Here is a 51,811-nt window from a genome sequence, read left to right as displayed (position 1 = left end):
GGGGGGTGTGTGGGTGGGTGTGTGTTGGGGTCTCTGCAATTATCCCTGGTGACGGTCGTCATTGCCATGGTTTTATTGCACTAGAAGAATCGGTTTGTTTATATATATCTTCAGCGTCATACTCCCAGGCTGATGACAAGGGTTTTGACATGTTCAGCCTACCCTTTGATTTTGCTAATCTTGAAGAGCTTCATCAGCTCTCGCTCCTTCGGTCACGGAGAGACACCATGTTTAAACGCTTAATAATTAATGCATAATGTAACCATAACAGGCACCCGCGGATTTCTCGGGAAATACGTTTGCGATGTTATCTCACGGTACCACGAAAATATTATCCCCATTCCCCTCTTTTCCGGGAACAATACTTTTATGACAACTGAAGCCAATGACTCAGAACCTATCTCTTTGCTTGAGGATGCGCTCCGTTCTTCTTCGGCTTTATTACTTTTAGGTACTTATTCTTCCTGTCAGCCCTATGATACCCATTCACAATGTACAATGCAGAACGTCATGTTAAACATGCGTCTCCTGCAGCTAGCTTACACTTGTGGAGTGAGAAACATTCTTGCTATTGGAACCTGTTTCGAATTTGGGCTCACAGCAAAAAATGAGACCCCGCTGCACCCACTTTCTAGACTTGCTCCCGTAGGCAGCTACCCAAGCTCTAAGGCTGCATTCTGTATACTGTCATTAGATTGGGCAAGAGAATACTCTGTTAATTTAATCTATTCAAGGCTTTTTCAAGTTTATGGCAGGGGAGAGCACCCCTCCCGTTTATTTCCGCTGTTGCTACAGAAGGCTAGAACCGGTGAAAATTTTGAGATTAATCAACCTAATTTAATACGAGACTTTATGCACGCTAGTCAGGCAGCGCATCATATTGTTGAGTCACTAATTTCAATCTTAGATGATAAGCACACTAGATATCCTCGTGTCGAGAACATATGCAGCGGTGTGGGAACTACGCTCATTAATTTTGCTAGTCAAATTTGGCGCCAAGAGAATGCTCGCGGTCAAATTATTGTCACTCCTCCTATTCATACTCGCGCCGTAGATATACCAGAAATAGTAGGTCTTCCATTGAATGTTTTTTATGAGTAAGCATCCTTTTTCGGCGCACATTCTAAATACAGAGATATTGAGAAATGCGCCAAAATCATATGCCGAATATTTATCATTTGGCGTTAATGTTGCTACCCCACAAAAAAAACTACTCACTTTAGGAATCCCTTCATATAATAGGCCCTATCGCCTTAGGCGTGTTTTACGAGCCTTGAAATTCGCACTAGGTTCTAAAAGTGATCAATGGTTTAGTATAATAGTTTCGATTAATGGTTCAAGCAAAGGCTATCTTCCTGTTGTTAGAGAGTTCGCTGATTTGCCAGTCTTTTTTTATAAAAATCTTACTGGCACAAACTTTGGATCTAACCTCCAGAATTTGGCGAATTTGTGTTCGACTAAATACATGGTTTTTCAGGGCGATGATGATTGGCTACCTCCTCTAAACCTGTTCTATCTATCTAGTATTCTCCTCAATGAGCCAAACATAGATATTGGAACTCTCAAATCGCAATTTATATCGCACCAAGAATCTATCGCGACCCATTTTTTCTCTATCAATAAAGACATATTTAGCATACAAAGCCTCTTTGGCTCTCATAGTCAAGCGGCATTGATCCATCAATTGTTTGAACCTATCTGTGGTCTTTTTATTCGCGTAGATAAATTTCGAGAGATCAATCTAGATCCTCCTGCTAGAAAACTTATTTTCCCCCAGCATTGTTGGGTTTCTCACGCTGATCTAACATCTTTGGCAATTGTTAGTATTCCCGTATCTATTGCGTCGATAGCAAATGCTTTTGAAGAATTCTGCGACAAGGAATCTGAAGGTTGTGGAATCCTTACTCATACCTATGGCCTTCCTGAGCGCATTATCAATCGTCTTTCAATTGTCTACAACCAGTATGCTCAGTTACCTTCCTTTTTTGCAATATTCTATCTTTATTATCTATGGCAAAGTGAGGCCTTGATTACACAAGAGTTTTTTAGGGATGATTCTCGAAATGTTGCTAAAGTTCTTGATTTTGACCCCTATCAACTAAGAACTGTTGTTGCTGAATTGTTGCAGATGCCCATCCTGTTCTGCATCCCTTCGGTGTTTATTGCTATTCACCAAAACTCCGATAACATTTACATTGAATATTGTATGTTCTGCATGGGAGTGCATGCATTTTTTATAAAGCTTATCGGCCGCTATGGTTGTAGCTGGCAAAGGACCGCAGTTCTAGAACTTATACGTTCATTTGCTTTAGCTGCTTCTTGGCATCCTTCGCTTTCCAGGCTATCCCTTCGCCATAACTTCTAAATCTGTGCAAGAAAGTATACAACGATACTTTCAGGTTCCATATAAATCTAGTATGGTTGGCGTCTTTGCCCTTATTGTGTGATTGTGTGATTGTGTGTGATTAGAAGCCTTTTTCGATGAAGGAAAGAGAGGTGGACTTGCCCACCCCTTGCATCAACAGCCACTCCGGCGGGTGACTTAGCTGCACTCTTTATCCTGTCAGCGCTGGTGTTTAGGGCCCCATGGCCTTTGACTTGCCTATGGGTCGTGGGCTAGTGCAGGCGTGCTGAACATCGATGGGCTGGAAGCAATGTTTAGCCGATTGCGTCTACCCGCATTCGGGACCATATCGACAACGTGCTGGAGGAGGCCTTGAGAAAAGGACCTAACCTCATAGAATCAATCACCTAGGGATGCAGGCACAGGTTGAGCGTAATGATCAGAGCCGGATTTCCATGGCGATTGGCAGTGACCGCACTGCCACCGCGCAGAACCGGTTTCAGGACAAAGTGGTAAATACTCAAAATCCTTGCATAGCCTGGGTCATACTGCTGTGACCCTAAGGCTTAGCCTAAACTGATTTAAGGGAACCTCGAATAATAAAGAATTTGAGCAGCCTATAGGGAGCATAAAAACGCCCTAAGGCGTTTAAATATTTTAATCCTATGTCAGAAAGCGTGTTGGCCTATAGCAGTCCAGCTTTTAGATTTCCAAAAAATTTATGCCAGCAATGCTGCGGGTCTAAAGCAATGAAGATAGCGAAGAAAGTTAAAAGTTAGGTTCTTTAGTCCCCACCACGCCTTAGTCCTTTCAAGCCCAATCTTTCTCGTCAACTTTCCACCCATAGACATGGTCATACAGCCAAAAACATGGTCAACACAATCCTTTATTGCAGAATTAAGACGGTTCAGTTCTTTGCTCGCTTCTTGTAGAGGATGATTACGTGAGCCTTCTTCATGGATCAGACTTTCGTAGCCACCTAGGCTCAGTAGTTCTTCAAATCCCTGGATGGCATAAGCTGAATCCGCCCAGACGTAGTCATGCTCATTCTCTGGATCTAGTACACTTGGGAACATCTGACTATCATGAATACTGGCAGTTGTAATTGCGTAACGGCGGATAAATCCATGGTCAACATCGATGCAAATACTGTTCTTGTAGCCAAAGTGGTTGACGCCATTCTTTTTCACCCAGCGAGCATCTAAATCCTTCTGCTGCAATCGATTTGGATTTTCTTCCCAGCCCTCTGGAATATTACCCGCCTTGATTTCCTTATTTTCTTCTCTGGAATTACGTTGCTTTGGAACGGGAACTAGTGTTGCATCAATGATTTGCCCACCGCGGGCCTGTAGGCCCTGAGAACGAAGATATGTCTCAAACATCTCAAAGAGCTCCTCGATCACACCTGCTTTGCGAAGCCGCTCCCTAAAAAAGGCAACTGTAGTGGCATCTGGAATGCTGTTCATTACACCAAGGCCTACGAACTCCTCAAAGGAGCGTCTGTCATTCACCTGGAATTCAAGCTCGTCATCGCTGAGATTGAAAAGCTGCTGTAGAACCAGCATCTTGAAAAGAACTAGGGGATCGATTCGCTTACGGCCAGCATTGCTTTTTCGCTCTTGCGAATATCCTTTTTCCAACATAGGCCGAAACGATTCCCATGGAATCGAGCTAGTCAGCCGATGAAGGACCGGTTTCTTGTCCTGGAGCATTGAGACTCTCTGCTGCTCATCCCAGAAGCCACGCTGACCCATGAACAGTCACAAATCTGATCCATATACTATAATCCAAGTATCGCCATAATCAAGTGAGTTAGCAATTTTTCGTGGTGCCCTTAAGCCTTAGTAACATGACATGTTTCAAGAATTTTTGTTTTGGTCTCGGACAGGCCAATGCGCGTACTAATACTCATGTACATCTCTTTCCTGGCATAATTGCTTCCAATCTAAACTATAATGTTAATCGCCAAGGCCTAGGCTCGCTAATATGCCACGATCGTCCATGGGCTTTGCCTCTATACACCGATGAAAATTCGATTATAGTTGAATGAAAATCTATATACAACAGCCTCGATGGGGTGGAACAACATTTTTAAGGCAGAGCTCGCAATTCTCAGGATCACTTGGAAGTCATCAATGGACGCCATTTCCTGAGGAGGATTGTGATTATCTCTTATGTTCTGATGTCGCTAAGCTGCCCAACTCACTATCGAATCACAGGCGTGAGCGAAGGATTTATGTTATGCACGAAAACCCTCAGGTATGGCAGCCGTCCTCTGAGTTTCTTGAGCAATTTGGTCTGATTATATCCCCTTATGCACTATCTACGCCATCTCATTGTACAGTAATTCAAGCTCATTCTGCTGTGCCCTGGTTTTATGGGATTCCCTTTAGTACAGACTCTGGGCTATTACATGTTCCGAATAAAACGACTGTAGAGCTTGATTTCCTTCGGCAGGATAAGAAGCTTGCGAAGAGAAAGCTTATTTCTTTTGTGGTGAGTGGAAAATCTGGTTTGCCCGGCCATAAATGGCGCCTTGGAATTGCAAAAGCTCTTGAAGAGTTGGCTCCGGGATTGGTAGATATCTATGGATTTGGTTACAGGCCCTTGGCTGATAAGAAGGCTGCTTTGGATGACTATCTGTATTCCATTGTAATTGAAAATTCAAATTCAGAGTATTACTGGACAGAAAAGCTTAGTGATTGTATTCTTGGTCGATGTATGCCAATCTACGCTGGGGCGTGTAGGGCGCCAGCTGATCTTTGCCTTAATTTCCCTGTACTGAGCTATGGGGAGAACCCCATAGTGGCAGCCCATAAAATTCTTAGCATTGTTGAACTAGGAATTTGTGATGCCAGAGGAATAGAGGCGGCGAGAGAATCTGTGTTGTATCGTCATAACCTATTGTCTTGGGTTCCGCATTTGATTGAATCTTTATAGTATTTTTTAAGCGTAAAGGGATTAGGAGTTTACGGGCTCATCTTATGTTTTTTGCATGTATATCAGATTTGCATGACTCGAGGGAGGATTTATATAAGGTTGCAGTCTCATCTCCGATTCTGAATTTTAGGCTGATTTTCTTTCAAAACTGAGGCTACAATCGTGAGATCTTCCTTGGCGATTAGGCCCGCTGACTTTCGCGAAGAGTGTCACTCCTGGGCTGCCGTTCAGGCGGCCTGTACCAAATGTAGCTTCCCTGGTTTATTGAGCTCATCCGGCGGCTGATTGATCCAGGCCACCTCCGGTTGACACCAGCACCTGGTTGATCGTGATTAACGCCTGGATGGTGCTGGCGTGCCTGTTCGTAGACGACAGCTCGTTGGCGGCGGTGACTTTCAGGAAAGGTGTAACTCCTGGGCTGCCATTCAGGCGGCCTGGATTAATGGTAACGGCTGGATTGAATTGGGCTCCTCTGGTGGCTTGTTGATCCACACTTCTGCCGGCTGACGCCAGCAGCGGATCTGCCTGCTCAGCGGTGCGCAGCTTGCGGATGATTTGTACTCCTGCGGAGAAGCCTTCGGCTACGGGGTTGTGGCGTTTGCGTTTCATGGAGCTTCTCCTGGCCAATTTTGGCCGGTAGGGAAGCTCTCATAAAGGCTGGCTCAGTTTCTGGGGTCCACGTCACAGACTTCCAGCCAATGACCAATCCAACCAAGATCAAACGCCAGTTCACACCTCAGCAAAAAGCTGAGGCTGTTGCTCTTTGCCTTAGTGAAAACCTCTCCTGTGCAACCGCTGCAAAACGCCTTGGTATCCATCCCCGTTGCCTCACCACTTGGGTAAGGCAAGCCCGGATTGATCGCGGTGACTTTGGCCCTCCCGAGCAGGGTCAGCTCACCAGCGAGGAAAGGGCTGAACTGGCCCGGCTGCGCAAGGAAAACCGAGAGCTGAGGAGGGATAAGGATTTTTTCAAGCTGGCGGCAGCTCATTTTGCGAAAGAGCAGCTGCCGCCGAGAGGTTTCGGCTGATCAGCCGGCTGTCGGATCGCTTTTCTGTGGCCTGGCTGTGCAAGCAGCTGGGGGTGGCCCGCAGTGGCTTCTATGCCTGGCGGCAGCGGCAGCAATCCCCTGGCCCAAGGGTCAAGGAGAACGCTGCGATCACCGCCCAGGTGCAGGAGGTATTTGCTCGACATCGGGGCTTCTATGGCGCACCACGTGTGCATCAGGAACTCAGGGCCGCTGGTCTCAAGGTGGGTCGCCACCGTGTGGCCAGGCTGATGCGCTGTTCAGCGCTAAAAGCAAAGACCAGACGCGGGTTTAAGCCTTGCCGTAACTCAGGCAATCGGGCTAATGGTGTGGTGGAAAACCTGCTGCAGCAGGACTTTTCTCCCCTGGTACCAAATCGCTGCTGGGCTGGTGATATCACCTACATCCGCACCACCGCCGGTTGGCGATATCTGGCGGTTTGGATCGACCTTTACAGCCGCCGTGTGGTCGGCTGGGCCATGGGCTCCTCCATGGAAGCAACGCTGGTGCTGGAGGCCCTCAACAGAGCTCTCGGGCAACGCCAGATCGCACCCGATCAACTCCTGATCCACACGGACCAGGGCAGCCAATACCGGGCTACGGCCTACAAGCAGATGCTGGAAGGCCGCAAGATCAGCTGCAGCATGTCGGCCAGGGGCTGCTGCTGGGATAACGCCGTGGTGGAGAGCTTTTTCTCCACCCTTAAACACGAACTCGACCTAGATCACGACGCCAAAATGCTCCTTTCACCCCACCAGTTGCTGCGGCAACTGGCCTTCTGGATCGACGGTTACTACAACCGTGAGCGTCGTCATTCAACGATTGGCTACCTCAGCCCAATCGACTACGAGCTCAGGTTCATCGAGTCCTCTAAAATCAAACCCGTGAGCACCTAATACCTGTCCACCTTTTTGGGGCAACCCCATGGTGTGCTGCAGGAACATCACGCCGCGGGCAGGGCCATACAAGGACCTCCATTGCTCGACGCGGCGCTGCAGGGTGCGCTTGCGCCGGTACCACTCCTGATCTGGAAAGGTCTGCTCCAAGTGCAGCAGCAGGGTCTGGGGTTCCAGCTGCGGTACTTTCTCGAGCATGGGCACCAGCACGCTGTCCCAGAACTCAACCAAAGGGTCAGGCCGAGTGCGCCAGCGTCTACCGCACTGCTGGTGCTGCTGGGCACTGGCCTGCAGCTCACCACGGTTAATCCGCTGGGCGCTGCGCACTGAAATCCCGACCGCATCAGCAGCCACCTGCTGACTAAGGCCACTTGCCCTTTTAGCCATATACCGCTCCTTAATCCGCAACGACATAGAGGCGGGCATCGCTGGAGCTCCAGACCGTGATCGGAGCCCTGTTGTCGCGTCCTGAGACCCGACTATCTAGTTGGCGCGACCCGCCTACCTAATTGTCGTCAAACACCTTCTCCATCTGTAGAGGGTCAAAATATGAATGCCCAGCTCTTTTGAAATCCGGGCCACGCTCTGTCTTTGTGGCGGACCCATCCGCCTGCTCACATCAACCTTGACGGTCTCGCTGTAACGACGCATTGTTCATGTCCTCAAGCCCCCTGGTGTACGAATAAAAGGGGTGACAACCTTCCTGAAACCGGGGGAGACCCCCAGGGCTCGGCAGACGTCAGCGACGCTCTGGCCCTGATTGAGAAGCTGCTCAGTGGTGCGCAGCTTGCGGATGATTTGTACTCCTGCGGAGAAGCCTTCGGCTACGGGGTTGTGGCGCAAGCGTTTCATAGAGCTTTTCTTTGCCAATTTTGGCCGTTAGGGAATCTCTCATAAGGGCTGGTTCAGTTTTTGGGGCCTACGTGAAAGTGCTTCCAAAGATACTAGATCAAGAGAATGAACATATCTACTTCTGGGCGATCTCAGTTTATGCCATCCAGGGATTTGAAGAACTATTGAACATTGGTGGCTTCGAAGGTTTGATCCATGAAAAAGGCTCCCGTAATCATCATCTACAGGAAGCGGGCAAGGAACTGAACCGTCTTAATTCTGCAATAAAGGATTGTGTTGACCATGTTTTTGGATGCATGACCATGTCCATGGGTGGAAAGTTAACTATAAAGATTGGGCTTGAAAGGACAAAGGCGTGGTGGGGTCAAAAGATCCTAGTCCTTAACTTACTTCGCTGTCTGCATTCTCTAAATCCGTAGCATCAGCGGGATAGAGTTTTTAGAAGCTGAACGGCTAAACTGTTAGAGTTTGGCTCACTCTAAGGGACAAAATATTAATGCTCAAATGCCTTAGTGCGCTTTTTGAGCCCCTTCGGCCTGCCCAACCTCCTTATTATTTGAGATCCTTTTAATTAAATGATCGCAGATATGTGCACTTGCATTAACGCGGCAGGCTTATATCATTTATTTTGAGTTCTGAGTTTATTAGTTTAGCGGTGTAAGGTATTCCCGAATTTGTGCATAATACAGTAGTAGAGCTCGCTATTCGTAGAATGTCGGAAACTACTTCTATCATTCGTTTATTTTTAAGGTCAGACATCTTTTCTCTAGATTTATGGTTCCTCGGAGAAGAAAGATGGATTGGCTCGCCAGAGCTTGATCTTTCCACTACATTGTATAAAACTCTTTCGCCAAATTCAGCGAGAAAACCTTCCAGTTCTGCTTGAGAATCTGTAGCCAAATAAAAATATTCGTCGCCAGGAATATTAGTCCTAATATAATCAAAGAAAACCTTTCGAGGCTGGATAAACTCATGCATGGAATGGTCTGTACAACGCCTGTGCAAAGAATGATTCCAACTAGCATATGGCTTGTTTAGTGAAACCTTGTTCGCTTCCTCTAAAAGTAAGCTATTAAAGCTTATTAACGATGAAAACATCTCTTGGCCAACCTTAAATGTGATTGCATTGCGTGTATCAAACAGGAATTGGCCCATATCTACCGGGTTGTGCAGGCCAGAATCTGCAATGAGTAGCGGGCTCTCGAGTATGTCTTTATAGCTTTTGAATTTCGAAAAAGAATCCACATAAAGGTTAAAAAGAGATTCATGATAGACAGAAACATGTCCACCAATTAGCCAGGCTCTATAAAGCGCCCCGAATAAGCAAAGTAAGTTGGAACAAAAACCTCTAGGATGACCCTCCATAATTTGAATATGGTTTTTAGAGTAGATAGATTTCATGTAGAATAGGATGCGTGACACCATTCAGGGTAAATACTTGAAAATAAACTTCTACTTTTTTTGCTGTAAGTATATTCCGAAGAATATACACTCGGGAGTGTCGCAAGGCTTTTGTCGTTATAGTCAAGAAAATAGTCTAATAAATCACTATAATTAGAATATATTCTCGTCATTTTGCAAGCTTTTAGCACCGCAGAGGCCAGAGTAGGGCCAACATAGCAGTTAGCGGCGCAGCATAAACGAATGTGATTTATAAATCCAGGCAAAAGAGGCATTGCAAGTGAGTTGTCCGCAGCGGTATTACCCAAGAGGCTGTCAAAGTATAATGAAAACTTGATAAAATATAAATGAGTGATCAGAATATTTGGAGGCCATGAGGTCCAGCCAGACTTAACAGAACCAAGGGGCTCACTCATTAGCAGAGGCTTATCCATTACGGCGTGATTATGATTTGAAAGGGCACTTCCAGATAATAGAAGCGATAGAGGTGGATTAGTTTTATAAATAAATGTGCTTGAAAGTTTAGGATGGCCAATAGAATTGCTTAATCGCGTATTATAAAGCCAGCACGCCTCTGTAAACGGAACTGATTTAAGCAGCTTGAGCACTGATATCTGCGACTGAGACTCTAGCGGGAATTGTTTTGAATTATCGCAGCCGCGGTTTAGAAATACCATGCCGAAGCTATCCGAAGAGGCTATCTCTGCTAATTGACAAAGCTGGTTGGGGCTGAATCGTTCTTCGTCAGACGCAATCAGGCAATAACCTTCTTTTATGCAAGAAATTATTTTTCGCGCGTTTCCTGTCCATCCAGTATTGGTATTCATATAGTGTCTGTCTATATTTAAATAAGTCGGGTCGTAATCGGGAGCTGGCTCATTATGGAATATAGAAAGCTTGATGCCTGCATTTTTTATAATTGGATAATTGTGTTCGATGAATTCTTGGAGCCGACGAGGTCTTTGATAGGTCGGAACAGCAATTGTTAGCATAATTTAGTTCTAATAATTGGTATGTTAATGGACCTGGCCCCCTGTCGTCCGGGCTTGGTAAATCCAATTTTCTCCGGCTTGTGTCATGGTAGTCTATAAAAACACTTTGATTGTACAGCATCGGTACTCTTGCAAGGTGCGCGCTCTTTTCTTTGCAAGATTGAATGTAGTCCATCCATTCAGAACACTCTAACCCAAGGGTGCTTGATTGAGCATAGCAATGCATCGCTTCAGCGAGCCCGTAAGGGCTGATTTGAGTTGGGGATGATTCGGCCCAATATGCAGAGTGTGGCCCTGATCTCAGCGGAACTGGCATTCATGTAGGCACCCTCCACGACTGAAGGGATATCTGGCGTTTGCAGGGGGAGGTGGTGCCCGCATCGCAAAAGGTTCCAGAGGGTTTGACGTGGACCCCAGAAACTGAACCAGCTCTTATGAGAGCTTCCCTACCGGCCAAACTTGGCCAGGAGAAGCCCCTTGAAAGTCAAACGCCACAGCCCCGAGCAGATCATCCGCAAGTTGCGGATCGCTGAGCAGCTCTTGAACCAGGGCCAGGCCGTTGCTGACGCCTGCCGAGCCCTGGAAGTTTCTCCGGCGACCTACCACCGCTGGCAGCAGCTGTATGGGGGGATGAAAGCCACAGAGGCCAAACGCCTCAAGGAGCTTGAGCTGGAGAACACTCGGCTAAAGCTATTATTGGCAGAAGCAGAACTCGATAAGGCCATGCTCAAGGAGCTTGCCGAGGGAAACTTCTAAGCCCGGAGCGTCGTCGCAGGGCCGTCGTGGTTCTGGAAGATCGATTCCGGGTTTCTCAACGTCGTGCCTGCCGGTTAACAGGTCAACACCGCAACACCCAGCGGCGCCCTGTGCCGCTGGCAGACATCGAGGAGCAGAAGCTCAAACGACGGATCCAGGAGCTGGCCCGGCGCCATATCCGTTGGGGCCGTCGGCTCGTCTACCGGCGGCTACGACTGGATGGCTGGAGCGTCAATCACAAGCGAGTGCAACGGATCTGGCGTGAGGAAGGACTCCAAAGGCCCCTGCCTCGCAGGCGCAAGCGGTCCCGGCCTGCTGGAGGTGACAGGGAGCTATTGCGCTCTGAATACCCGCATCACGTCTGGGCAATCGACTTCCAGTTCGATCAGACGATGGATGGCCGCACCCTCAAGTTCTTGAATGTGGTAGATGAATTTAGCCGCGTTTGCCTGGCGATCCGTGTAGGTCGACGTTGCAGGGCTTTTGAAGTGATCGACACGATCGAGCAGCTACTCAAGCTGTATCCAGCACCGACCCATCTACGGATGGACAATGGTCCTGAGTTCATTGCCCACGCATTGCAGGAGTGGTGCATAGGCAGCGGTTCAGCAACTGCCTACATCCCGCCAGGTTCACCCTGGGAGAATCCATTTGTGGAGTCGTTTAACAGCAGGCTCAGGGATGAATTCTTAAATATTGAGCTCTTCTCATCTTTACCAGAGGCAAAATTATTGGCAGAGCAGCACCGAATCGAGTACAACGTCTACAGACCGCATTCGGCTCTCCAGGGACGCACGCCCCTGGAAGTCCTCCAGCAATGGAAAGCGGCCTGACCAACCCAACAGCTCTCATAGGGACTGGAGCAGCAAGGGGGGTCACGTCAGGTTGGGTTTCTACTGATAAGTTCTCCATCGTTTTGGAAACCGCTGTACCTAACGCGACAGCACTGGGTGGCTATTGCAGTGAGCGAGACACAGCTTAAATAGGATCTGCGCCGTAAGGAGAAGAGCCTTGTAGAATCTACGGTACTACTGTTGGACATTGGCCTCACCACCCTGTAGCGCTTGCCTCGCCAGTTCGCTGGGGAAATTGGTGGTGTCGACTACCGGAGTGTCACGGCTAGTAAAGGCAATCGATGTGCCTGTTTCGCGGATCTGTGAGAACGTGCCGGATATTCTGTCAACCGGCCATTTATTCGTAGGGCGAAGATTACGTCGTATTCCCATCCGCCGCGGGCCCGTCGATCAACGCACCGGCTCGGGCCATTTGCTGATCGTCTTTGGCTTCATCTCCACCTATCTAGTGGTGAACGATTCCTGGGATGAGCCTGACCTCATCCCAGGCAGCACTCTGGATGCTAAGAAGATTGGGTTCAATTTAATATTTAAGCAAGCTCTGGGCTGTGGCGGTGGAGAGGCGGCTCTCCAACTGGCTGCTGGAAACGGCAACGAGTAGCTGACAAGCCTCTTCAGCAGGATGCCGATCAGGCCGCATCAGCTCCCCCCTCATCAGGCATCAGCCCTTTGCATTGTAAAATTAATTCCTGCGGTGAGCGAAACCTCTAGCTCGGTGCGGGCTGGAGCTTGGCCCGTCGCTGCGGGGGAAGCCGTAGGCATGCACCAGGCCGCTGAGGTTGGTGCTCCATTCAGGGGGCTCGACAGGGGCTTGGAGGTTGATCTCAGGCGAGGAGAAGTTCTCGCTGGGTTTGGTTGTCGTGATGCGGCAGGGGGAGGGCACTGGCGGTTGGTGAAGCTAGAACTATTGCCAGAACCATTGCTGCACAACGATCAATGCTATCTAGGGTTAGCATAGATCCGGGCAGATCATTCGGGCAGCTGATTGGCCAGTAGATCAAGCATTCTCCGAGACCTTTAGAATCTGCCGACCACCAAGTTCTGAGCTGACTAAATGAAAGCCGTTATCCTGGCCGGCGGCCTCGGCACACGCCTAAGCGAAGAAACCCATCTCCGACCCAAGCCCATGGTTGAAGTGGGCGGTAAGCCCATCCTTTGGCATATCCTCAAATCGTATAGCCACTACGGCATCAACGAATTCATCATCTGCTGCGGTTATAAGGGCTACATGATCAAAGAGTATTTCGCGAATTACTTCTTGCACACCAGCGATGTGACGTTTCACATGGATTCCAATTGTATGGAGATCCACAAGCAGAACGCTGAGCCGTGGAAAGTCACTCTTGTTGATACGGGTGAATTCACGCAGACGGGTGGTCGTCTTGCGCGTGTTCGCGAGTATCTGGATGACACGTTCTGCTTCACCTACGGCGACGGTGTAGCTGATGTGAACGTTCAGGCCCTGGTGGAGCTCCACCATCAACAGGGCCGTCAAGCCACCCTGACTGCCGTGCAGCCACCTGGGCGCTACGGGGCCATTGGCCTAGATGGACATCAGGTGACCCAGTTCCAGGAGAAACCCGATGGAGATGGTGGCTGGATCAATGGTGGTTATTTCGTGCTCAATATCTCGGCCATCGATCTGATCGATGGCGACGGCTGCATTTGGGAACAGGAACCGCTGAATACCTTGGCAAGCCAGGGCCAGCTCAGTGCGTATTTCCATAACGGCTTCTGGCAGCCGATGGACACCCTGCGCGACCGCCACAAGCTCGAAGAGCTCTGGGCTTCAGGCCAGGCTCCCTGGAAGGTTTGGGCCTGAATGTCTTTTCCGTCGATTAATGCAGACTTCTGGCGAGGCAAGAGGGTCTTACTCACTGGCCACACTGGCTTTAAGGGCAGCTGGCTGGCCCTCTGGCTCACCCAGCTCGGTGCTGAGGCGCATGGGCTGGCCCTGACGCCAGACACCACACCATCTTTGTTTGATCAGCTTGATTTGGCACCCCGGCTGGCGGGCCATCACCTGCTTGATCTGGCCGATGCGGCTGGTCTGGCGGCAATCGCTGCTGAGGTGCAACCTGAAGTGGTGCTGCACCTGGCTGCCCAGCCCCTGGTACGCCGCAGCTACGCCGACCCCCTGGGCACTTGGGCCACCAATGTGCAGGGTTCGCTGCACCTGCTCGAGGCCCTCAAACCGCTGCAGCAGCCCTGCGCGGTGGTGATGGTGACCACCGACAAGGTGTACGCAAACCAGGAATGGGATTACGGCTACCGCGAGGATGATCGCCTCGGCGGCCACGACCCCTATAGCGCCAGCAAGGCTGCAGCTGAGATCGCCATCGCCAGCTGGCGAGCCAGCTTTTGCGGTGATGGCAGCCACCAAACCCCCCATCTGGCGATCGCCACAGCCAGGGCCGGCAACGTGATCGGCGGTGGAGATTGGTCAGCTGACCGGATCGTGCCCGATGCCATGCGCGCCCTCGCAGCGGGCGAGCCCATAGCGCTTCGCAACCCCCAGGCCACCCGACCCTGGCAGCACGTGCTCGAACCGCTGGGCGGCTACCTGTTTCTGGCCGAGAAGCTGGCCACGGCCCATGGGCCGGCCAACTCTTTTGCGAGTGCCTTCAACTTTGGACCGGCGCTGGAGGCAAATCGAAGCGTGCAGGCCCTGATTGAGGAGGCCCTACAGCATTGGCATGGCAGTTGGCGGGATCTCTCCGATCCCAGTGCACCCCATGAATCCGGCCGCCTGCACCTGCAGATCGATAAGGCCCACCACCAGCTCGGCTGGCGGCCCCGCTGGCCCTTTGCCGCCACCGTGGCACGCACGGTGAACTGGTATCGAGCCGTGCAGGAGGGGGCTAGTCCCCTGGAGTGTTGCTTGGACGACTTAACCTGCTATCAAAGGGAGCTTGACCGATGAGCATCACAAATAAGTGCACCAGCGATGAGGTGCAGGCAATTGAACAGGAGCGCCGAGCCATACTGGATCTGCAGATGCCGTCGTTCATTCGTGGTGATGAAGACGAAGGCGCCGATGCGTTGTTCGCTTTTTCTGTGGTGGCTTCTTCAGCTTCATGACCGATCCAGCAGCCCTTAAGCAAGAAATCCTGCGCCTCACCCGCGAGTATTCGCGCCAGGTGCATGGCAGCTTTCGCCCTGCGGCAGATCCGGAGCGCACCCCCTGGCAGGAGGGCAGCACCATCCCCTATGCCGGCCGGGTGTTCACGGAAGATGAGGTGGAGGCGGCTGTCGGCAGCACCCTCGATTTCTGGCTCACCCTTGGCAGTGAGGGAGAGGCCTTTCAAAAGGAATTGGCGGCCTTCTTGGGGGTGCGCCACAGCCTGCTGGTGAATTCCGGCTCCAGCGCAAATCTGGTGGCGATCTCGGCACTTACTTCGCCCAAGCTGCCTGCTGAGCGCCGCATCAGGCCGGGCGATGAGGTGATCACGGTGGCGGCCGGCTTTCCCACCACGGTGGCGCCGATCGTGCAGGTGGGGGCGGTGCCGGTGTTCATCGATGCCGATCCGGTCACCGGCAATGCCCGCTGCGACCAGCTGGAGCTTGCCTACCAAGCAGGTAAAACCAAGGCCGTGATGATGGCCCATGCCCTGGGCAATCCCTTTGATCTAGCGGCCACGCTGGCCTTCTGCCGCAAATACAACCTCTGGCTGGTGGAAGACAACTGCGACGCCCTCGGTTGCAGCTACTCGATGCCACGGCCGCTGGCCGAGAGCCTGGGCTTTAGCGAAAATAGCCCGGGGCTAGACGAGGGGCCAGATCGGGTGGTGCGCTGGACGGGCACCTGGGGCGACATCAGCACCCAGAGCTTCTATCCGCCCCACCACCTCACCATGGGCGAGGGCGGTGCGGTGAATATCGTGAGCGAGCAGAAGCTCAAGGTGATCGCCGAAAGCTTCCGCGATTGGGGCCGCGACTGCTGGTGCCCCAGCGGCATCGACAACACCTGCAACAAGCGCTTTGGCTGGCAGCTAGGCGAATTGCCCCAGGGCTACGACCACAAATACACCTATAGCCACCTGGGTTTCAACCTCAAACCTCTTGATCCCCAGGCAGCGATCGGCCGGGTGCAGTTGCGCCGGCTGCTGGAGTTCATCGAGGCCCGCAAGCAAAACTGGGAAATCCTGCGCCGTGGCTTGGCGGTTCATGAGGATGTGCTGGAGTTTGCCCTGCCCACCCATGCCACCAGCTGGGATGCGGATACGGGCTTCAGCTGGGACGAGAGCGGCTGCCGCACGGATTGCAGCTGGTTTGGCTTCAAGATTGCGGTGAAGGCTGGGGCTCCGTTCAGCCGTACGGAACTAGCCCAGGAGCTGGACCGGAACCTGATCGGCAACCGCATGTTGTTTGGCGGCAACCTGATGAGGCAGCCTGCTTTTGTGGAGCTAATTTATGATAATCCAAAAGCAGTGAGGATAATTTCTGACATGAATGGCAGTGATATGATTATGTCTGACAGCCTATTTTTGGGCACTTATCCAGGGCTGACACGTGATATGTTGCTAAGAGAAATAGAGGTAATAAGCAATTTTTCCAGCCATGCCAAGTAATCTTTGCATGCCGTTGGGTAAAAGAGTTATTGGAGGTCTAATAGCTCCTGAGACCTTATCAAGGCAAACTCCGCCCAACCACTATATTTTTATTTTGTCAAAGTTCTCCGAGATTCCTTAAGTTTTGCAAGCAATTACTACTATGCCGTCGCCTTAAGGTTCTTAAAGTCGACAATGTACAAGGCAGCGCATAGGCTCAGTAAGGCGCTAGTATCATTGCTTATTTCACCAACAAGCTTCTAATTCTTTTCATCATAAGCGCCAAATGAAAGTCATCGAAGAGCGGCTTGAATTCATTTCTTTTTTGAAGAATAATCCCACAAAAATAGTAGCTGGGATTAAATCTATTTCTGCTGTGTCTTTATCATTAATCCCTATTGGAGAATACATATTAGGAGATCTTGAGACAATCGATCTTCTGGCAAAATGGAGGAATATTAATGTTAGAGCGTATCCAACAAGGTTTGAAGCAACAAGAGCCTCTACACAGAAATGGTTGCAGCAGCAATTGGCTAGCTCTCCCAATAAGATTCTTTTCTTGGTAACTAATGCTCAAGGCAGCGTTGTGGGCCATATGGGATTAGCATCTATCGATAATTCAGCTCACATACTTGAACTTGATAATATTTCTAGATTCTCCGAAGACTTGCCTCCAAATACTTTCTCCAAATGCTTAAAAGCCTTATTAGATTGGGCTAAGATATCAATGTACGTTGAGGGATTTAGCCTTCGCGTTTTTTCCACCAATAGCAGGGCTATAAGGTTTTATCAAAAAAATAAATTTATAGAGACAAGGTCAATTCCAATGATGGAGGATCCTTCTGCTTCAGATGGCTTTATAAATTTAATCCCATGCGCTGATTCCAATAAGCACATTGCGAGTGAAGTAATGCTTGAGATGGTCTACAAAGAAGATGCGACTCTGACTCCAGAATCACTTATACTTACAGCAGGCCCGTCTATATCTCAATATGAGAGCTTCTATGCATACGATGCTGCTATCAATGGATGGAATGCAGATTGGTCTAAATATCTCAATCTACTAGAAGCTTGCTTTAAAGATTACATTGGTGTAAGATATGCTTTGGCCACTTCAAGCTGCACTGGTGCTATGCACATTGCACTTCTTGCCTTGGGCCTAGGAGAAGGGGATGAAATTATAGTTCCAGACCTGACTTGGGTTGCGACAGCAAATGCTGTACGTTATGTCAATGCAACGCCTATTTTCGTGGATGTTAATAAGGATGACTGGACAATAAATCCCTCAGAAATTGAAAAAGCTATAACGGATAAAACAAAAGCTATAATGCCTGTTCACATGTATGGCCACCCCGCGAATATGGAGGCCGTAATGGCGATTGCAAAGAAGTTTAGTCTTCTTGTAATCGAAGATGCTGCTCCGTCTATTGGTGCCGAGTTTAAAGAGAAAAAGACCGGATCATTTGGCCACTTTTCCGCATTTAGCTTCCAAGGAGCAAAATTGATGGTAACCGGAGAGGGGGGGATGCTCTTAACAGATGATTTTGAGTTATATTCGAAAGCAAAGAAAATATGGGATCAAGGCAGAAATGCAGAAGTTAACGTACCATTTTGGATTGATGAAAAGGGATTAAAGTATAAAATGTCAAATATTCAAGCTGCGATAGGGTTAGGTCAGTTAAACAGAATCGAAACCTTAGTTGCGATGAAAAGAAGAGTTTTTGGTTGGTATCATAAATATCTCTCTGAAAACAATTGCATTGCCCTCAATCATGAACCAAAGGATTGTCGTAGTATTTATTGGATGAGTAGCATTAAAGTACTTAGCCACTCACCTGTTAATCGAGATCAATTGATAAATGCTCTGAGAGCTGATAATATAGACACTAGGCCTGTGTTCCCAGCTATTAGCCAATATCCCATATGGCAAAATAAGAGCCTTCCGAGTCCAAATGCCTTGCATATTGGAAAGACATGCATAAATCTCCCAAGCGGTGTAGGACTTTCTGAAGCAGTGATAAAATATGTTTGCTCAAGGATTAATCTTCACACAAAGAGCTAGTTGTTATGAGTCAAGATTCATTCCTGTTGGCAAAATATGTCCGCCAACACGCATTGCGCATGGTTTGGAAGGCAGGTGCTTCGCATATATCAAGTGCATTATCAATCGCCGACATTGTAGCTGTTCTATTTTCTAGTATATTAAATCATTGCCCAAGCGATCCACTACAACCCGATCGTGACAGAGTGCTTTTAAGTAAGGGGCATGCGTGTACTGCTATTTATGCTGTTTTAGCAGAACTTGGATATTTTGCTAAGGAAGAATTAGATGATTACGGAACAAATGGAAGTCGTCTAATGAACCATATAAGCCACTATGTTCCTGGTGTGGAGTTTTCAGCTGGTGCTCTAGGACATCTCCTCCCTGTTGGCGCGGGAAAAGCCTTGTATGCTAAGAGCCAAAAAAAGACTTGGAATACATATGTTATATTAAGTGATGGCGAGCTAAATGAGGGCAGCAATTGGGAGGCCATAATGTTTGCGGCTCATCATCGCTTATATAATCTTATAGCTATTGTCGACAAAAATAATCTTCAGAGTTTTACGAGCACACAAGAGACGCTCAATATGGACCCGCTTGAAGACAAGTTTTCAAGCTTTGGATGGAAGGTGTATTCAGTTGACGGCCATTCTCATCAAGAGCTGAGCTCCGCTTTTGCTGCAGCTTCAAGCAATTGTAATTCTCCTAATGTTATCATTGCTAATACCACTAAAGGGAAAGGAGTTTCATTTATGGAAAACAAAGTAGAGTGGCATTATAAAAATCCCTCTCAAGAGCAGTTCCAGGCAGCATTATTGGAGATTTCATCTCATGCGTAACACACTTATAAAACTATTAATTGAACAAGCACAGGTGAACCCCAGGCTGTATCTACTGGTTGGTGATTTGGGATGGTCTGTTGTTGAGCCTTTTCAAACAAAATATCCGTCTCAATTTTATAATGTAGGCGTTGCAGAGCAAAATATGGTGGGAGTTGGTGCCGGTCTTGCAAGTGAAGGATCTCATGTTTTCGCTTATTCGATTGGCTCTTTTCCTACATGGAGATGTGCAGAACAGCTAAGAAATGATGTCGATTATCATAATCTCTCCTACACTACTGTCACCGTTGGCAGTGGTGTGGCTTATGGAAAACTCGGCTATAGTCATCATGCGATACAAGATATTGCATTAATGCGATCTCTCCCAAATACACTGATTCTCTGCCCATGTGATCCACTTGAGGCTAGTGCTTGTATAAAATATATCCTAGCGAATCCTGGTCCATCCTATTTACGGCTTCATAAAGCTGGTGAAGCTGTCATTTCGAGCGCGTCATCCATTGCTCCCTGTGAGCTAAACTATTTGCAGAAAGTTTCCTCAAGAAAGTTAATTCTTGCTACCGGTGTATCAGCGCAAGATATCTTCAAGGAAAAGGATAGCGCTTACAAAGAGTTTGATATTGCGAGCTTGCCAATCTGGAGCTCGGCTTATAGCGAACAGCTTGTGGCAGTGCTATCAGTGTACGACTATATCTATACATTTGAGGATCATCTTATTGCCGGTGGGTTTGGTTCGTGGGTATTTGAGCAATTTCAGATACACAGAAAGTCTCTTCACACCCGGGCACCTACTATTATTTGTAGCTATTATGACAGCAAAGTGATTGGAATGGTTGGGGATCCTGAATATATAACAAAAGCTGTTCGAATGTAGGCTCTCAAGTTATTTTCTTTCTCCATTCTGAATGTCTGACCTCATCTGCTTTACTTATGATTTCTCAGTCTTTACGTCTTGATGGGCCATTAAAGATAGCTCTATTCGCTAATCACCTTCCAGGCTTGGAAGTGGCTCGATATCTATCTTCATCTAATTCTGCTCAAATCGTTGCGCTTTGTTTATGTGATCAGAATCCACAGACTGATAAACAAATTGAGGCCGAGTGCGGCTTAGTTGCCAGCTCGGTCTTTTATGGCAAGCAAGATTATTCAGATCCCTTAGTGCTAGATAGCTTTTCTAGGCTAAATCCAGACGTTATTATCTGTGTTTATTGGCCTTGGCTACTGCCAGAGAATGTTTACTCTTCTTGCGACATAACTATTAATTTTCACCCAGCGTTGCTTCCTGCAATCGTGGTTGGTATCCACATGTACATAATCTGATTAATAGTGATATTGCAGGAGTAACTCTTCACCAATTAGCTCCCGAAGCAGATTCGGGCCCAATTTGGGCTCAGAAAGTGGTCCCTGTTTTCCCAACTGATACTTCGTTTGACCTCTATCATAGATTGCAGCATGAGATTGTTGATCTCTTTAAGTCTAATTGGCCTGCCATTAGAGAAGGAAAGCTTAATTGCATGCCTCAAAACATTTTAACGGCAGGATCTTCTTACAATCGAAAAAGTGCTATTGAAGCAATCGATTGCATCAGTCTGGATAAGCCTACAACAGCAAGAAATGTACTTAATATACTTCGTGCTAGGACTTTCGGCAACAGAGGCTTTGCGTATTTCGACGATGATCAAGGTAGAGTATATGTTCGAATTGAACTTTCTCGTGAATCTTCGTTTGACTAGCTATGATAATCCTCCGAAAGCCAATTCATGCCCCCCCACACCTCTCCTTCACCGCCCGGGGGCAGCCCACTCGGTTCAGGAAACTGCCCTTTTGACTGTTCACGATTTTGCGGCTGAGAATCTTAATAGGCATTAAGTTTTTATTTCTGTACCTTAATCGTCTAGGGTGTTAACCTGATCATGCAAAACAGTATTAGGCGTAGTCTCGAATATCAAGATCTAATTGACGACTCTTCTATAGAAATATGTTCTCGTGATATCTTTGGCGACTGGAGTTCATTTGCTGAATTTCATCGAAGTATTAGGTGTGTTCCACTTTCTCGTGGTGCGAGAGACATGCTTTCTGTAGATCTTTGGGGGTCGCTGGAAATTGGCATAATCAAGCTTATTAGGCCATGTATATATGTTTATCGTTTTAGCAACAATGAACTTAGATGGTTTCTTGTTAGCGATGCTGGGCTCTTGTTGGAATCTGTAGGCAATGAGCTTTGGGATCATTGTTTTCCTTTCCTGGCTAAAGCCCCCGATGGGCTTTTAAGCATCTCTAATCCATGCGAAGAGATTGAGACTAGGCTTCGGTTACTTTGGTGGCCATTTTCGCAGAATTATACCCATTTCATGTTTGATGCATTTGCTCCGCTTATCGTTGCAAAGCTGAGGCTTGCGGAAGCCACTCTTGCTAACCTTGCGCTTCCTATTGCTGCTGAATGCCCTAGGTGGCAGCTAGAGTTGATTGAGAAACTCGAGATGCCATGTTCGCGAACATATATCGACAGGCTATTGCCACCTAAAAACAAGCTTCATCGTATTAGGCTTGACGAGTTATACCTTCCACTGGTCCCCAACAAGGGAATTTCTTTTTCAATTCTGAAGGACTGGCTTGATAGCGCAAAAGGATCATTTATGCCTAAGCATAGACATGTAGGACAGATTTTGTTTGCAACAAGGGCTGACAATCGAAGATGCCGTGTTAAAAATATATTAGAAATTGAGGCATTTGTCAGGCAAATTGGTGGCAGTGTGCTGGATCCAGCTACATTGACTTTCTCGGAAAAATTAATGCTGTTCAATGGTGCATCTCATGTAATAGGGGAAAGTGCTGGTGCCCTTAACGGAGCATTATTCGCACCTCATACATGCCATATCGTGCATCTTTTGGATTCTTCTATAATTGACAAGCAGGAGTTTGTGCCGGGTGGGTTTGCATACCACTTAGGATACGCCTATCGGTCTACATATATCCTAGGGCAAAATTGTACTCCCTTTCCAGGATCGCCTCTCGGTAGCGCGGACTATCCACTACCTGAGATCTTTAGGGCAATAAATCACTAGTCTTTTTAGGATTTCATTGTTGCGTCATCTTGGCTGTATCTATGATTGTCTTTCGAGGTGGGCGGCATGATGGTTTTGTTAAAATATTTTTTAGGCTACATAACTTAGTTCATTGTATTGTGAATTGCACGGCTTGGAGGCTGTCGCAGCAAAATGCTTGGCCTTTGTCGGCTCCGTCCTTCCGCTCGATGTTCACTTCGCTATCGGCAATTTCATTCGCGACGCCCTAACCGCAGATGCCGTTACCGTGGCCGGTGACGGCACCCCCCAACGCACCTACCTCGACCAAACCGACCTAGCCCATTGGCTATTCACCATGCTTGAGCATGGCTCTTCTGGCCAGGCCTACAACGTGGGCTCAGATGAAGTGATCAGCATCGCAGACATTGCCCACCTGGTTCGCGACCTACTTGCTCCAGAGAAGCCGGTACACAACCTTGGCAAACCCAACCCCGCTGGAGTACATAATCGCTATGTGCCTGATATTACAAAAGCCCAGCGGGAGCTAGGGCTTCGCGTCACAGTTCCCTTGGCTGAAGCGATTTGCAGGGCCGGAGCTGCTGCAGGGCCCCCATCCGCATCTACTCGCTCACCTTGCCATTGGGAGGCCGGTACGAACTGAGAATCTTATCGAGGGCCTCCCGCCCCAGCGGCACCGCTCCGAATCGGCGCAGGGGATTCCATGCCGGGCCAATCAACGGGGCAGCGAGCCCAGCGTGCAGCGGATGTCCTTGAGCAGCAGCAACAGGTGCAGCGGATCGGTGGGTGAACGCTCGAATTCTGGAATCAGGTGCTCGTAGAAGCTCCTCGCCTCCTTGGACTCGGCATGCACCAGCAAGCCACGGCAGCCGATCGCATTGCCCATGCTGGCTACCCGGGTGATCACATCCAGCAGCAGGGCAGCGCCAAGGCCCTTGCTTTCATGACGTTCGTCGACCCCCAGACGAGCCAGCAGGGCGATGGGCTGGGGGGTAGCGGCCAGCACCACGGCGCAGCCTCTCGGGCAGATCCGCGATTGCCACGCTCGCCATGCACCAGGCGTAGTAGGCGATCACTTGCGGCTGATCCAGTTCGGTAGTCACAAACACCCGGGTGGTGCCGGTGCCATGGGCCTGCCGGGCCGTCTCAACTAGCCAGGCTGTCTGCTCCTGCGATCGGCAACAGAATCCTGTGAACTGGTGACGGCCCGCCAACAGCGCTGGCGGTTGGTAGCCGCTCATGCCACGGGTTGATCTGGCGCTGGGATGACAAAGGGCGATGGCCGCTGCTGCAGGCGCGCCAGCCCTGGCAGGTTGCGGGCCGGGCGGCTGTTGATCCGCTCCCACTCCTTTTGGCCGTCGGCATCGAGCAGGAACTGTTCCCGGTCGGCCAGCACCCTCTGGGCTGCCAGGCGCCCCTGGGCCAGGAGGTCGCGCTCGTCTTCTGTGGCCCGCAGCTCGATTCGGCTGGTCTTAGCCGGCCAGGCAACCTGGCTAATGAGTTGAATACGCCCAACGCATACACATCCGCAGGTCTGCGGCCATGCGCACCAATATCGTTATTGATGACGCCTTGATGCAGCTCAACCAGCAAGCTCAGTTCCATAAATTCCGTGGCAAGTTGCGCTGGGAAGGCAGCCTTGACCTCCAACGGTTAGATGCCCCCCAGCCAGACCAAAATTCCCAGAGGTGACGTGATCGTTGTTGATTCCTTGGAGTGGATCGACTCGATCGTTTCCTGGGGGTGACGCCTTTGGTGGTGGGTGATCTGATTCTGGTGGAAGTGGTTCAGGGCTTTCGCCACGAGCGCGACGTAGCCACCGCCCGCAAGTTGTTCCGCTCGCTGGCATTGCTGCCGATGCTAGGAGCTCATAATGCCTGGAAAACAGCGAACAATTACCGCAAGCTGCGCAGCATGGGGATCACAGTGCGCAAAACGACCGACGCAATCATTGCCACTGCCTGCATGGAAGCCGGGCTGCCACTGCTGTTCAGCGATCGTGATTTCATTCCCTACGTGAAACATCTAGGCCTAGAGGTTGCCTAATCAGCGGTAACTTTGCAAATCGAGCTGGCATCCCAAGCGCCGGGTGCTCCTCCCTGGAGGTAGCCAGGGGCATGGCAACGGGCATCAAAAGGGTCCCGTTAAACGTGGGTCTTCGCTAGGGTGAATACACCGATTCATGAGCCCACGTGCCCACGTCCGTACGGCTGGACCCAGCAGTGGAAGCAAGGCTGGATCAGCTCGCTGAAGTCACGGGCCGCTCCAAGGCCTACTACCTGCGGGAGCTGATCGAAGCCGGGATCGACGACCTGGAGGACGCCTACATGGGCGCTTCGGTGCTGGATAGGGTTCGCTGCGGCAAGGAGCAGACCCACAGCCTCAAAACTGTGATTGAGGAACTTGGCCTGGACGCTGCGGATCTCTGAGACGGCCAGAAGGCAGCTCAAGAAGCTCGATCGCTCTAAAGCCCAGATTCTGCTCCGTTACCTCAACAGCTTGGTGCTGGAGACCGAGGACCCCAGGCAGCGAGGCAAGGGTCTTACTGCCAACCTCACGGGTCTCTGGCGCTACCGCGTGGGCAACTACCGGGTGATCTGTGACATCCAGGAGGATGAGCTGGTGGTGCTGGTACTCCAGGTCGCCCATCGGAGCCAGGCCTATCGCTGAACTGGCGACATAGAAACGATTCAGTGACCCGCCAGCTGCTCCAGGAACCAGCTCAGCCAGCCCGTGACATCCAAATCTCTGAGGTTGCCCCATAAAGGTGGATAGGTCAGTACATCCCAAGACCTGGAATCTGCGTCTGAATGCTCTGGCTGAAGTTCTAGTAGTGGATCCAGGCCTAGAGGCTGCCTAATCAGCGGTAGCTGCAAATCCCGCTCACTCAGGCCAACTGGGCGTCATCAAAGCGCAGGCCGGTTTCAGCTTCTGGCACCCAGGCTCCGGAATGTAGATAAAGCAGCTCGCTGCTGGCTTCCAGCACCTGAAAGCCATGGGCACAGCCCTCAGGAATTAACAGGGCGCCGGTTCCGTGGCGACTTGCCCCAATGCCCCCGCTACGGTTGAACAGACCCAGCCACCTGATCTGGAGCAGAACCGATGACCCAAGCTCTATCTGCAGCGGTGGCATCCGCGGCCAAGCTCCCAGAAGAGGAGCAGGACGTGCTGGCTGCGATCTTGCTTGAGGAAATGGAATCAGAAGAGCGCTGGAGCGCCCTGTTCGCTGGATCGCAGAACCTGCTGGAGCAAATGGCCAGTGAAGCCATTCAAGATTTCCAGGCTGGCCGGGTGCAGTCCATCGATTAGCTGTAGTGAACTCAGTTACGACTGATCAGTTCAGGCAGCTCTACACCCAGGCGCCCCTCGAAAGAAGACGAAAGATCAGGCGCGCCTACCAACTTTGGCGAGAGAACCCGGCCCATCCATCCCTCAGATTCAAGAAGGTCCATACAACGCTTCCGATCTACTCGGCCCGTGTCGATCTCAACTGGCGGGCCGTCGGAGTTCTGAAGGATGGCACGTTGATCTGGTTCTGGGTCGGGTCACACAAGGCCTATGAGGCCTTGCTGCGCTCGCTTTGACGAGCCCGCAGAGGATGGTAATCACGTCCTCGAGGTTGGCCTGGAGATCATCGAGGCTCTCGCCCTGGCTATCGGCCCCCGGGAAGCCCGGGTGGTGAACTGCCAGGCCAATGGATGCGATAGGCGCGGCTGCGGCCTTCGCCGATCGGCTCGATCGCTTGTTGCTCAACCAGCTCGGCCAGATCGCGCCAGGCCGTGGCGCGGCTCACCTTGGTGAGGCCGATGGCCTTGCGCAGGGTCATGCCGCCCGTGAACCCCTCCGGTTCGGCATCCAGCAAGCGATTGAGCAGTTTCTGCTGGCGGCTATTGAAGCCGCTGTGGCGGTGGCTCCACCAGAAGGCCGTCTTGCGCCGCACCGCATCGATCACGGTGCCATTGGTGGCCGCCGCTGCCGTCAGCTGCTCCAGGAACCAGCTCAGCCAGCCTGTGACTTCCAAATCTCCCCGCTGGCAGCGCTCCAATGCCTTGTAGTACGCCTCCCGCTCCCGCAGGATCTGGGCGGAGATGCCCAGGGCGCGGCCAGATAACGCCTGCTGCACCTGGGCCCTGCAGGCCTGGGCCAGCAGCCGATCGGTGATGGCACGGGCGAGGCGACCGTTGCCGTCTTCATAGGGGTGAAGGGTGAGAAACCAGAGATGGGCCAGGCCCGCGCACATCAGTCCATCAAGCTGTGGTGGCGGGGAGGCGACCCAATCCAGGAAGGCCTCCAGCTGCTTCTTGAGCTGGTCTCGAGGCGGCGCTTCAAAGTGCAGACGCTCACGGCCAATCGCACCAGAGAGCACCTGCATCGGTGCCTGATCGCGCAGCTCACCGATCCGAATCGCGCGCAGTCCATCGGGGCCAGCGGCAAACAGGCGCCTGTGCCAGTGGTTCAGGGTGGCCAGGGTGAGGGGCTCATCCAAGGTGCTAGTGGCCTCCAGCAACACATCCAGCAGGCCCTCTACCTGGGCGCTGGCGGCCGGCTGTCCCTCGGCCAGGGGGAGGTGAAGCCGGCGCGCGATCGAGGAGCGCACTTGAGCGGGATCCAGCAGCTCGCCTTCGATGGCGGCCGTGCCCAGGCTCTCGCGGCCCAGCAAGGCGGAGATCGCTTCCAGGTCGAGCGGGGTTTCCAGCTTCTCCAGCTGGCTCAGCAGCTCCTGACGCGCAGAGCGGGCCTGCAGCAGCAGCGGCGCTAGAGCGGAGTCCTTCCAGCGGAACTGGGGCCAGTTGCGCCGCTGCCAGATCCAGGATGAAGCCATCACCGCAGCCTAATCGCTTCACCCGATGAAGCGGTAGGTGACAGGTAATCGCTTCATGGCTGCCGTGGCGGGTTATGCCTTCCAAGGGTGGATGGTCCAATACATCGCAAGGCCTGGAATCGCTCCCCTGAAGGCTTTGACTGAGGTTCCGGTAGTGGAAATTTCGCGCTTCACGATTCTGTACAGGTTGTACAAAAGCTCTGACATTGGTGCGCTGATATCCCCGCTGGCGACTGCTGCAACTCATATGGGCCACGCCAGCGAACTGAACTAATCTGAAATAGTCCTCAGGCCTGGGGTGATGGCCCTCTCTGCAAGACCATTCCCACCCGTCGATCTGCAGCTCACGCCAGAACAGTTTGGCCTTCTGTGTGCCGAGAACAGTGGGGCGGTGCTTGAACTCACTGCCGATGGCCAGGTGCTGGCAATGACGCCCACAGGCAGTGAAACGGGCGGTCGTAACAGCGAACTTGCATTCCAGCTGCAGCGCTTTGCCAGATCAGGCACCACCTGGAAGGCGTTTGATAGCTCCACTGGCTTCCGCCTGCCCGACGACTCCGTGCTCAGCCCCGACGCCTCCCTGGTGCGTTTAGATCGCTGGCAGAACCTCACCCCCGCGCCCTCACGGCCCTGCGCAACAAGATGGCTGCCTACCAGGCCAACGGCGCCCGGCTCGGCTGGTTGTTGATTCCCCACCAACAGGCCGTGGAGGTCTGGTCATCCAGCGGCGATAAACAGCGATTTGAAGGTCTCAGTGTTTTGGAGGCTGGACCAGAGTTTCCTGAACTGCAGTTGGGGATTGAGGAGATCTGGGCGGGCTGAAGTTTTTGTAGTGGATATTGTGCATTTTCCAATTCGGTACAGCTTGTACAAATATTGGACGATACCGTGCGAAATCGGGCAGCTGTAGAAGGGGGAAATTGATCAGCGTGCTCGCCTAAGCATCTCGCCAAGCTGCTCAGCAAACATCGCCGGTAGGGCTTGGGGATCGCAAAGTGGGGAAGTACGTACCCGCTGGGCCAGCTGCCGCCGCGCTTCGGCACTGGCATAGCGCTCACACAAGTTCTTAGCCCTGTGGGCTAGCTGATCGGGGTGTTCACAAACCATCTCAGCCAAACCTGCATGCTCGAGGAGCGCCGCCGAGATTGCTCCGGCATAGAGATGATTCGGGCAAGTCAACACTGGAATACCCATCGCCAAGGAATCCAAGGTGGTGGTAGTACCACTCACTGGATAGGAATCGAGGTGCAGGTGGATACGGCCGTAATCGAGCAAGGCATCCTTACCCGATGGTGCATAGGGCAGGGGCTGTAGTTGGTGGGCGGCTACGCCCGCATCAAGGAACCGCATCACAAACCAGCGCCGCACTGCCGGGTCATAAAAGGAATGGGATCTAAACTGCAGCACAGCCTGAGGCATCGAGCGCAGCAACTGGGCAAAACGCTCAATACAGGCGGTGGTTAATTTGCGGGTGTGGTTGAAAGAGCCGATCACGGGGTGATCAGGTTCGCTGTAGGCGATTTGCTGCACTGGCGGCAGGCCATGGGAGCTGGGGTCATAACAAAGTGATGGACCCGGTAGTTCCCAGATCGGCTCACTACCTGGATAGGAATCGCGTACCCGCCGCGCAATGGCTTGATCTAAAACCCACCAGTCGCATTGTTCGCCATAGCTGGGGCCATAGAACCCAAGATAGGTGGCCTGTACAGCCGCAAAACGCTGATTTAAAAGGCCGGGGCGGTTATCGGCCGTATGGCCACCAAGATCCAACAACAGATCTGGCTGCAGATTTCGCAGCAAAGCTTCTGTTTCGGCGGTTGCGGTGCTCTCAAGCAGATGCCAACCATCGGAGCAGGCCCGTAACTGATCACGTACCGAGTCGTGTTCATGGGGATTAAAGCCCACGTGCACAAGCCGGAACTGGCCGGATAGCCGTTGGGCCAAGGGCAACCAAAAACGGCCCACTGGGTGCATGCGCAGATCTGCGGAACAAACCACCAGGGTGGGTCGCTCTAGCGCCTGCAGAGGCCGCGGGGCCGGTGATTCAGCGACCTGGCAGGGGGTTCGGGTGAGGCGCCGCCAATGCTCCACGAGCTGGTTAACGTAAATCTGATCTAACTGTTCAAGGCCAAGGGCCGTGAACAACATATTACTCAACGTAACCGGGACAAGCTCAGCCGCATAGCGCTGATAGATAGCACGAAATAATGCATCAACGCGATCAATAGCGCCAATTATTGTATAACAACGCAATACATAATCGCTCTTGGGAAACCAACGCTGGCTGAGCTGATAGTGGATATAAGTAAGAAGCAAATTTGCGTAATTACCTTTAGACCATTGCGACTGCAATTCCATCAACGCCACCTGTCCATTGCCGTAGTAGGCAGAAGCCGGCATGGACCTTTGGGGCAAACTCTTGAGGACCTCACTGGCACCTTCCGCCATCAACAAAGCCAATAACAGATCATGGCGCTGGGGGAATTGCCTCATAAGCAATAAACCGACCCGCTGCAACAACTGCCGCCGCAGACCATGGTCAGCGGCGGCAGGCAACAAAGTGCGCAGTGCTAAAAGCAACAGCGGATCGGGATAACCAGGCTCCTGGGTAATCAATGCCCTTAGGGCCCTAGGGCTATCCCCGGCGGCCTGGTAGGCCGCCTGCAAGATTGGCATAGGCGCCTCCGGCTTTGGTAACTCCCGGCCATAGGCACGCTGCAGGAGTTGAAGTGCGGAAAGATCCGATGGGTCTGTGCCGTTTACAGCACCAGGATCGGAGCTGCGCTGCAAACCGTGGCACTGCAAACGCTGGGCATGAAGAACCACCTCGGCCTCAAGGCGCCTGCCCTGAAAAAACAATTCCAGCCACGGCCGATCATCGCGAAAATGCATCAAGAAAGCCTATGCCAACAGATCATAAAAAAGCCCCCGTTTCCGGGGGCTTGAGGGATGTGAAGACCGTGAAAGCGGTCAGCCTCAGCTGAAGGTAGGAATCGAGGCAGCAGCACCGAACAGAGCAGTACCACCACCAGCCGAACCAAATGTGTTGGTGATAGCCCTTGCCTCAGCCTGATCAAAGCCCTGAAACTGGACTGATCCACCACCCACAAAGGAGAGAGTGATGTAGTTAGAAGAATTTATACCGAAGCTGACAAGGCTGTTATTTACTTGGAACAAGTTGCTGATGCCAGTACCGAAGGAGGCGCTGGTCTGATCACTCAAGAATGAGATGTTGAAGCCAGTTCCGCTCGTAATCCCGAAGAACACACCGGCAGCGCTACCAGATGCGCCTGAACCACCAGAAACAACCGAATTAAACACGATCGAATCGGTACCACCGTCATTCCAGAAGTAAGCCGTTGCACCTGCCCCTGCACCTGTGATGGTGTTGAAGGTGAAGGTGTCGTTGTCAGCGCCACCCCAGAAACTCACACCAGCGTTGCCGATAGTGACATTGCCAGTGAAGAAATCATTGCCAGCTCCACCACCAAAGGCTCCAGAAAGGATGTTGTTAGTGAAGACAATAGAGTCGTTACCCGCATCCAAGGACACCTTCGTTGAACCATTGATGGCTGCACCAGCAAGGAACACAAGACTGTCAGCTCCGTCTCCACCAAGGATGGAACCAGCACCAAAGGTTCCGCTCAAGCTCACCAGATCAGCGGCACTGCTGAATTGAATGGTCTGAGTGCCAACGCCACCAACAATTGTTGAGTTGGTTGCAGCAGCAGCAAACACAATGCTGTCAGCACCACTATCGAGTGAAACCAGCGAAGCCGTAACCGAATTAGCGAAGCTGAAGGTATCGCTACCTGTACCGCCCAGCACAGTAGTGCCAGTGAGCGCCAGAGAGAAGTAGATGCTGTCGTTATCGGCGCCAGCATCAATTGAAATACCTGCATCAACAGAACTGTTAAACATCAGGGTATCGCCGCCTGATCCACCCAAGACTGTGCTGTTACCAGCAAGTCTGCTGTTAAACACCACCAAGTCGCTACCGGCATCAAGGCTGATGTAGGAGCTGGAAACAGTGCTGGCGAAGTAGAAGGAATCTTCATCGGTACCACCAGCCAAGGTGGAAGCAAAGACACCAGATGTGATACTCACAAGGTCGCTACCCGCATCACCAGCAAGGGAAACAGCTGTAATCGAATTAGCGAAGCTGAAGGTATCGTTACCGGCCCCACCGGCTGCAGTGGTGCTAGTGAGCGCCAGAGAGAAGTAGAGGCTGTCGTTACCATCACCGGCGTCGATGGTGGAGAAGCCAACCACTCCCAGGAAGCTCAGCGTGTCATTACCAGCTCCACCAAGCACCGTGCTGCTGGTAAGCGTGGTGCTGGTGGCAAACACCACCAGGTCGCTGCCTGAATCCATCGACAAGTAAGAGCCCGTCACGTTCACCGCCAAGCTCAGGCTGTCGTTGCCGCCACCTGCATTCAGCGTTGTACCAGTGATCGTATTACCGAAGGAGAAGCTGTCGTTGCCGTCTCCACCAAGGATGGATGCCGCGCTAACCGTGCTCGAGAACAGCAGCGTGTCGTTGTCGTTCCCAGCATCAATCGTGTTTGTTGCCCCAACCACGAAGCCAAAGCTCAGCAGATCATTACCAGCTCCACCAACAATCGATGATGAGGTGAGGGTGCTCGAGAAGATCAGCGTGTCGTTGCCATCGCCACCCAACACAGAGCTACTGGTGGAATCAACCGTGAGGGTGAACTGTTCATCGCCAGCGCCGAAATCAATCGTGGAATTGATCAAAGCACCGCTGATTACAACCGAGTCCACACCCACATCACCACTGATGTAGCTGTTTTGCAGCGTATTAACCAAGAAGGTGTCATTACCGCTGCCGCCGGTGAGGGTTGTCGTTAGGGCTGTCGAACCGATGCTCAGAGAATCGTTGCCATCTCCGCCGCTGATCGAGGCAGTCACCAAGGTGCCAGCAAACACAAATGTGTCGCCGTCCGCACCGCCTTCCATCGTGCTGCGGGTCACATCACTTTGAACCAGGAAGGAGTCCGCACCACTGTTGCCGAACAGGCTGTCGGAGCTGCTGATCGCCTGCAGCACGAACACATCTCCATCGGCGCCGCCATCAAGGGTGGTGGCAGTAGAACTGCCGCTCAACCACAGGGTATCCACGCCAGAGCCACCGAAAATAGAAGCCCCAGTCACTGAAATACCAGCGAAATAAAGGCTGTCGGCATCCGCTCCAAGGTCAGCGGTAAAGCCAGTGCCCGTACCGATGAACCTCAAGGTGTCAGCGCCGCTACCGGCGAAGACACGGCTCGCCGAGAAGGCACTGAGGATCAGGTTGTCGGAAGCACCGCTCAGGCTGATCGTGTCCTCACCACCACCAGAAACCACCGTGGTATTGGTCACCGTGGTGGAGAAGAACAGGGAGTCAACCCCTGCTGCTTGGCTGATAAAGCCACTGCTCATTACAGAGGCAATCAAAACCACATCAGAACCGGCATCACCAATAAGGCTGGTGCCGCTCAGGCTGCCGCTCAGCGTGAAATCACGGGCGTTACTACCTCCCAACGTAATGCTGTCGGCACCGCCGCCCACATCAATCGTGGTCAGTGAAATTGCACCATCCAGGACGAAGGTGTCGTTGCCGTCACCGCCAAACAGCAGGTCGCTGGTCATTCCACCAGCAAGGCTGAACAGGTCGTTGCCCGATCCACCAAGCAAGGTGGAAGAGGTCAGACCAGATACCACCCGCAGGGTGTCGTTATCGACGCCACCATCGATGTAAGCCTTCGTGGCCGAGTTCGCAACAATGATCAGATCGGAACCGGAGCCACCGATCACACTGGAGGCTTCCTGCAGAACGGTTAAAGACAAGGTGTCATTACCCTCTCCACCATCGACATAGCCACGGCTGAAGTTGTTCACAACAATGCTGTCGGCACCAGCTTCACCAAGAACCGAACCGGTGGCGAGGATGCCACCAATCGACATCACATCGTTGCCCGCACCACCCAACAGAGAAGAGCTGGCGGTAACCGCACCAAAGGTGAAGCTGTCGTTACCAGATCCACCCAACACGATACCGGCATCCACCGTGCCACTGGCGCTGAACAAGTCATTACCCGCTGCACCGGCGTAATAGGAGCTACTAAAGCCTCCCACCACCACAAAACTGTCGTTTCCATCCGCGGTGGATTCGGTGACATCATCGCCAAACAGTGAGCTGCCCTCAATTGCGCCGCTTACCACCAAGCTGTCGTCACCAACATTGCCGTAGAAGACGGCACCACCAGTTATGCCATTGGCTCCAACAGTGACGCTGTCATTACCACTGCCGCCCCAAATCGTCGCCGCCCTCACTTGGTTGGCAATCAGAATCGTGTCATCACCAAGGTTGCCAAGTACCTGCGCAGAGGTCAGGCCACCGCCGATGGAAATCAAATCAGCCAGATCTCCGCTGGCGTCGCTGCCATTAGAACCGCCATAGATGCTCGAGCCACCCAATACTGAGCCGCTGATCACCATCGTGTCGGCACCAGCTCCACCCTGGAGTTGCGCAGCCGATGCACTGCCGCCGATGCTCAAGGAATCATTACCACTGGCTCCGTATATAGATGCGTTAAGGGCAACTCCTGCCACCAAAACCGTGTCGTTGCCTTGATCCGCCCACACATAGCCGGAACTAATCGAGGCGATGCTGATGTAATCCTCATCCAGATCACCGGTATTGGTGTTATTACCACCAAACACAGAAGCAGCTCCCGCCAAAGATCCAGTTATGTAAACGCTGTCGTTGCCGCTATTGCCGTAAATAACACCGGCAGAAACAGCCCCACCAACACTGATCAGATCATTGCCACTGCCGCCCCACAACGAGCTGGCAAAAGCACTGCCGCCGGTAACAACCAAGCTGTCGTCACCGAAGTTGCCCAATGCCAACACCGCACTGATCGATCCGGACACGTAGATCGAATCATTGCCATCTAGGGCGCTGCCGCCGTTGGCTGGGTCACCGCCCACCACCGTGCTGCCCCTCAGCGCTCCGGTGAACACGATCGAATCGGCGTCCACACCGCCCACAACACTGCTGCCCGTGCCACCAGCAAAAGTCAGCGAATCGGAACCGCTACCGCCAAGCACCGTCGCCACGGTCAGCGAACTGCCCGCGCTCACATAATCATTACCAGCGCCTAGGTCGATCACACCACCAAGGCTGCTGCTCACCAGCAGGGAGTCAGAGCCAGCACCACTACTGATGCTGCCGCCCAACACCGCACCATTGATACTCAGCGAGTCAGCACCGCTGCCGCTCACAATCGTGCTGTTGCTTAGCGAACCGCCGCTAACCACCAGCGTGTCAGCCAAGGTGCTGGTGTCATCGGAAAGTGCTAACTGCAGAGACACACCCACCACATCGCCGCTGGCAATGCTCACTAGGTCGGCACCCTGCTGCCCGCCCACTAGACCAGCACTCACCGTGCCAGCAATCGAAATCGTGTCATTGCCGCTGCCGCCGTAAACGCCGGCATTAACCAATGATCCGTTGATAGAAATCGAGTCGTCGCCGAAATTCGTGACGATCACACCGCTGGTCATGCCACCGCTGATCACCACCGAATCATTGCCACTGCCCCCGGTGATCGACGCATTGGTTGCGGCGGTAACCGTTACTAGATCGTTGCCATCTCCGCCGATGACCGATCCACCGTTTGCACCCACCTGCACCGTGATCGAGTCATCACCGGCTCCGCCGTCGATATTCGTACCGCTCGCACCGATCAAAACATTGATCAGGTCAGCGTCGGCTCCGCCCGCTATCGAGCTGCTAATCACCGTTTCACTAAAAGCCAGCGTGTCCGCACCGGTGTCACCAGAAATGGTGCTACCAGTTACCCGCTGGATGAACGCCAGGCTGTCTGAGCCAGATCCACCCAGCACCGAAGAGGCATTGAGGGTGCCGGTCACAAAGACCCGGTCGTCGCCATCGCCAGCAGTAATCGTGCTGTTCAGCAGCGATGCGGTTACACCAATCGTGTCGTTGCCAAGATCACCACTAATGAAATAGCCGGTGGCATCACCGGCAATCTTGATGCTGTCGTCGCCGCTACCGCCATAAATCGTGGTGGCACTCGCTCCAGCAAGTACCTGGATCGTGTCGTTGTCCTGGTTGCTCAGCAGCAGGGCACGGGTGAGGCCTGAAACAAAATAGAAACTGTCGCTACCGCTACCGCCCTGAACCGTATTGCCAAATCCAACGCCACCGATCGTGTCGTTGCCGGCGTTACCCAGCAGGCAACTGAGGCTGAAGCTCGTGGAAATGCTGTCGTTCCCCGATCCGGCATTGATGAACTGATTGGCCTGGGTGCCGATCAGCGTGTCGCCCGTATTGGAGCCGGTGATGGTGCTGTTAAAGGTCGCCATGGAGTTCGAAGGGGTTAGGGACTGGGCTTAATTCGGTTTGAAATGCCCTGTCCCGTCAAATAGGACAGTGAAACGAGCTGAACCTACACAACCGCGTGGAAAGGGTCAAGAAGTTGGTGAGGGAGTCAATACCAGTTCTTGAACCGGCGCCATGGTTGACTGGAACAACAGCAGCAAAATTGAGTGATGGTCTGGCTACTGAGAGAAGTAGAAGCCATTTGCGGCCAGGCCCAGCCAAATCCAACCCAAATCCGGGGGCTAGCCCTAGCTGCTAGCCATTTTCTGGAGCACAGCCCGGGCGATTTTCTCGAGCCCTTGCTGGCAAGTCCCTTTGGTCGCATTTACGGCCTGTTGCTTGAACGCGGATGCAACCAGGATCTACCCGATCCAGACGGTGCCATAGCCCAGCAGCGCGATCAGCTGAGCCAAAAGCTGCGGGTGAGTGGCTTCCAAGGCCCGGAGGGCCATGGCCTGTTACTGGCGCTGATGCCCCTTTATCCGCCACTCAAACTAAAGGTGGAAGATGCCCCGGCCAAGCTGCCAGGCTGGTTGCTTGAGCTCTATCGGCGCCGTTACGAACCAGCTACGGCCCCCGGCAGCCCGGGACAGGATTCAGCCCCACCCACGGGTCAACCCGCCTTCGACGACCGCATCTTTCTCAATCGGATGCTGGGCCTCTCCAACCTGTATTACATCGACCCGGAAGATCAGGAGATCTTGCAGGAGCTTCGCCAAGTGCGCCTACAAACGCTTGACCTCCTGCTTGGCGCCTCCCGCGAGCAGCTGGGCCGGCAATTCAGCGCCGATTTCGGCGACCGCTTCTGGGCCATGGCCCAAAGCGGAGTCCAAAAAGAACCGCTCGATGCCCACGAGGTGGCCCAACGTGACGCCATCCAAACCTGGCTCAGCACGACCCCCAACAGCCTCCACCAGGAGGGCGGCATCCAGCGCTTCGCCGCGGCCCTGCTGTTCAACGTGCCCGGTAGCGTGAGCCTAGCCAATCCAGAACAAAACCTGCCAGCCTGGTTTGTGGAGGGGTTCCGCCGTTACACCAGTATGGCCCTGGGCGCCTGAGCACAGCGTGCGGATTCTTTTTGTTCACTCCAATTACCCGGCCCAATTTCGCCACCTCTGCAGCCATTACGCCCAGGATGACCAGCACAAGGTAGTTTTCCTTAGCCAAGGGAAGGAATGGACCGCCCCCCAAGACGGTGCAACCCAGCTGCAGCGCTACCAACTGGGCCGAGACCCCGAGGGCAAGCTCTGCCACCCTTACCTCAAGCGCTTTGAAAGTGCCGTGCTGGTGGCACAGGCCTGCCTGAGAGAGGCGATAAAACTGCGTCAGCAGGGGTTTGAGCCAGACCTCATCATTGGCCATTCAGGCTTCGGCAGCACCCTTTACCTCAAGGAGGTGTGGCCTAAAGCCCGTTTTGCGGGCTATTTCGAGTGGTACTACCGCAGCAATGGTTCCGACGTGGGCTTCGGAGAAAACGGTCCAGTATCGCCAGACACGGCCTGCCGAGTGCACACATACAACGCCCCGATCGTGATGGATCTGGCCCTCTCCGACCTAGCCTTCTGCCCCACCCATTGGCAAGCCCGCCAGTTTCCAGAAAGTCTGCAGCAGCGACTTCAGGTGGTATTCGATGGCATTGACATCGAAGCCTTTAAGCCCCTTGCCCCCGAACAGCGAGCCGAAGGCCTAAGCATCGGTGAATTGCACATCCCCGCCGACGTGCCCCTGGTGACCTACACCACCCGAGGCTTTGAACCCTACCGCGGCTGGCCCCAGGTGGCCGAAGGGTTGAGCCGTCTGCTACAGCGCAATCCCCAGGTGCAGGTGCTACTGGTGGGATCCGATGAGGTGGCCTACGGAGCCAAGCGCGGTGACGGCCGCAGCTGGCGCCAATGGGCCATGGACAGCTTCGAATACGACCCCAGCAGGTTGCACTGGCTGCCACCGCTGCAATACGCCGAATACCGGCAAGTGCTGCAGCACAGCTGGGTACATGTCTATTGGACAATCCCCTTCATCCTCAGCTGGGGCCTGATGGAATCCCTAGCCACTGGCTGCAGCGTGGTGGCCAGCGACACCCCGCCTGTGCGGGAAGTTATTAGCCCTGGGGATCAAGGGGTGTTGGTGGATTTCTTTGACCACGATGGGCTGGCAGCTCGGGTGGACGAACTGCTGAAGAACCCCCAAAGGCGCCAGCTCCTGGGCGAAAGGGCTCGGGCCACGATCCTCGAACGGGGCTACGACCTGCCCAGCTGCCTACTCCGCCAAGTGGAGCTAATCGAACAACTAATGGCCCAACCGGTGGCGTGAACCCCAATGCCGCTGCCGCCGACAACAGCGACGGCCTAGAGGCCTTCGCCGCCGCCAACCCCCTGCTGGCGGAGCGCAAGCTGCGGCGGGCCTACCTCCACTGGGCCGAAGAGCGGGGCATCCTGGTGAACCTGGGTCTGGCCTGCATGCAGCAGGGCAAGGTGGCACTGGCAGAACGTTGCTACCGGCTGGCGGCCCGCTCCAGCGACCTGCGCACCCGCCGCTCAGCCCACAAAAACCTCGGCTTTCTGCACCTCTGGCGCGGCCAATGGCAACCTGGCTGGCGTTTGCATGGCTGCCGCTTTGAGGGTGAAGGCTTCCTGGATCAGCAATGGAGCGGCCAACCCCTCAATGGCAAGCCCCTTCTGGTTTGGAACGACGTAGGCATGGGCGATGTCTTTCAATTTGTGCGCTACACCCAAGCTCTCACGGCCCGCGGAGAGCGGGTGATCCTGGCGGTGCATCCCAGCCAGATCGAGCTTTTTCGCCAATACCTGGCCTGGCCCCTGGAGGCCGTAGTTGACCGCAACCGAATCAACCTGGAGACAAGCCCCCACATCCCGCTGATGAACCTAGTGGGCCTAATTGATCCGACCACCGTCTGGGGCCGGCACTGGCGGTGCCCCACCTGGAGATTGCCCACGAACCATTCCAGTGGGAACCCCCAACCGCTGGGATTGTGCTGGGCCAGCAACCCCCAAGACCAGAGCATGCACCACTACAAAAGCCTGCCGGCAGAGCTGTTGCTGCAAAGGCTCACATCCGAGGAGCAGCAGTGGCCGCACCTGAGCTTACAAACCGATGAGGCGGCAGCCCATCAGCGCCTAGGGCTGGAACCGCCCCAGCGATGCTGGATTCAAACCCTGCTCACTAGTTCTTACTGCCGGCAGGTGCACAGCGTGGATACGGCGGTGGCCCACCTGGCAGCTGGCGCCAACGTGACGGTGAACTTGCACCTGGCAGCCATGGCCGATTGGCGCTGGCAGGGGCTGGCTCCCCATTGGTATCCCAGCCTGAAGATTTACCAAGGTTCCGGCGTATCGCCGTAACCCAGCCGAATCACGTCGGCCCGATAACGCTCGCCGATCCGCTGCCAATTCTTCCTGTCGTAGAGCTCCGCCATGCGGTACTGCTGGCTTGATCGGTTTTCCCAAGGCAGGCCTGTCGGCAAACCGTGGGCAGCGGCAAAGCTGGCGTAATCCTGGGACAGGCTTTCTGTTCGCAGCAACTCCTCCACCACCAACTCCCCCGATGCATCGCAAATGAAGTCGAGCTGGGGCCGGAGGTGGGCATGGCTCAAGCCCTCGGTGGCAGCCACAAAAGCACTGAAGCTCAAACCCTCCAGCTCAATTCCCATTTGCCTAGCGGTTTGGCACAGGTGGGTATCTGTATTGGTGTAGACCGATGCGAAGCGGGCCCAAGGGCTGCGTACCACCGCAAAGCGGAGGGCGTCGCTGAAATCCCAGTGCTGCTGGATTTCACGCCAGCTGAGGTGTTGCAGAAAGGCCGAACCCCATCCATGGGCCAGCAGCTCAGGCGACTGCACCAACCCAAACAAGCTTCCCTGATCCTCCACCTGCCAATCGCCAAACATCCCCAAGGCCCGCTCGATGCTGGTGCCACCAACCTTGGGAATATGCAAAAACAGTAACTGGCGATCAGGGGTGCAAGGCATGGGGCTTAAGGCTGGGCTTCGGCCGGTACGCGAGCATCACTTGACCACGGGGATGGCTCCACTCACCGATGTATTCCACCGTATAGCCATGGCGCTCACCAAAGCCAACGATCTCGCGGCGGGTGTAATGGAAATACGCGTGGTCATGGGGTTGCTTTAGGTACAGCACCGAGCTGGGCTTCAGACACGGCAGCAGCCGTTGCAAAAGCTGAACCTACTTTTCAATGCCCAGGTAGTGGCAAGGCTGCAAATATGGAATCACCTTCACCCCCAAATGCAGGGAGCCACAGGCAGTATCCAGCAAAACCTGATCGGGCCGAAGACCTCGGTGGATCAGGAAGTCAAACTGCAACGCGCCGATCTCCTCCCAAAGGCCGCCCACGTAGGTGCGGTGGCCCTCAACCGGGCCCTAGGCCACCGCCAGATCGCACCCGATCAGCTGCAGCATGTCGGCTAGGGGCTGCTGCTGGGATAAAGCAGCGGCGGAGAACTTCTTCTCAACCCTCTAGCCACAGGCTTCTGCGCAGCAGTGACATAATTTAGGCCTGGATCACGCCGCTAAAAAGCACACTTTCACCCCATCAGTTGCAGCGGCAGCTGGCCTTCTGGATCGACGGTTACTACAACCGTGAGCGTCGCTACTCAACGATTGGCTACCTCAGCCCGATCGACTACGAACAGCAGTTCATCAACACCCATACACCCACACCCGTGGAGACCTGACACCTGCCCACTAAATCGGGGTAATCCCACGTCGTGTCTTTGACATGGCTGCATCAGCCTTTAATTTAAGGGCACCTCTAACAATAGGGTTGGGTAGGCTTAAGGGAGCATAAAAAACGCCCCAAGGGGGCTTAAGTATTATAATTGTATGTTAAAACGTCAGTTGGCGATTTTCGAGGTGCCTTTAAGCAAGTTGCTTAGGCGCTCGCGCCACAGGCGCGAATGGTGCAGCAATAATCTTGCCGGCCTGGCAATCCGCCAGGTGCGACTGCGATAAACATGCTGTAACTCGAGCTGTAATTGATGGTTGTGGCGTTGTACTTGCTCGAGCTGTTCATGCAAATTCACGATACGCCCATCACAATCGCCAACTAACCCCTCTAGACGATGGAGCTCGAAACCTAGGCGCGTAATGTGCTGCTGCTGCGAGCGCCTTACAGCGCAGCTCGCTGTCTCATTCATGGTTTTTGCCATTCTCAAAATTGCTGAAGAAAATATTGCTCACAGATTTATAAAATGCTTCATAACCATGGCGCGACTCAACATAGACCCTAGCATTGGCTGCCATCCTTGGGACATCCTCCCAATCCCGGTACAACATCTTTAAAGCCTGTGCGTAAGCTGCCGCCCAAGCCGAAACATCACAACCCACTCTAACCAACAGACCGTTCTCGTGATGAACGATGGCCTCCTCCACTCCTCCAATCACAGGGGCCACAACAAGCAGACCCCTCGCCATAGCCTCCAAAATCACATTAGGCATGCCATCAAAGTGTGTGGTATAGAGTAATGCATCATAGCCAGTTGTATCGATACTTGAAAATCCTGAAAAACTACCTCGGTAGGCCAAAGCAGGGTCTTTAAAAATAGCGTTGTTTTGATCAAAATCTTCATCATAATTTCCATATACATCAATCTTTATTTCTAGGCCCTGAACTCTGCAGTTTTCGATGATCGCAGGCAAAATCCAGGGATTCTTTTGGGCGCATATGCGTGACGCCCACAACAGCCGTTTACAAGGCATCTTGTGATACAGCTTTGGTGTGGACTGCTGCTCACACAGGTTGTAAAGAAGCTGATGCTGCTGTACCTTAGGAGCAAAAATTTTCCGATCGAAATAAATGATCGACTCACAATCAGCCACTATCAAATGAATTGATTCATTATGGCGCCTCAGAAAGCGGATCGTACCAGGATCTGGATAAAGTTGGTCGCCCCAGAGATAATGGTCATCGCAGAAGCGATAGTAAATCAACTTGAAACAATTCGAAAGCGCCGGTCCGTAACGATCAATAAAACGATGGCCAAAAATACTTGCTTTAAAATGAAGCCTTGCTGGTGGACATGTGAGAGCTAACAACGCGCGCATCAGCAAGGCATTGCGATCATCATCAGTAAGTTGCGGGAAAGCCCCACAAAGATCTACAAAGGCATCGCACTCTGAAAGACGGTTCAACCACTCGTGGGATGAAGTCCATTCACCCGTAACCACCAAAATTGAAGCCTCCGGTTGCTGGCTTCTGATCGCGTCAACGACCTGAAGAATATGTTTTTCACTACCTCCGGGCTTAAGCCAAGGCAAGAGAACCACATCAGTAAAAACAGAAGCTCCAATTAGTGCAAATAGGGTTTCTAATTCAAACCCCCAATGGGCTGCATCAGCAGGCAAAACAGGCAGTGACTCTGCCGCCTGAAGCCTTCGTAAATCAATCTCCGGTTCAAGCCGACAAACCTCCTCAAGGAGACCTCTGCGATTTCCACATGCAAATAAATCAGCCGTATTATTTGCTCGGTTATGCTGCTGGCGTTTATCCAGAAATCCAGACCAGTCGGTAATGCTATCACGAAATTTCCCCATGAGCATCGAAAAATGCTCCGGATCAAATAGATTGGTATGGGGAATCAACCTGGAGGAAATAGAATCCGCACATGCCAGTAAACTGCTTGGTCTTTGTCTATAAAAAAGAATGGTTTCAGGGGCGATCAAAAAACAAAAACCCAGTGCGAGCAATTGGCAATTCAAGTGCCAATCTTCGTAGGCAAATCCGGGCGTCAAAGGCAGATCACAATAGTGAAGTCTTTTCAAATGCTCCCTCAACATAAATATATTTGATACATAAGAATGCTGGCAGGCGAAATCAGCAGGTGCCAGCTCAGTCGAGGGGAAATAGCGCACAACAAAAAAACGATCTCCAAAGGCAGCTAGATAGTCTGGGAAAAGCACAACATGCCGACCCCTGTGCTCGCCAATCGTTGACATATAGCTGCAAATACTATTGCTCGAATAAAGATCGTCCGCATCCACAATCCATATGTATTCACCCAAAGCCATTGCAATGCCAGCATTGCGGCTAGGCCCCAAAGAGCTAAAGAAAACCTCAAGGATGTGTTGCTGGCAAAAGGCACGAAGTTCGGTGCAAGCAAACACCTGTTTCGTCGCATCATCGGCCTGATCAAACACCGCAACAAGTTCGACTGTGATGCCAAGATTTGTCGCTTTTGCTGCACATGCATCCAAGCTGCGCAAGGTTGGCCGTAGATAGGTGGCTTCCCGATGAATATTAAGAATGATGCTGACATCGCAGGCACTACGCATGGATTCTCATCGTCTCATTGCCGATGCTAGCCGGCGCGATGCAAATGCCATCAAGGCAGCCAAGATAACTTAAGTAACAATTCACTTGGCATCCATTCCAGGGCTGATTAATAGTCTGTCCCAGATTCTCTTGCCTAAGCTTTCAGCATGGGTTGGGGTTGGCGGAATCGCCTCCTCCCTATGCTCGAGATCACCTCTGCCCCGACCGATCTCGATCTGATCAGCTACCTCAAGGCGATCCCGGACGCGCGCATGCGACGGGGCTCCATCGAACCTACGCCGGTGGCGGGTCGGCATTCATTGCTCGGGTGACGCTGTACTCGGCAGCCTTGGGGTTGGCGTACTGCTGCACAGAAGCCTGAGGGCTACAACCAGGCTTGCTACGCCACTGGCAAAAACTATGAACGGGCAGTGCTGCGGCAGCTGCTCGGTGAGCTTGATCTTGAGGGCGTGTTGATCCAGGCGGACGCGCTCCATACCCAGCGCCCGTCTTTCGGCAGGTCTTGGAGCAGGGTTTCCCTCAGACCGGCGCTAGCTGAGACTTTGATTCAGCCCTGCCAACTCCTGGGTCTACGGGGATGATGCGCTTGCGTTTGATGGGCGTGTCTTGGTAGATCCTGGTCGGTAATGAAGCTCTCCTAAGTACTGGTTCAGGTTTCGAGGTCCCAGGCAACCGCTGTGGCAAACTAACTCCTTGCGGTATCCTCGGCCACTGGCCTGAACAATGCGCCTTGCCACCTGGCCAGACAGCAATTCCTGAACAAAATCTTTTCTTGTCCGCCCCAACTCACTAATCAGAAACGGGAAAAAATCCAGGAACACCCGTGGTGTCCCTGGACGCAGGATATGGCGACATCCAGCAGGAGCAGTCTGCCACAAACTTCGGCAATTACGCCACATATGGTGACCAATGGCAAATTTAAACACCAGATCTATGGGTCAGCAGGTTCTGACGACAACACGAGCTGTTTTTGATGATGGCCGATTTCAGACCAAATCCATCTGGGCGTGGCAGCCTGGGCAAAGGATGTCGCCCCAGGGACCCGCCCCTTGTTGAACCGTTTGCGAGCAAGACTGCGCCGGAACGGCCGCCACACTCCCCAGGTTGAGCCTTGGGAATACAAGGTGGTGCAGATGGTTTCCCAACCTGCAGCTGATCCCAGCGATGCCAGCAGACGGCTTGGAGGCGCCCTTAGCCCGGAGGCCCTGCGCAACCAGTTTCCTGAGCATTACGGTGGCGTTAATGGGCGCCAACAGATCAGCGACTTTCTCAATCGACTTGGTGAAGACCACTGGGAGTTGGTTCAGACCCAAGAGATCGGAGGCCTGCCCTTGATGATTTTCAAAAGACCTAAACAGCTGCCATCGGCCGCTGAGCTTGCGATGGAGCGATCAGAGCCACAGCTCAACCATGCCAAACAATCAAACTGACTTCGATCCCCAGACCAATTTGGGTTCCCAATGATCAAGACCTGCCCAAGCCACTCGGTTCAATCGCCATTGATGCCCAGGATCAAAAAAATGGCTTTCCCTTTTTGATAGCAGCTGACCTCGCCAACAAAATCGGCAGCGTTGCCTCGGTGCTCACGGTGATGGCATTTCTACCCCAAGCCTGGAAGATCTGGCGACAGGGGGATGCCAATGCCATTTCCCTGCGCACCTATCTTCTACTGGTTAGTGCCAGCGGCCTCTGGGCTTGGTTTGGCTATGTAATTCAGTCGGTTCCAGTAATCGTCACAAACAGCATTTGCTTGGTAGTGCAGGCCAGCATTCTTGTGCTGAAATTACTTAGCCGGCGCTGAGCCCCCGCAGAGCTTTCGGCAGGGCAGCAGCCAGCAGATCCAAATCTTGGTTTGTGTTGTAATCAAAGCAACTGATCCGCAAAAACTGGGGCACGCCAGTCATGTAAGGACGCACTGGAATCACAGGCAATTGAAATCCCTGAGAAAATAGATTTTTTTGCAAGGTGCCTCCATCGAAACAACCTACCTGTGGCAACTGGATTGAAACCATTGCCAGCGGCGCAGCAAGCGTTGTCCCCTGCCCATGGGCCACACCAGCCTTGAGCAGGGCCTGACTAATCAATTTTCCGGCTCTCTCGGCCAATCGCTGGTTTAGGGCCATTGCTGGCCGCAGCGGTTTATTTTGGATCCAGCCAAGCAACCTCAATGCCTCCGGCAGTGCAAGCCAAGGTGTGGGATCAGCGGTGCCAATCCAATCATGCTCAAGCCGAAAGCGGCTTACGTCTGAGTTCGCTGGGGCATTGGCTCCGTGGCTAATCACCAGGGGCCGCAACCGCTCTTGCCAGCGTCTGCACACCCAGAGAAATGCGGACCCCCGAGGGCAGCAAAGCCATTTATGGAGATTGCCAACGTAGGCATCAGCCCCAAGCTGATCCAGCTGGAGCGGCAGCAAGCCAGGAGCATGGGCCCCATCCACAATCACCAACGCCTGCCTGGAACGGGCCAACTCGATCAGCTCCTGCAGGGGCATCACCAGGGCCGAAGGGCTGGTGATGTGATCTATCACCAGCAATCTGGTGGCCCTAGTCCAGAGCCTTTCAAAGGCCTCCACCACCTGGGATGGATCACTTAGTGGCCAGGGGATAGGCACAAATCGCAATTGCCAGCCATGGCGCTCAGCGGCAAAGCGCACGAGGTTTGTAGTGGCGTTGTAGCCATGGTCTGGCAGCAGAATCTCACTGCCGCTAGGCAGATACTCCTCCAGTAAATCAAGACGCTGCAGGAGCTCATTAAGGCCATAGGTGGTAGATGGCACAAAGGCGAGCTGCTCAGCACTAGCACCCACCAGATCAGCCAAGCAATATCTAGCGGCTGCGAGCCGCACCGGCAATTGTTCCACCAAAAAATCCACCGGGTCGCACTCGATTTCTCGCAGCAGCTGGAAGCGCCAGTGCAGCAGTTCCCGCGGCGCCAATCCGAAGCTGCCATGGTTGAAAAAGATCCGATCTTGCGGCAGATCCCAGTGGAGGCCGAGGGCCCTGTGATTCATGGTCGTAGCGATATCTGCAAGGCCAGCAAAGCTGCTGGCCCGAGTCTGGGTTCTATTTTGGAGAGGATTTGCTCAAGGGCCACTTGCCCAAAGCTCGAGCCAGCCCCGCTCTACAAATCCAAGCGATCGATAAAGCGGTATTGCGGCAGCTGATGCCTGCACATGGACATGCTCCACTCCTTGATGGGCCAGCCATCCACATGCATGGCTCGTTAGCTGCCTGGCTAGCCCACGGCATCGCCAGGCAGGATGGGTGCCAAGCCAGAGCAGCCCACCAAAAACTTCTGAAAGCTGCGAATTAGAAGAATTGAGCATAATCGCAGTGATAGTGGCCACTAGCCTATCGGCATTCCATAGCCCAAAGGTTTTCAAGCGCAGGCCATCCAGCAAATGCGAAGTTGACCCACAAACCAAATTAGATTCAGCACAGAAAGCGTTGGCCACAACCCGAGCAAACGAAATTGGTATAAGATGGCAGCATTGATAAAATAAAATTAATTCATCAATTTGAGCGGCTGCAACTGGCCCACAGTGCAGTTCATTATTAAAATTTGCAGCCAACTTATCCCTTGATGATAAGGACCTGACAGCTAACGACGCTAGCCACAATTGTTCACAAGGCCGAAAACCGCAGCGAAGCAACAGTGGCTGCTGTCGCTCAGGGTTTTGATCTGGCCATACCAGCCATCCTGCCGGGGCACGGGCCTGGGCCATTCTCTCCGCCAAAGCAAGCATTTGCTGGGCCGGAGCATCCTGACCACAATCAACAACTATGTTTGCCGCAATGGCCAGCATTCCTGTTTGCCACCAGTACATTTGGCAGTACTCCTGCCAGGCTCCAACTAATGAGGCCTGTGCACACACCGACGCAACTACAAGGCGTCGAGCATCAAGGTGCTTTACAAATTCCATTAAGATTGAACTATTTACAGCACATATTCACAGGCTACACCCTTTCCACAGGCCAATCCAAGATTTACCATTATTGCCTAAATAAATCACGGAAATTACCTAGTTTTTGGCGTGGCCTTCAATAGCTCCAGCACATATCCAGCCTGATTCTGATATCCATATGCCTCAGCTTCCTGCAAAACTCCTGAGCGCTCTAATTGCTCACTGGAAACACCCCACCCTAACGGGGGCACCCCCTTTAGATTTCCATATAGGTGCTGAAGCACATGGATGAATTCATGGCTAATTAATAAGCAACGAACCTCGGCACTCATGGGTCTTTGCTTAATGGTAATTGTACCCAATCTGCCATGCTCAGCCCTATAGCTGGCATCTTTGCCAGGTAGTTCCGGTGAACCTGCTAGCAATGCAATCCCCAAACGCTTTCCCTCCCTGAGCAAGGCTTTGGAAAGGGTTGGATCGGCACTGCAAGTGGCGCCTCCACCCTTGGGAGGAGTAGCGTAAGCGGGCTTACTTAAGACAGGTTGCTTCAGCAAGCCAAAGGCAACAAGAAATAAAACAAAAAGCGCGGCACCCGAAAACTTACTCACAAAAAGTACAATCTATTTGAAAGCATTGCAAATGCTAAACCCCTCTAAATTTTAATAGCGTCTTAAATGTTTTAGCCAAGATTAGAAGATCTAGGCTTAAATTCCAATTACGTAGATAGTAGAGGTCATAGCTCAGCTTTAGCTCAGACTCGTCAATGGTGGATGGATAGGCCGGACCGCACACCTGGGCCCAACCACTCAACCCTGGCAACATCCAGTAGCGCTTGCGGTAGTGGGGAATCTGCTCGGCCAGCTGATCGTCCAGCCGAGGCTGCTCGGGCCTTGGACCTATCAAACTCATTTCGCCCCGCAGCACATTGATGAGCTGGGGCAATTCATCCAGGCGCGTGCGTCGCATCCAGGCACCCACATTGGTAACCCTGAGATCTCCCTTTGTGGTCCAGGGAGTAGCCGCATTAGCCCCTGCTACCCGCATGGTGCGCAGCTTAAAAAGATCAAAGCTCTGGCCCATCCAGCCAGTACGCTTCTGCACATACAGAATTGGCCCCCTATCTTCGAGCCAAATAGCAAAGCTAAGTATCAAAAAGATTGGCATGCTAATCAACAGCATCGGCATAGCAAGGGCCACATCCGCAGTTCGCTTCAGCTTGCGCTGAAAGCTCAATTCATTGGTCCAGGGAAGATCAGAGAGATCTAGCCATTCCTCTGGAAGCAATCTGGGAGGAATTCGCTCAAGCTGCCGCTGGGCAAGATCCTCAATTGTTGTAACTACAACTCCCTGGGAGCGCAATGTACCAATTTGGTTGCGCTGATGATCGCTCAAATCAATGTCGTGGGCCACCGCTAGGGAAAAAGGGCGGCGTAAAACCGGCGAATCTAGCGAGGAGGAATTGGTTAGTTTTCTAGGATTCAGGAGTTTTGGAGGGCGTACGAATGGATTACGTTGCCACTCCCGCAGCACATCAATCTGGTGATGGGGGGCAGCCATCAGCTGCCAGACTGGCTTGGAAAGGCTACGACTGATTATTCTCAAAATAAGCCTAATAAAAAGCGCAAAAACGGTTTGCAATCCAAGCAACTCAAGCAAAACGATACGATCTAATAAAATAAAGGAATATCGATCAAAGTCAAGCATCCATCCCAGCAAAATCAAGCTAGATAATGTGGCAAAGCCTGTAATTAAAAGCCTTTGGATTACAAGCCTTAAGCGCAGCCAGGGCCAGCGCAAAAGCGTATATCCCCCAAGCAGCCAAGAAAACAGCACATAGGTGATCCCCACGACAAAAACTAGCCAGGAAGGCTGCAACAGATTCGGTCCATGGAGCAGGTTGAGCAATAAAGCTGCAAAGCCCATCGCCACAAGGTCCAGACCTGCACATAGAAACAACAATTTTCTCGGGCTACGCCAGGGCAAAAACGGCTCTCGCAACTGGTCAAATCTTAAGCTCCGCCGCTGCTTTTGGAAGCCGCGTTGCCGTAATGCTCCAGGTACCAACGCAAGGTGGCTTCCAGCCCCTGCTCGAAGCTGTGGCGCGGCCTCCAGCCCAGCTCCGCTGTGATTTTGCTGGCATCAATGGCGTAGCGGCGATCGTGGCCGGCCCTGTCTTTCACGGGCGTTACCAGCCTTGAGTGGGGCGCCCCCTCGGGCCGCTGCTGGTCCATCAGTGCACAGATCGCCTGCAACACCTGGGTGTTGTTGCGTTCATTGGCGCCTCCCACGCAGTAGCTGTCCCCCAGCCGGCCCCGGGTGGCCGCCAGCAGCAGGGCCTCCACGTGGTCCTCCACGTAGAGCCAATCACGCACGTTTTGGCCGTCGCCATAGAGCGGAATCGCCTCTCCGGCGGCTGCCTTGAGGATCACCACCGGGATCAGCTTCTCCGGAAACTGCCAGGGGCCGTAATTGTTGGAGCAGTTGGTGAGCACCACGGGCAGGCCGTAGGTGTGGTGCCAGGCACTCACCAGATGGTCGCTGGCCGCCTTGCTGGCCGAATAGGGGCTGCGGGGGTCGTAGGGGGTGGTTTCCGAAAAGCGACCCTCGGGCCCCAGGGAGCCAAACACCTCATCGGTACTTATGTGGTGGAAGCGAAAGTGCGACTGGCGCTCCTCTGGCAGCTGCTCCCAATGGGCCCGCACCGCCTGGAGCAAGTTGAAAGTGCCGTTGATGTTGCTCTCGATAAAGGCCCCGGGCCCTGCGATCGAACGATCCACATGGCTTTCGGCCGCCAAGTGCATCACCAGATCTGGATCAGCCTGCTTCACTGCTGCGGCAGTGGCCTCGGCATCGGCGAGGTCCACCTTGAGGAGTTGGTGGCGGCAAGCGCCATTGGCTATGAGGCCCCTTTCCCCAAGTTCGACGAGGCTGAGCTCAATGCTGCTGAGATCGCTTGCATAGCCAAGCTTATCGAGGTTGAAAACCAGCGCATCGCTACCAGTCAGAAGGCGGCGCACCACCGCCCCACCGATAAAACCGGCACCACCCGTAACCAAAACCCGCCGGATACCAGGGGGAAGGAGAGCTGTGACCACAGCGATCTAATTAGTGGTCCCAGCCTATGGGCTTGCCAGGTAGCCAGCCCATGCAGCCATCCCAGACAGCCATGGGATTTGGAGGGGCGTTAATGAAGTTGGTCAATTGACCAACTTCCCGGAGAGAGGCGAAATAGACGGCTTTGTCGTCCTGCGTACGGAAGAACCCCAATTTCGCCGAAGCCACTGGCTGGTAAGCACCTAGGCCACAACTTGATCCGCAACCTGGGTCAAAACCTCCTGCAAAGCCTGGCGCCAATGCAAAGCCTCCAGCCCCAGGGCCGCACGGCTGGTGGTGCAATCGAGCAGGCAGTAGCTGGGCCGCTGGGCCGGGGTGGGGTATTCGGCGGTGGTGAGCGGTTGCACCTGGGCCGCATCGTCCAGCAGACCTGCCTCCACGCCTAGTTCACCAATGGCGAGCGCGAAGTCGTACCAACTGGCGGCCCCGGCATCGCTCCAATGCAGGACCTGCGGCAAGGCAGCTGCCTCAGCCGGCTCCAGGCCCACCCCAAGCGCCCGCCAACAGGACGCCGCCAAAGTCAAGGTGCTGGTGGGGCAGCCCACCTGGTCGGCAATAACGCCAAGGGCTTCTCCCGCCGCGGCCTTGAGGCCATGCAGCCGCAGCATCGTGAGGCAAAAGTTCTTACCCACTGGCCCGTACACCCAGCCCATGCGCAGCACCCGGGAGCCCGGCAGCTGCAAAGCCGCCGTTTCCCCCGCCGCCTTGCTGGCGCCGTACACCCCCAGGGGATCCACGGCTTGCTCTGGCTTGTAGGGGCTGCCCTGCGCGCCGTTAAACACAAAATCGGTGCTCACCTGCAGCAGCCGGCATGTTTTGGCAGCGGCAAAGGCAAGCTCAGCCAGGGCAGCGGCAAAGGCTGCGGGGGCGCCGGCATTAACGGCCATCGCCAGCTCGGGCTCGCTTTCGGCCCTGTCTACCGCTGTGTAGGCGCCAGCATTCAGCACCCAATCGGGCCTGTGCTCAAGCACCGCCTCACGGCAGGCGGCGGAGTCCGCCAAATCCAACGCCACCAAGCCACTGCCCCCATTGCGGCTCGTCGCAACCAAATCCACCCCTAGGGGCCTGGAGGCGATTAAGGCCCTCCCCAGCTGACCAGCAGCTCCAGTGAGCAGCACCTTCAAGAAAACACCCCACCAGAAGAAACCAATTCCGCCAACAGGGGCGCTTCCGCATCCTTAGCCGAGAGCTGCGGCTCAATCAACCAGCCCTCAGCCCCAAGGGGCCAGTCGATCGCCAGTTGGGGATCGTCCCAGCGGATCGCCCGCTCGCAGTCCTTGCTCCAGAAGTCGGTGGTCTTGTAGAGCACTTCGGCCTGCTCACTCAGGGTCAGAAAGCCGTGGGCAAAGCCGGCCGGCACCCACAGCTGCTGGTGGTTGGCGGCACTGAGGCGGGCCCCTACCCACTGGCCAAAACTGGCCGAATCGCGGCGAATATCCACCGCCACATCAAAGATTTCACCGATCACACAGCGCACCAACTTGCCCTGGGGATGGGGCGGCAGCTGGAAATGCAGGCCCCGCAGCACCCCGCGGCTGGAGCGGGAGTGGTTGTCTTGCACAAACTCAGGCGCCGGCTGGCAATCGGCCACCAGGGCCTCAGCAAAAACCTGCTGGTTCCAACTCTCAAAGAAGAAGCCCCGCCCGTCGCCAAAAACCTTCGGCGTAATCAACAACGGCCCCTGCATGAAGAAGCCCGTGGCGCTGGAAAGCCGTTCA

At 53.1% G+C, this 51,811-nt stretch carries 58 protein-coding genes and 1 pseudogene; 36 read left to right on the top strand and 23 right to left on the bottom strand.

What is annotated here, in order from left to right:
- The 3 genes from KBY58_RS04500 to KBY58_RS04490 all read left to right on the top strand — a co-directional run.
- On the top strand, positions 1-257 hold a 257-nt coding region (locus KBY58_RS04500), incomplete at its 5' end, for a hypothetical protein (RefSeq protein WP_255003159.1).
- On the top strand, positions 250-1,101 hold the full coding sequence (locus KBY58_RS04495) for an NAD-dependent epimerase/dehydratase family protein (RefSeq protein ID WP_255003158.1): 852 nt from the start codon (positions 250-252) through the stop codon (positions 1,099-1,101). The genes KBY58_RS04500 and KBY58_RS04495, both read left to right, overlap by 8 nt.
- Entirely contained in the window at positions 1,094-2,365 is a 1,272-nt protein-coding gene (locus KBY58_RS04490; protein ID WP_255003157.1) for a glycosyltransferase family A protein, read from the top strand. Before KBY58_RS04495 ends, KBY58_RS04490 begins: the two co-directional genes overlap by 8 nt.
- Positions 2,366-3,063: 698 nt before the next feature.
- Here KBY58_RS04490 and KBY58_RS04485 read toward each other — a convergent pair.
- Complete coding sequence (locus tag KBY58_RS04485) at positions 3,064-4,098, bottom strand: IS5 family transposase (RefSeq protein ID WP_255003156.1); 1,035 nt, start codon at positions 4,096-4,098, stop codon at positions 3,064-3,066.
- Positions 4,099-4,585: 487 nt separating this feature from the next.
- On the opposite strand from KBY58_RS04485, the gene KBY58_RS04480 reads away from it, so the two are divergent.
- Positions 4,586-5,284, top strand: coding sequence for a hypothetical protein (locus tag KBY58_RS04480; RefSeq protein ID WP_255003155.1), 699 nt, complete (start codon positions 4,586-4,588; stop codon positions 5,282-5,284).
- Between the two features lie 270 nt (positions 5,285-5,554).
- Here KBY58_RS04480 and KBY58_RS04475 read toward each other — a convergent pair whose 3' ends face one another.
- On the bottom strand, positions 5,555-5,893 hold the full coding sequence (locus tag KBY58_RS04475) for a hypothetical protein (protein WP_255003154.1): 339 nt from the start codon (positions 5,891-5,893) through the stop codon (positions 5,555-5,557).
- 89 nt (positions 5,894-5,982) lie between these two features.
- Between KBY58_RS04475 and KBY58_RS12985 the strand changes: the two genes are divergently transcribed.
- Together KBY58_RS12985 and KBY58_RS04465 are read left to right on the top strand one after the other, a co-directional pair.
- On the top strand, positions 5,983-6,312 hold the full coding sequence (locus tag KBY58_RS12985; protein WP_409995714.1) for a transposase: 330 nt from the start codon (positions 5,983-5,985) through the stop codon (positions 6,310-6,312).
- Positions 6,313-6,338: 26 nt separating this feature from the next.
- Positions 6,339-7,205, top strand: coding sequence for an IS3 family transposase (locus tag KBY58_RS04465; RefSeq protein ID WP_255003152.1), 867 nt, complete (start codon positions 6,339-6,341; stop codon positions 7,203-7,205).
- Here KBY58_RS04465 and KBY58_RS04460 read toward each other — a convergent pair.
- The 3 genes from KBY58_RS04460 to KBY58_RS04455 all read right to left on the bottom strand — a co-directional run bounded on the left by KBY58_RS04460 (position 7,125) and on the right by KBY58_RS04455 (position 8,057).
- Positions 7,125-7,592, bottom strand: coding sequence for a hypothetical protein (locus tag KBY58_RS04460; RefSeq protein WP_255003151.1), 468 nt, complete (start codon positions 7,590-7,592; stop codon positions 7,125-7,127). The two genes, KBY58_RS04465 and KBY58_RS04460, sit on opposite strands and share 81 nt — an antisense overlap.
- A gap of 114 nt (positions 7,593-7,706) precedes the next feature.
- Positions 7,707-7,811 (bottom strand): hypothetical protein, encoded by a 105-nt coding sequence (locus KBY58_RS12950; protein ID WP_315858032.1) that lies wholly within the window; start codon positions 7,809-7,811, stop codon positions 7,707-7,709.
- 48 nt (positions 7,812-7,859) lie between these two features.
- Positions 7,860-8,057, bottom strand: a complete 198-nt coding sequence (locus KBY58_RS04455) for a hypothetical protein (protein ID WP_255003150.1) — start codon at positions 8,055-8,057, stop codon at positions 7,860-7,862.
- Positions 8,058-8,128: 71 nt separating this feature from the next.
- Here KBY58_RS04455 and KBY58_RS04450 point away from each other — a divergent pair, with 71 nt between their 5' ends.
- Complete coding sequence (locus KBY58_RS04450) at positions 8,129-8,476, top strand: hypothetical protein (RefSeq protein WP_255003149.1); 348 nt, start codon at positions 8,129-8,131, stop codon at positions 8,474-8,476.
- A gap of 181 nt (positions 8,477-8,657) precedes the next feature.
- Here the strand turns inward: KBY58_RS04450 and KBY58_RS04445 are convergent, their stop codons facing one another.
- Both KBY58_RS04445 and KBY58_RS04440 read right to left on the bottom strand, forming a co-directional pair.
- Positions 8,658-9,458: a hypothetical protein gene (locus KBY58_RS04445; RefSeq protein ID WP_255003148.1), complete on the bottom strand. Its 801-nt coding sequence runs from the start codon at positions 9,456-9,458 to the stop codon at positions 8,658-8,660.
- Positions 9,455-10,450: a hypothetical protein gene (locus tag KBY58_RS04440; RefSeq protein WP_255003147.1), complete on the bottom strand. Its 996-nt coding sequence runs from the start codon at positions 10,448-10,450 to the stop codon at positions 9,455-9,457. The genes KBY58_RS04445 and KBY58_RS04440 overlap by 4 nt, the downstream gene beginning before the upstream one ends.
- Before the next feature lie 477 nt (positions 10,451-10,927).
- Here KBY58_RS04440 and KBY58_RS04435 point away from each other — a divergent pair.
- The 13 genes and pseudogenes from KBY58_RS04435 (at position 10,928) to KBY58_RS04375 (ending at position 23,177) form a co-directional block, all read left to right on the top strand.
- Positions 10,928-12,039, top strand: a protein-coding gene (locus tag KBY58_RS04435; protein ID WP_409995713.1) for an IS3 family transposase whose coding sequence is annotated in 2 segments (ribosomal slippage) — positions 10,928-11,192 and positions 11,192-12,039 — 1,113 coding nt in all. Because the reading frame shifts where the segments join, the coding sequence is not laid out codon by codon here.
- 331 nt (positions 12,040-12,370) lie between these two features.
- Positions 12,371-12,661 carry a hypothetical protein gene (locus KBY58_RS04430; protein ID WP_255003145.1) on the top strand — a complete coding sequence of 97 codons (291 nt, stop codon included), beginning with the start codon at positions 12,371-12,373 and terminating at the stop codon, positions 12,659-12,661.
- Positions 12,662-13,114: 453 nt separating this feature from the next.
- Positions 13,115-13,882 (top strand): glucose-1-phosphate cytidylyltransferase, encoded by a 768-nt coding sequence (rfbF, locus tag KBY58_RS04425; protein WP_255003144.1) that lies wholly within the window; start codon positions 13,115-13,117, stop codon positions 13,880-13,882.
- Positions 13,883-14,983 (top strand): CDP-glucose 4,6-dehydratase, encoded by a 1,101-nt coding sequence (gene rfbG, locus KBY58_RS04420; protein ID WP_255003142.1) that lies wholly within the window; start codon positions 13,883-13,885, stop codon positions 14,981-14,983.
- Entirely contained in the window at positions 14,980-15,141 is a 162-nt protein-coding gene (locus tag KBY58_RS04415) for a hypothetical protein (RefSeq protein ID WP_255003140.1), read from the top strand. Before rfbG ends, KBY58_RS04415 begins: the two co-directional genes overlap by 4 nt.
- A complete protein-coding gene (gene rfbH / locus KBY58_RS04410) occupies positions 15,138-16,631 on the top strand; it encodes a lipopolysaccharide biosynthesis protein RfbH (RefSeq protein WP_255003138.1) in 1,494 nt (497 codons plus the stop codon). The genes KBY58_RS04415 and rfbH overlap by 4 nt, the downstream gene beginning before the upstream one ends.
- Before the next feature lie 265 nt (positions 16,632-16,896).
- The gene (locus KBY58_RS04405; RefSeq protein WP_255003136.1) at positions 16,897-18,672 is read left to right on the top strand and encodes a bifunctional GNAT family N-acetyltransferase/PLP-dependent aspartate aminotransferase family protein; all 1,776 of its coding nucleotides are present in this window, start codon (positions 16,897-16,899) and stop codon (positions 18,670-18,672) included.
- A 5-nt stretch (positions 18,673-18,677) separates the two neighbouring features.
- Entirely contained in the window at positions 18,678-19,490 is an 813-nt protein-coding gene (locus tag KBY58_RS04400) for a transketolase (protein WP_255003135.1), read from the top strand.
- Positions 19,483-20,364: a transketolase family protein gene (locus tag KBY58_RS04395; RefSeq protein WP_255003134.1), complete on the top strand. Its 882-nt coding sequence runs from the start codon at positions 19,483-19,485 to the stop codon at positions 20,362-20,364. Before KBY58_RS04400 ends, KBY58_RS04395 begins: the two co-directional genes overlap by 8 nt.
- Positions 20,365-20,420: 56 nt before the next feature.
- A pseudogene (locus KBY58_RS12980) lies at positions 20,421-20,887 on the top strand (formyltransferase family protein); the annotation flags it as partial.
- On the top strand, positions 20,888-21,223 hold the full coding sequence (locus KBY58_RS04385) for a hypothetical protein (RefSeq protein WP_409995715.1): 336 nt from the start codon (positions 20,888-20,890) through the stop codon (positions 21,221-21,223). It begins immediately after the preceding pseudogene.
- 336 nt (positions 21,224-21,559) lie between these two features.
- Positions 21,560-22,555, top strand: a complete 996-nt coding sequence (locus KBY58_RS04380) for a glycosyltransferase 61 family protein (protein WP_255003133.1) — start codon at positions 21,560-21,562, stop codon at positions 22,553-22,555.
- Between the two features lie 112 nt (positions 22,556-22,667).
- Positions 22,668-23,177 carry an NAD-dependent epimerase/dehydratase family protein gene (locus tag KBY58_RS04375; protein ID WP_315858031.1) on the top strand — a complete coding sequence of 170 codons (510 nt, stop codon included), beginning with the start codon at positions 22,668-22,670 and terminating at the stop codon, positions 23,175-23,177.
- A 72-nt stretch (positions 23,178-23,249) separates the two neighbouring features.
- Here KBY58_RS04375 and KBY58_RS04370 read toward each other — a convergent pair whose 3' ends face one another.
- Both KBY58_RS04370 and KBY58_RS04365 read right to left on the bottom strand, forming a co-directional pair.
- Positions 23,250-23,540, bottom strand: a complete 291-nt coding sequence (locus tag KBY58_RS04370) for a GNAT family N-acetyltransferase (RefSeq protein ID WP_255003130.1) — start codon at positions 23,538-23,540, stop codon at positions 23,250-23,252.
- Positions 23,541-23,771: 231 nt separating this feature from the next.
- Positions 23,772-23,930, bottom strand: coding sequence for a hypothetical protein (locus KBY58_RS04365; RefSeq protein WP_255003128.1), 159 nt, complete (start codon positions 23,928-23,930; stop codon positions 23,772-23,774).
- Between the two features lie 146 nt (positions 23,931-24,076).
- On the opposite strand from KBY58_RS04365, the gene KBY58_RS04360 reads away from it, so the two are divergent.
- From KBY58_RS04360 to KBY58_RS04345, 4 genes are all read left to right on the top strand, one after another.
- Complete coding sequence (locus tag KBY58_RS04360; protein WP_255003127.1) at positions 24,077-24,226, top strand: hypothetical protein; 150 nt, start codon at positions 24,077-24,079, stop codon at positions 24,224-24,226.
- A 24-nt stretch (positions 24,227-24,250) separates the two neighbouring features.
- Positions 24,251-24,580, top strand: a complete 330-nt coding sequence (locus tag KBY58_RS04355) for a PIN domain-containing protein (protein WP_255003126.1) — start codon at positions 24,251-24,253, stop codon at positions 24,578-24,580.
- Between the two features lie 146 nt (positions 24,581-24,726).
- Positions 24,727-24,963 carry a ribbon-helix-helix protein, CopG family gene (locus KBY58_RS04350; protein WP_255003125.1) on the top strand — a complete coding sequence of 79 codons (237 nt, stop codon included), beginning with the start codon at positions 24,727-24,729 and terminating at the stop codon, positions 24,961-24,963.
- Positions 24,938-25,204: a type II toxin-antitoxin system RelE family toxin gene (locus tag KBY58_RS04345; RefSeq protein WP_255003123.1), complete on the top strand. Its 267-nt coding sequence runs from the start codon at positions 24,938-24,940 to the stop codon at positions 25,202-25,204. The genes KBY58_RS04350 and KBY58_RS04345 overlap by 26 nt, the downstream gene beginning before the upstream one ends.
- A 217-nt stretch (positions 25,205-25,421) precedes the next feature.
- Here KBY58_RS04345 and KBY58_RS04340 read toward each other — a convergent pair whose 3' ends face one another.
- Positions 25,422-25,667 (bottom strand): dTDP-4-dehydrorhamnose 3,5-epimerase family protein, encoded by a 246-nt coding sequence (locus KBY58_RS04340; RefSeq protein ID WP_255003121.1) that lies wholly within the window; start codon positions 25,665-25,667, stop codon positions 25,422-25,424.
- Here KBY58_RS04340 and KBY58_RS04335 point away from each other — a divergent pair.
- Positions 25,637-25,843 carry a hypothetical protein gene (locus tag KBY58_RS04335; protein WP_255003120.1) on the top strand — a complete coding sequence of 69 codons (207 nt, stop codon included), beginning with the start codon at positions 25,637-25,639 and terminating at the stop codon, positions 25,841-25,843. The genes KBY58_RS04340 and KBY58_RS04335 overlap by 31 nt on opposite strands.
- Positions 25,844-26,186: 343 nt before the next feature.
- On the opposite strand, the gene KBY58_RS04330 is transcribed toward KBY58_RS04335, so the two are convergent.
- Positions 26,187-27,356, bottom strand: coding sequence for a Fic family protein (locus tag KBY58_RS04330; RefSeq protein ID WP_255003119.1), 1,170 nt, complete (start codon positions 27,354-27,356; stop codon positions 26,187-26,189).
- A 37-nt stretch (positions 27,357-27,393) separates the two neighbouring features.
- On the opposite strand from KBY58_RS04330, the gene KBY58_RS04325 reads away from it, so the two are divergent.
- Genes KBY58_RS04325 through KBY58_RS12945 form a run of 3 tightly spaced genes read left to right on the top strand, consistent with a single transcriptional unit; the run spans position 27,394 to position 28,178 of the window.
- Positions 27,394-27,630 carry a hypothetical protein gene (locus KBY58_RS04325; RefSeq protein WP_255003118.1) on the top strand — a complete coding sequence of 79 codons (237 nt, stop codon included), beginning with the start codon at positions 27,394-27,396 and terminating at the stop codon, positions 27,628-27,630.
- Between the two features lie 27 nt (positions 27,631-27,657).
- A complete protein-coding gene (locus KBY58_RS04320) occupies positions 27,658-28,044 on the top strand; it encodes a Uma2 family endonuclease (protein ID WP_315858030.1) in 387 nt (128 codons plus the stop codon).
- Positions 27,999-28,178: a hypothetical protein gene (locus KBY58_RS12945; RefSeq protein ID WP_315858029.1), complete on the top strand. Its 180-nt coding sequence runs from the start codon at positions 27,999-28,001 to the stop codon at positions 28,176-28,178. Before KBY58_RS04320 ends, KBY58_RS12945 begins: the two co-directional genes overlap by 46 nt.
- A gap of 102 nt (positions 28,179-28,280) precedes the next feature.
- Here the strand turns inward: KBY58_RS12945 and KBY58_RS04315 are convergent, their stop codons facing one another.
- A complete protein-coding gene (locus tag KBY58_RS04315; protein ID WP_255003117.1) occupies positions 28,281-30,248 on the bottom strand; it encodes a hypothetical protein in 1,968 nt (655 codons plus the stop codon).
- Positions 30,249-30,332: 84 nt separating this feature from the next.
- Positions 30,333-35,753, bottom strand: a complete 5,421-nt coding sequence (locus tag KBY58_RS04310; RefSeq protein ID WP_255003116.1) for a beta strand repeat-containing protein — start codon at positions 35,751-35,753, stop codon at positions 30,333-30,335.
- 186 nt (positions 35,754-35,939) lie between these two features.
- On the opposite strand from KBY58_RS04310, the gene KBY58_RS04305 reads away from it, so the two are divergent.
- From KBY58_RS04305 to KBY58_RS04295, 3 genes are read left to right on the top strand one after another with little or no spacing between them, the layout of a single operon-like run.
- On the top strand, positions 35,940-36,827 hold the full coding sequence (locus tag KBY58_RS04305; protein ID WP_255003115.1) for a hypothetical protein: 888 nt from the start codon (positions 35,940-35,942) through the stop codon (positions 36,825-36,827).
- 7 nt (positions 36,828-36,834) lie between these two features.
- Entirely contained in the window at positions 36,835-38,079 is a 1,245-nt protein-coding gene (locus KBY58_RS04300) for a glycosyltransferase (RefSeq protein ID WP_255003114.1), read from the top strand.
- Positions 38,076-39,128: a tetratricopeptide repeat protein gene (locus tag KBY58_RS04295; protein ID WP_255003113.1), complete on the top strand. Its 1,053-nt coding sequence runs from the start codon at positions 38,076-38,078 to the stop codon at positions 39,126-39,128. Before KBY58_RS04300 ends, KBY58_RS04295 begins: the two co-directional genes overlap by 4 nt.
- Here KBY58_RS04295 and KBY58_RS04290 read toward each other — a convergent pair.
- Together KBY58_RS04290 and KBY58_RS04285 are read right to left on the bottom strand one after the other, a co-directional pair.
- On the bottom strand, positions 39,101-39,754 hold the full coding sequence (locus tag KBY58_RS04290; RefSeq protein WP_255003111.1) for a sulfotransferase family 2 domain-containing protein: 654 nt from the start codon (positions 39,752-39,754) through the stop codon (positions 39,101-39,103). The two genes, KBY58_RS04295 and KBY58_RS04290, sit on opposite strands and share 28 nt — an antisense overlap.
- Positions 39,738-39,923 carry a hypothetical protein gene (locus tag KBY58_RS04285; RefSeq protein WP_255003110.1) on the bottom strand — a complete coding sequence of 62 codons (186 nt, stop codon included), beginning with the start codon at positions 39,921-39,923 and terminating at the stop codon, positions 39,738-39,740. Before KBY58_RS04285 ends, KBY58_RS04290 begins: the two co-directional genes overlap by 17 nt.
- Before the next feature lie 105 nt (positions 39,924-40,028).
- Here KBY58_RS04285 and KBY58_RS04280 point away from each other — a divergent pair, with 105 nt between their 5' ends.
- Both KBY58_RS04280 and KBY58_RS04275 read left to right on the top strand, forming a co-directional pair.
- Entirely contained in the window at positions 40,029-40,211 is a 183-nt protein-coding gene (locus KBY58_RS04280; RefSeq protein WP_255003109.1) for a hypothetical protein, read from the top strand.
- A 128-nt stretch (positions 40,212-40,339) separates the two neighbouring features.
- A complete protein-coding gene (locus KBY58_RS04275) occupies positions 40,340-40,477 on the top strand; it encodes an IS3 family transposase (RefSeq protein ID WP_255003107.1) in 138 nt (45 codons plus the stop codon).
- A gap of 454 nt (positions 40,478-40,931) precedes the next feature.
- On the opposite strand, the gene KBY58_RS04270 is transcribed toward KBY58_RS04275, so the two are convergent.
- Positions 40,932-43,073 (bottom strand): glycosyltransferase, encoded by a 2,142-nt coding sequence (locus KBY58_RS04270; protein ID WP_255003105.1) that lies wholly within the window; start codon positions 43,071-43,073, stop codon positions 40,932-40,934.
- A 180-nt stretch (positions 43,074-43,253) separates the two neighbouring features.
- On the opposite strand from KBY58_RS04270, the gene KBY58_RS04265 reads away from it, so the two are divergent.
- The 3 genes from KBY58_RS04265 (at position 43,254) to KBY58_RS04255 (ending at position 44,875) form a co-directional block, all read left to right on the top strand.
- Positions 43,254-43,385, top strand: a complete 132-nt coding sequence (locus KBY58_RS04265; RefSeq protein ID WP_255003104.1) for a hypothetical protein — start codon at positions 43,254-43,256, stop codon at positions 43,383-43,385.
- Positions 43,386-44,126: 741 nt separating this feature from the next.
- On the top strand, positions 44,127-44,504 hold the full coding sequence (locus KBY58_RS04260) for a hypothetical protein (RefSeq protein WP_255003103.1): 378 nt from the start codon (positions 44,127-44,129) through the stop codon (positions 44,502-44,504).
- Between the two features lie 104 nt (positions 44,505-44,608).
- The gene (locus KBY58_RS04255) at positions 44,609-44,875 is read left to right on the top strand and encodes a SemiSWEET family sugar transporter (RefSeq protein ID WP_255003102.1); all 267 of its coding nucleotides are present in this window, start codon (positions 44,609-44,611) and stop codon (positions 44,873-44,875) included.
- Here the strand turns inward: KBY58_RS04255 and KBY58_RS04250 are convergent.
- From KBY58_RS04250 to rfbC, 7 genes are all read right to left on the bottom strand, one after another.
- A complete protein-coding gene (locus KBY58_RS04250; protein WP_255003101.1) occupies positions 44,862-46,085 on the bottom strand; it encodes an aminotransferase class V-fold PLP-dependent enzyme in 1,224 nt (407 codons plus the stop codon). The genes KBY58_RS04255 and KBY58_RS04250 overlap by 14 nt on opposite strands.
- A 72-nt stretch (positions 46,086-46,157) precedes the next feature.
- On the bottom strand, positions 46,158-46,901 hold the full coding sequence (locus KBY58_RS04245) for a GNAT family N-acetyltransferase (RefSeq protein WP_255003100.1): 744 nt from the start codon (positions 46,899-46,901) through the stop codon (positions 46,158-46,160).
- 191 nt (positions 46,902-47,092) lie between these two features.
- Complete coding sequence (locus KBY58_RS04240; protein ID WP_255003099.1) at positions 47,093-47,587, bottom strand: hypothetical protein; 495 nt, start codon at positions 47,585-47,587, stop codon at positions 47,093-47,095.
- A 34-nt stretch (positions 47,588-47,621) separates the two neighbouring features.
- On the bottom strand, positions 47,622-48,962 hold the full coding sequence (locus KBY58_RS04235; protein ID WP_255003098.1) for a sugar transferase: 1,341 nt from the start codon (positions 48,960-48,962) through the stop codon (positions 47,622-47,624).
- Between the two features lie 26 nt (positions 48,963-48,988).
- Positions 48,989-50,074 (bottom strand): dTDP-glucose 4,6-dehydratase, encoded by a 1,086-nt coding sequence (rfbB, locus tag KBY58_RS04230; RefSeq protein WP_255003097.1) that lies wholly within the window; start codon positions 50,072-50,074, stop codon positions 48,989-48,991.
- A 201-nt stretch (positions 50,075-50,275) separates the two neighbouring features.
- Entirely contained in the window at positions 50,276-51,217 is a 942-nt protein-coding gene (rfbD, locus tag KBY58_RS04225) for a dTDP-4-dehydrorhamnose reductase (RefSeq protein ID WP_255003096.1), read from the bottom strand.
- The coding region (rfbC, locus tag KBY58_RS04220) for a dTDP-4-dehydrorhamnose 3,5-epimerase (RefSeq protein ID WP_255003095.1) at positions 51,214-51,811 on the bottom strand (598 nt) is incomplete at its 5' end. The genes rfbC and rfbD, both read right to left, overlap by 4 nt.

Source organism: Cyanobium sp. HWJ4-Hawea (assembly GCF_024345815.1).
Classification (GTDB): domain Bacteria; phylum Cyanobacteriota; class Cyanobacteriia; order PCC-6307; family Cyanobiaceae; genus Cyanobium_A.
This window is presented reverse-complemented; position numbering and strand designations above follow the sequence as displayed.

Coding starts and splice junctions, on each gene's coding strand:
- KBY58_RS04495 (WP_255003158.1), top strand. CDS start 250: ATGCATAATGTAACCATAACAGGCACCCGCGGATTTCTCGGGAAATAC.
- KBY58_RS04490 (WP_255003157.1), top strand. CDS start 1,094: ATGAGTAAGCATCCTTTTTCGGCGCACATTCTAAATACAGAGATATTG.
- KBY58_RS04485 (WP_255003156.1), bottom strand. CDS start 4,098: ATGGGTCAGCGTGGCTTCTGGGATGAGCAGCAGAGAGTCTCAATGCTC.
- KBY58_RS04480 (WP_255003155.1), top strand. CDS start 4,586: ATGCACGAAAACCCTCAGGTATGGCAGCCGTCCTCTGAGTTTCTTGAG.
- KBY58_RS04475 (WP_255003154.1), bottom strand. CDS start 5,893: ATGAAACGCAAACGCCACAACCCCGTAGCCGAAGGCTTCTCCGCAGGA.
- KBY58_RS12985 (WP_409995714.1), top strand. CDS start 5,983: ATGACCAATCCAACCAAGATCAAACGCCAGTTCACACCTCAGCAAAAA.
- KBY58_RS04460 (WP_255003151.1), bottom strand. CDS start 7,592: ATGGCTAAAAGGGCAAGTGGCCTTAGTCAGCAGGTGGCTGCTGATGCG.
- KBY58_RS12950 (WP_315858032.1), bottom strand. CDS start 7,811: ATGGGTCCGCCACAAAGACAGAGCGTGGCCCGGATTTCAAAAGAGCTG.
- KBY58_RS04455 (WP_255003150.1), bottom strand. CDS start 8,057: ATGAAACGCTTGCGCCACAACCCCGTAGCCGAAGGCTTCTCCGCAGGA.
- KBY58_RS04445 (WP_255003148.1), bottom strand. CDS start 9,458: ATGAAATCTATCTACTCTAAAAACCATATTCAAATTATGGAGGGTCAT.
- KBY58_RS04440 (WP_255003147.1), bottom strand. CDS start 10,450: ATGCTAACAATTGCTGTTCCGACCTATCAAAGACCTCGTCGGCTCCAA.
- rfbF (WP_255003144.1), top strand. CDS start 13,115: ATGAAAGCCGTTATCCTGGCCGGCGGCCTCGGCACACGCCTAAGCGAA.
- rfbG (WP_255003142.1), top strand. CDS start 13,883: ATGTCTTTTCCGTCGATTAATGCAGACTTCTGGCGAGGCAAGAGGGTC.
- KBY58_RS04415 (WP_255003140.1), top strand. CDS start 14,980: ATGAGCATCACAAATAAGTGCACCAGCGATGAGGTGCAGGCAATTGAA.
- rfbH (WP_255003138.1), top strand. CDS start 15,138: ATGACCGATCCAGCAGCCCTTAAGCAAGAAATCCTGCGCCTCACCCGC.
- KBY58_RS04405 (WP_255003136.1), top strand. CDS start 16,897: ATGAAAGTCATCGAAGAGCGGCTTGAATTCATTTCTTTTTTGAAGAAT.
- KBY58_RS04400 (WP_255003135.1), top strand. CDS start 18,678: ATGAGTCAAGATTCATTCCTGTTGGCAAAATATGTCCGCCAACACGCA.
- KBY58_RS04395 (WP_255003134.1), top strand. CDS start 19,483: ATGCGTAACACACTTATAAAACTATTAATTGAACAAGCACAGGTGAAC.
- KBY58_RS04380 (WP_255003133.1), top strand. CDS start 21,560: ATGCTTTCTGTAGATCTTTGGGGGTCGCTGGAAATTGGCATAATCAAG.
- KBY58_RS04360 (WP_255003127.1), top strand. CDS start 24,077: ATGCGCACCAATATCGTTATTGATGACGCCTTGATGCAGCTCAACCAG.
- KBY58_RS04335 (WP_255003120.1), top strand. CDS start 25,637: ATGACCCAAGCTCTATCTGCAGCGGTGGCATCCGCGGCCAAGCTCCCA.
- KBY58_RS04340 (WP_255003121.1), bottom strand. CDS start 25,667: ATGCCACCGCTGCAGATAGAGCTTGGGTCATCGGTTCTGCTCCAGATC.
- KBY58_RS04330 (WP_255003119.1), bottom strand. CDS start 27,356: ATGGCTTCATCCTGGATCTGGCAGCGGCGCAACTGGCCCCAGTTCCGC.
- KBY58_RS04320 (WP_315858030.1), top strand. CDS start 27,658: ATGGCCCTCTCTGCAAGACCATTCCCACCCGTCGATCTGCAGCTCACG.
- KBY58_RS12945 (WP_315858029.1), top strand. CDS start 27,999: ATGGCTGCCTACCAGGCCAACGGCGCCCGGCTCGGCTGGTTGTTGATT.
- KBY58_RS04315 (WP_255003117.1), bottom strand. CDS start 30,248: ATGCATTTTCGCGATGATCGGCCGTGGCTGGAATTGTTTTTTCAGGGC.
- KBY58_RS04310 (WP_255003116.1), bottom strand. CDS start 35,753: ATGGCGACCTTTAACAGCACCATCACCGGCTCCAATACGGGCGACACG.
- KBY58_RS04305 (WP_255003115.1), top strand. CDS start 35,940: ATGGTCTGGCTACTGAGAGAAGTAGAAGCCATTTGCGGCCAGGCCCAG.
- KBY58_RS04290 (WP_255003111.1), bottom strand. CDS start 39,754: ATGCCTTGCACCCCTGATCGCCAGTTACTGTTTTTGCATATTCCCAAG.
- KBY58_RS04280 (WP_255003109.1), top strand. CDS start 40,029: ATGCAGGGAGCCACAGGCAGTATCCAGCAAAACCTGATCGGGCCGAAG.
- KBY58_RS04270 (WP_255003105.1), bottom strand. CDS start 43,073: ATGCGTAGTGCCTGCGATGTCAGCATCATTCTTAATATTCATCGGGAA.
- KBY58_RS04265 (WP_255003104.1), top strand. CDS start 43,254: ATGCTCGAGATCACCTCTGCCCCGACCGATCTCGATCTGATCAGCTAC.
- KBY58_RS04250 (WP_255003101.1), bottom strand. CDS start 46,085: ATGAATCACAGGGCCCTCGGCCTCCACTGGGATCTGCCGCAAGATCGG.
- KBY58_RS04245 (WP_255003100.1), bottom strand. CDS start 46,901: ATGTACTGGTGGCAAACAGGAATGCTGGCCATTGCGGCAAACATAGTT.